Raw genomic sequence first — 46037 nt, 5'->3', positions numbered from 1 at the left:
TGTCGCGATGGGGCGCGTAGCGGCCCCTGCAATCTCAGCGGCGATGCCAAGATCCTGGGGCCGCTTCGCGCCCCATCGCGACACAAGGCCGCTCCTACAAGCACACCAGCCAGCCTTAGTAGTAGGCGTTTTCTTTCTGGCTGTGGTCAGTCACGTCGCGTACGCCCTTCAGCTCGGGAATGCGCTCGAGCAGGGTGCGCTCGATGCCTTCCTTCAAGGTTACGTCGGCCTGGCCGCAACCCTGGCAACCACCGCCGAACTGCAGCACGGCGATGCCGTCGTCGACCACGTCCACCAGGCTCACCTGACCGCCGTGGCTGGCCAGGCCGGGGTTGATCTCGGTCTGCAGGTAGTAATTGATGCGCTCGTTGATCGGGCTGTCTTCGTTGACCATCGGCACCTTGGCATTCGGCGCCTTGATGGTCAGCTGGCCGCCCATGCGGTCGGTGGCGTAGTCGACCAGCGCGTCTTCCAGGAACGGCACGCTGACGGCATCCAGGTAAGCGGTGAAGCTCTTCAGGCCCACGGCGGTGTCGTCAGGCTTCTCTTCGCCCGGCTTGCAGTAGGCGATACAGGTTTCGGCGTACTGGGTGCCTGGCTGGGTGATGAAAATGCGAATGCCGATGCCAGGCGTATTCTGCTTGGAAAGCAGATCGGCCAGGTAGTCATGGGCGGCGTCGGTAATGGTTATAGCGCTCATGTAGGTTCCTCACAGACTTGCGGCCAAGTGTACGCCAACCCGGCCTTCGAACAAAGTCCTAGTATTTGACTCGGGAAAGCGCATATTCAGGGGCTGGCTCCCGTGGCGCCGCCAGCCAGGCCTGCATGCGCCGGTACAGGCCGCGCTCCAGCCAGCGGTAGCTGCACCACGACATTAGTCCAATGGACGGCACGCACAGAGCGAATACCAGATACGGGTTCAGTTGCAGGCGCTGGCTGGCGAACCAGCCGGCGTACAGCACCAGCACATGAACCAGGTACACCGAATACGAACAATCGCCCAGGGCCTTGAGCAGCCGGTTGCCACGGAACTGCGGCTCCAGGGCGACGAAGGCCAGCACGATCATTGCGCTCGGCACCCCCCAGTTGAGCAGCCGCCGGGAAGCGTCCAGGTAATAGATGGCCAGACTCGCCAGCACCAGCAACAGCAACGGCAACCCGCGGGCATGGCGGATCAGCCCGCTGCGGTGCAGCACGCCCAGACCGATGCCGAGCAGGAACTCATAGATGATCGGGTTGTTGTAGAAACGGCTGAGCACGCCCAGCCGGCCCAGCACTTCACTGGCCAGCAGCAGCGCAGCGGTAGCCAGCAGTTGGTGATGGCGCTGGCGCACCAGGAAGGCCAGGCCGAACAGCAAGTAGAAGAACATTTCGAAGTTCAGCGTCCAGCCCACGTTCAGGGTCGGGTACAAGCCGTAGCCACCCGGGTTTTCCGCCGGGATGAACAACAGCGACAGCCACAGGTGCTGCCAGGTGAACGCCTGGTGCGGCATCCATTGACTGAAAGCGAGCAGCAGCGTGGCCATCAGCGCCGTGTAGAACCAATAGGCCGGGACGATGCGCAACACCCGGTTGAGCAGGAACTGGCGCGGTTCGATGGCTTTGTCACGGGTCGACAGGTAAATGACCAGCCCGCTGATGACGAAGAAGATGTCGACGCCAACAGCGCCACGGTCAGTGAGCAGTTGGCCAACGGGGCCGGTGGCATGGAAGTCGAAGAAGATCTGCATGAAATGGTGGCAGACCACCACCCAGGCGGCGAACGCCCGCAGTGCCTGAAGCGAATACAGCATGGAATACCCTGCAATTGCCGGTGCATTGAGGCCCGGCGAGCTGCACAGCAGCCCCCGGACCACCCGGCATTTCCGACCGCAGGGTATGCGCAAAGGTCAGCCCGCCCGATCAGAGGTTCTCGTAGCGATTCATGTCCAGCACCCCCGATTCGACCGGCTCGGTCTCCTTGATGAAGCTGTTCAGGTCATGGAAATAGCGCCAGAACCCGGGGTGGCTGCGACGCACACCCCAGCGCATGACGATACGCTCGAAGCGGGCGGTATCATCCCTGGCGTACTCCATGTCCTCGACGAACTCCGGCACATCGCCGGCCGGGATGTTGAAGATGAAGTTCGGGTAGCTGCTGAGCACGCCCGGGTACAGGGTCAGGGTGTCCAGGCCCGGCTGGTAGCGGTACGCCTCACCCAGCAGGAAAGCCACGTTGCTGTGCGCGCGGTTGCGCAGCAGGCTGTACACCTGACGCTGGCCACCCTGCCCTTCGATGCGCAGCAGGGTCGCCTCGGGCAGCTGGTTGATCACCTTCAACCCGGCAGCCAGGCGCGACACCAGGCGGCTGAGCGACTGTTCGACATTGCGGAACTCTTCACTCATCTGTGGCCGAGAGCAGTACGCGCCCTGGCAACGGTTGATCGGGTCCGGCGCGGCATTCAGGCTGCCGGTGCGCTGCAACAGCTTCAGGCCAAAGTCGCGCTTGGGGTCGCGCGGGTCGAGCTTGATGCCTGTTGGGGTGTCGGTGTCGATGTCCTCGTAGTCCATCCACATCTTCACCTTGCCGCTATTCTGGTACCAGTCGCCGAGGATCGCCTTGCGCTGGTTCGCGGGCATCAGGCGCAGGAAGTTGACTTCGGCGCCGTTACGGATCAGGTCGAAGTAGAGGCGCGTCTGCAACTGGTGCGAAACATTGCCGAACACGTCGAAGTTGACCGCCAACTGGTAATAGGTACGCTCGAACAGTGGGTAGTCGAACAGCCACACGGTCAGCGGTACATCGCCGACCAGGCCCTTGGTCACCGAGGCGCTGTCGAAGTGGCGGAAGATACTCAGCAGCGCATTGTCGTTGCCGGCCCACAACGTCGCCCAACCCGGCGCCGGCATGTCGGCATAGGCTTCACGGCGCAGTTTTTCGTACTCGTTGCGCTTGTCGCGGTAGGCGTGCCACAGGCTCAGCACACTGCCCACGTCATCGATCTGCCCGGGCATGGCCAGCAGCGGCGTTGCCTCGCCCCGGTACTGGGCATCGGTGATATAGCGATCGTGGGCCGGCTCCTGGAACAATGCCCAGAAGTTGTCGCGGATCACATCGGTGGCGATCTGCCCGCGGCACACCGGGCCGCGGATGAAGGTGCGCACGAAGTACTCGGCGTTATCCAGCATGAATTGGTAGCGCGCCACCGCCGGGATCGCCTCGAAGGTTTCGAACGGGTTGGCCCGATGGCGCGGCCCGTAGCCTGGCAGCGCGGTGGCATGCCAGTCGCCGGCGTAGAACAGCTGCTTGACCCGTTTGAGCTTCTGCGGCCCCATCGGGTAGGTGATGTGGGTCTTGTGCACGATCACGCCCTGCACCGGGATCAGGCGGTAATAGAAGTCGGTGCCCGGCGGGTCGTTGGGGCGGCGCGTGGCGATCAGGTCGACCGGCTGCCCGCTCGGCGTGCGCGAGCGCACCCACTGGAAGAAGTGGCCCTGCTCGCCTCCGGCGAAGTAGATGTGGGCCAGGAACAGGTGTTCGTACAGCCAGCGTCCGACCAGCGCCTCGGTGGAGCCGGGGCGGTTGAGCAGTTCTTCCCATTCGGCGATCTGCGTGGCTTCGATCGCGCTTGGCTTGATTGGCTGGTACTCGACCGGCGCACCGGCAGCCAGCCAGCGGCGCAGGGTGTCGTATTCCTTGTCAGTCAGGCCGGTCACCGCCAGCGGCATGCCCTCCTTGGGGTGGGCGCCGGCATAAGCGTCGAACTCCTCGGGCAAAGGGCACATATTGTTGCGGTTCAGGCCCAGGACGATTTCTTCTGGCAGCTTGGCGTTGGGCGTAAGCGGGGTCTTGTGCCCCAACTCCAGCATGCGTGCCATCAGCGCGGCCTGGCTGCCCTGGCTGTCGAGGACCGAATAGAAGCCCTTCTTGCGCCACTCGCCCTCGCTGAGGGCGTCGTAGAACAACCGCGTGGTGGGCACCGCCCTGCTGCGCTCGCCCTGGTAGACCGGGACCTTGGTCGCACCGCGCACGGCGCCCTCGGGGCTTTCCAGCTTCAGCTGGCAAGCGGCATCGTTGCAGGCATGGCAGGCCACGCATTTCTCGGTGAAGATCGGTTGGATATCCCGGGTATAGGAAATAGCCGGGCTCGATTGGGGGGCTTGCGCGAACGCCACGCTGCTGATCAACAGCGCGAAAGCGGCGGCAAGGATACGATGCACCATGTGCGAAAAGTCCTGGGTGTAGAAAGCCATCACGTTTTGCCTGGTCGTCCTTGGATGCACCGCTTGCAGACGCCCGCCAACATGAGCAGTTTTCATGCAAATGGGCGACATGCCTAAAAACCGCGCAGCTTTGTTATGATTCGGCACCTTCTGAAATTTGCCCGACCAGGTAGTTCCTATGTCCGACCGTAGCGCTCGTCTCCAAGCACTCCAGAACGCACTCCAGCAGCGCATCCTGATCCTCGACGGCGGCATGGGTACTATGATCCAAAGCTACCGGCTCGAGGAACACGACTATCGTGGCACGCGCTTCGCCGATTGGCCAAGCGATGTCAAAGGTAACAACGACCTGCTGCTGCTCAGCCGCCCCGATGTGATTGCAGCTATCGAGAAGGCCTACCTGGATGCCGGGGCCGATATCCTCGAAACCAACACCTTCAACGCCACGCAGATTTCCCAGGCCGATTACGGCATGGAGGCGCTGGTCTACGAACTGAACGTCGAGGGCGCGCGCATCGCCCGCCAGGTGGCCGACGCCAAGACCCTGGAAACCCCGGACAAGCCGCGCTTCGTCGCCGGGGTGCTCGGCCCGACCAGCCGCACCTGCTCGATTTCCCCGGACGTCAACGACCCTGGCTACCGCAACGTCACCTTCGACGAACTGGTGGCCAACTACATCGAGGCCACCCGCGGCCTGATCGAGGGCGGCGCCGACCTGCTGCTGATCGAGACCATCTTCGACACCCTCAACGCCAAGGCGGCGATCTTCGCCGTGCAGCAGGTGTTCGAAGAAGACGGCATCGAACTGCCGATCATGATCTCCGGCACCATCACCGACGCCTCCGGCCGCACGCTGTCGGGGCAGACCACCGAGGCGTTCTGGAACTCGGTTCGCCATGCCAAGCCGATTTCCGTGGGCCTGAACTGCGCGCTTGGCGCCAAGGACCTGCGCCCGTACCTGGAAGAGCTGGCGACCAAGGCCGACACCCACGTCTCGGCCCACCCCAATGCGGGCCTGCCGAACGCCTTCGGCGAGTACGACGAGACTCCGGCAGAAATGGCCGCCGTGGTCGAGGAATTCGCCGCCAGCGGCTTCCTCAACATCATCGGTGGTTGCTGCGGCACCACCCCAGGGCACATCCAGGCCATCGCCGAGGCGGTGGCCAAGTACCCGCCGCGCAAGATTCCACAAATCGCCAAGGCCTGTCGCCTGTCGGGCCTGGAACCGTTCACCATCGACCGCCAGTCGCTGTTCGTCAACGTCGGCGAGCGTACCAACATCACCGGCTCCGCCAAGTTCGCCCGGCTGATCCGTGAAGAGAACTACACCGAAGCCCTGGAAGTCGCCCTGCAGCAGGTCGAGGCCGGGGCCCAGGTGATCGATATCAACATGGACGAAGGGATGCTCGACTCCCAGGCCGCCATGGTCCGCTTCCTCAACCTGATCGCTGGCGAGCCCGATATCTCGCGCGTGCCGATCATGATCGACTCGTCCAAGTGGGAAGTGATCGAAGCCGGCCTGAAGTGCATCCAGGGCAAGGGCATCGTCAACTCGATTTCCATGAAGGAAGGCGTCGAACAGTTCAAGCACCATGCCCGCCTGTGCAAGCGCTATGGCGCCGCTGTGGTGGTGATGGCGTTCGACGAGGTCGGCCAGGCCGATACCGCCGCACGCAAGAAGGAAATCTGCCAGCGCAGCTATGACATCCTGGTCAACGAAGTGGGCTTCCCGCCGGAAGACATCATCTTCGACCCGAACATCTTCGCCGTCGCCACCGGTATCGAGGAGCACAACAACTACGCCGTCGATTTCATCGAGGCCTGTGCCTACATCCGCGACCACCTGCCGTACGCACTGAGTTCGGGCGGCGTGTCCAACGTGTCGTTCTCGTTCCGTGGCAACAACCCGGTGCGTGAAGCGATCCACTCGGTGTTCCTGTACCACGCGATCCAGAACGGCCTGACCATGGGTATCGTCAACGCCGGCCAGCTGGAAATCTACGACGAGATCCCCGCCGAGCTGCGGGAAAAGGTCGAGGACGTCGTGCTCAACCGCACCGCGCATGGCACCGATGCACTGCTGGCCATCGCCGACGACTACAAGGGCGGCGGCGCAACCCGTGAAGTGGAAAACGAAGAGTGGCGCTCGCTGCCGGTGGAAAAACGCCTGGAGCACGCGCTGGTGAAAGGCATCACCGCGTTCATCGTCGAAGATACCGAGGAATGCCGCCAGCAATGCGCGCGCCCCATCGAAGTGATCGAAGGCCCGCTGATGAGCGGCATGAACGTGGTCGGCGACCTGTTCGGTGCGGGCAAGATGTTCCTGCCGCAGGTGGTCAAGTCGGCTCGCGTGATGAAGCAGGCGGTAGCCCACCTGATTCCGTTCATCGAAGCCGAGAAAGGCGACAAGCCGGAGGCCAAGGGCAAGATCCTGATGGCCACGGTAAAAGGCGACGTGCACGACATCGGCAAGAACATCGTCGGCGTGGTGCTGGGCTGCAACGGCTATGACATCGTCGACCTTGGCGTGATGGTGCCGGCCGAGAAGATCCTGCAAACCGCCCGCGAGCAGAAATGCGACATCATCGGCCTGTCCGGCCTGATCACGCCGTCCCTCGACGAGATGGTCCACGTGGCCCGCGAAATGCAGCGCCAGGGCTTCAACCTGCCGTTGATGATCGGCGGCGCCACCACCTCCAAGGCGCACACCGCCGTCAAGATCGAACCCAAGTACAGCAACGATGCGGTGGTCTATGTCACCGACGCTTCGCGTGCCGTGGGCGTTGCCACCCAGTTGCTGTCCAAGGAGCTGAAAGCGGGCTTCGTCGAGAAGACCCGCGAGGAATACGAGCAAGTGCGCGAGCGCACGGCCAACCGCAGTGCCCGCACCGAACGCCTGAGCTACGCCCAGGCCATTGCAGCCAAGCCGCAATACGACTGGGCCAGCTATCAACCGGCAGTGCCCTCCTTCACCGGCGTCAAGGTGCTGGAGAACATCGACCTGCGCACCCTGGCCGAATACATCGACTGGACGCCGTTCTTCATTTCCTGGGACCTGGCCGGCAAGTTCCCGCGGATTCTCACCGACGAGGTGGTGGGCGAGGCGGCCACGGCGCTGTACCAGGATGCGCGCGAGATGCTCGACAAGCTGATCGATGAAAAGCTGATCAGCGCCCGTGCGGTGTTCGGCTTCTGGCCGGCCAACCAGGTGGCCGATGACGATATCGAAGTGTACGGCGACGACGGCCAGGCCCTGGCTACCCTGCATCACCTGCGCCAGCAGACCATCAAGCCGGACGGCAAGCCCAACTGGTCGCTGGCCGACTTCGTCGCGCCGAAGGCCAGCGGCGTCACCGATTATGTCGGCGGCTTCATCACCACCGCCGGCATCGGTGCCGAGGAAGTGGCCAAGGCCTATCAGGACAAGGGTGACGACTACAGCTCGATCATGGTCAAGGCCCTGGCTGACCGCCTGGCCGAAGCCTGCGCCGAATGGCTGCACGAGCAGGTGCGCAAGGAACACTGGGGCTATGCCCGCGACGAGCACCTCGACAACGAGGCGCTGATCAAGGAGCAGTACCGCGGCATTCGCCCGGCACCGGGCTACCCGGCCTGCCCGGACCACACCGAGAAGGAGACCCTGTTCCGCCTGCTGGACGGCACGGCCATCGGCGAAACCGGACCGAGCGGCGTGTTCCTCACCGACCACTTCGCGATGTTCCCGGCGGCGGCCGTCAGCGGCTGGTATTTTGCCCACCCGCAGGCGCAGTACTTTGCCGTGGGCAAGGTCGACCGCGACCAGATCGAGAACTACAGCGCACGCAAAGGCCAGGACATCAGCGTGAGTGAGCGTTGGCTGGCGCCCAACCTCGGCTACGACAGCTGAATCGACGTCGGCTTCTTCGCGGTGACCCGCGAAGAAGCCGGCGATGCCAACCCCGCTTGATTGCCTACACTGTCCGTGATTGCCTCTGCTTTTCCCAGGAGCCACCATGGACGATTCCAGCCAGGGCAAACCCCCAACCTTCTGGCAGATGCTGCACAGCATTCTCGCTGCCGCCTTCGGCGTACAAAGCGGCAAGAACCGCGCCCGCGACTTCACCCACGGCAAGGCCAGCCATTTCATTGCACTGGGGACGCTGTTCACCTTGGTGTTCATCGCGGTGCTGATCGGCCTGGTGCAGTTGGCCCTGCACCTTGCTCGCTAGCTTGTGCCGGCCTCTTCGCGGGTAAACCCGCTCCCACAGGGACATCCCAGTTCTCAAGGCCTGTGCAGTACCTGTGGGAGCGGGTTTACCCGCGAAAGGGCCGGAGCAGGCAAGATAAAGACGCCTGCGGGGTTCCCTCCCGCAGGCGTCTTGGCTGGATCATGGTCTTGAAACAAGTCTACTGGTGGCTGACCCAATACACGGCGGTGACCACCACCAGGACGATCAGGCAAAGGATCGCCCAGGCATCGACACTGCTGTCAGCTTTACGGACCTTGGTTGAGTTTCCCATTGCATTGCCTCTTGTAGTGGTTATGGGAATGCACTTCACACCAGCAGTTAAGACGAGCAATGCCCTTCGCTCAAGCAGGGTCTTTCAATAATCGATCGGCGACAGCAGAAACGGGTACTGGTAGCTGGCCGGACGCCCTTCGGCGCTGTACTGCTGGAAATCGACACCGTAGTCGGCCCGTTCCTGCAGTCGCAGCCAGTGCTTTGCCTTGGCCTGGTCGATCAGCTGCAGCACCGGCACGCTGTGCTCGCGCAGGCCGTCGCGGTTCACCGGCAACCCCTGGGCGTCATCGTGCAGCAGCACCATGGCCCAACCGCCGAGGGTGAAATGCCCGCCCATCAGTACGCTCAGGCGCCCGTCGATACGCGCGCGCAAGGCCTCGGGCGAAGCGTTGACGGCACCGAACAGCACGTCACGCCCCGGTTGGCGGCCTGCCTGTTCAAATGCCTGCATGGCGCCAAAGGCCATCTCGTCATTGGCCGCCCACACCAGGCGCGTGGCCGGGTAGCGCTCCAGCAGTTGCCGCGCCTGCTCATAGGCACGCTGACGGTTCCAGCCGCCATACACCACCTGGCGCAGGCGCACCTGGGGATGATCGGCCAAGGCCCGACGCATGCCCTCTACACGCAACTGCGAGGCCGGTGTGGTCTTGACCCCGGCGAAGGCCACCAGGTCCACCGGCCCGCTGTCACGGGGCAGTTGCGCGGCCATCTGCTGCAGCATCTGGAAGCCGGCCTGCTCGTCGTTGCTGACCAAGGTACCCAGGGGCTCGGCATACTTGTCGGGCTGGGCCTCGATACTCATTGCCTGGCTGGCGGTCAGGCCGTTGTTGACCAGGAACAGCTTGACCCCGGTGCCGCGCGACAGGCGCATGATTTCCGGGGCTACATACTGCTCGTTGACCAACACCAGGTAGTCTGGCCGCTGCGGCCCGCCCAGGATCGCCCTCGCGCGGCTCAGTGCCAGGTCGGCACGGCGCTCGCTGTACTCCACGCGCAAGGTCATGCCCAGCTCGTCTGCGGCGGCCTGCATGAACCGGGTATAACTCGTCCAGAACGTCTCGGAGGACAACCCTGGGTTGAGAAATACCACCGAAGCCGGTTGCGCAGTGGCCGTCAACGGCAAGACAAGACACAAGCTTTGGCACAACGCCTTGAGCATGGGGAGAAAACCCTGCGAAGCAAACAGCGGATTATAAACGCCGGGCCACAGCCAGCGCACAAATGGCAGTCAATCTCACATAGTCCGTTTGGTTCTTTTCATATGCAAAAACATCACTTTAGCGCATAAACGCAACCTGCTATCGTTCCCCGGCTCCGAACCGGAGTGCGCGGCCGTGCGCGCGAATAGCTGCATGCCTGAGACAGGACTTTTATGTACGTATACGACGAGTACGATCAGCGGATCATCGAGGACCGCGTCAAGCAGTTCCGTGATCAGACCCGCCGCTACCTGGCCGGGGAACTGAGCGAAGAAGAATTCCGCCCTCTGCGCCTGCAGAACGGCCTTTACATCCAACGTTTCGCACCGATGCTGCGTGTCGCCGTGCCGTACGGCCAGTTGAACGCCCGCCAGGTCCGCACCCTGGCCAAGATCGCCCGCGATTACGACAAGGGCTACGCCCACATCTCCACCCGGCAGAACGTACAGTTCAACTGGCCGGCGCTGGAAGACGTCCCGGACATCCTCGCCGAGCTGGCCACCGTGCAGATGCATGCGATCCAGACCAGCGGCAACTGCCTGCGCAACACCACCACCGACCAGTTCGCCGGTGTCGCTGCAGACGAAATCATCGACCCGCGCCCATGGTGTGAAATCGTCCGCCAGTGGACCACCTTCCACCCGGAATTCGCCTACCTGCCGCGCAAGTTCAAGATTGCCATCAACGGCTCGCAGGAAGACCGCGCCGCCATCGAGGTGCACGACATCGGCCTGGAGCCGGTGCGCAATGCCGCTGGCGAACTGGGCTTCCGCGTCCTGGTCGGCGGCGGCTTGGGCCGTACGCCGGTAGTCGGCTCGTTCATCAACGAGTTCCTGCCCTGGCAGGACCTGATCAGCTACCTCGATGCCATCCTGCGTGTGTACAACCGTTACGGGCGCCGTGACAACAAGTACAAGGCGCGCATCAAGATCCTGGTCAAGGCCCTCACCCCGGAAGTGTTCGCCGAGAAGGTCGAGGCCGAAATGGTCCACCTGCGCGGCGGCAGCACCACCCTGACCGAAGCCGAAGTCCAGCGCGTTTCGCGGCACTTCGTCGACCCGGACTACCTGGCCCTGGACAACGTCGACTACAGCGCCCTGGATGCCGAATACCCAGGCTTTGCCCGTTGGCGTTCGCGCAACACCCGCGCCCACAAGCGCCCGGGCTACGTGGCCGTGACCCTGTCGCTGAAGCCCACCGGCGTTGCCCCGGGCGACCTGACCGACAAGCAGCTGGACGCTGTGGCCGACCTGGCCGAGCGCTACAGCTTCGGCTTCCTGCGTACCTCTCACGAGCAGAACATCATTCTTGCCGACGTCGAGCAGCGCCAGCTGCACGCGCTGTGGCTGGAGCTGCGCGAAGCCGGCTTCGCCACCCCGAACATCGGCCTGCTGACCGACATCATCTGCTGCCCGGGTGGTGACTACTGCTCGCTGGCCAACGCCAAGTCGATCCCGATCGCCGAATCCATCCAGCGCCGCTTCGACGACCTGGACTACCTGTTCGACATCGGCGAGATCGACCTGAACATTTCCGGCTGCATGAACGCCTGCGGCCACCACCACGTGGGCCATATCGGCATTCTCGGCGTGGACAAGAAGGGCGAGGAGTTCTACCAGGTATCGCTGGGCGGCAATGCCGCGCGTGGCGCGAGCCTGGGCAAGATTCTCGGCCCGTCCTTCGCCCAGGACGACATGGCCGATGTGATCGAGAAGCTGATCGCCGTGTACGTCGAGCAACGTACCGAGGAAGAGCGTTTCATCGACACCTACCAGCGTATCGGCATCGACCCCTTCAAGGAACGCGTCTATGCAGCGAATCATTAAGAACAACCAGATCGTCGACGAAACCTGGCACTTGCTGCCCAAGGACACCTCGTTCGACGAGCTGACCAACTGCGACGACTACATCGTCCCGCTGCAGATGTGGCGCGACCATGCCCATGCACTGAAAGCCCGCGACGGTGGCCTGGGTGTGTGGCTGGACAGTGACGAAGAAGCGGAAGAAATCGGCGAGGACGTGCAACACTTCCAGGTCATCGCGCTGAACTTCCCGGCCTTCACCGACGGGCGCAGCTACTCCAATGCACGCCTGCTGCGTGACCGCTATGGCTACAAGGGCGAGCTGCGTGCGATTGGTGACGTGCTGCGCGACCAGCTGTTCTTCATGGCCCGCTGCGGCTTCGATGCGTTCGCCATCCGTGCCGACAAGGACCCGGAAGACGCGCTGCAAAGCCTGAAAGACTTCTCGGTGACCTACCAGGCCGCCGCCGACGAGCCGCTGCCGCTGTTCCGCCGCCGCTGATCGTCCCCGGCTGTACCAGACGGCCCGCCTTCCTGGCGGGCCGTTGCGTTTCAGTGCCAGCATTCCCCAGGCCACAGTCACAGCACAACCGCCTATTCTTGCATCCCAGTCAAAGGACCTTGGCCGCGCCCCACCTTAATCAATCCGCTACAAACCCGCACACTGCTCCCCACATGAAGAGCGATCGAACCGGGCGCACAGGCCCGGTCCGGCCCCACCTCACTCACAAGGAACAGAACATGAGCATTCCATCCTTCGGCCTCGGCACCTTCCGCCTCACCGGCCAGACCGTCATCGATTCGGTCAAGGCAGCCCTGGAACTGGGCTATCGGGTCATCGACACCGCACAGATCTACAACAACGAAGCTGAAGTCGGCCAGGCCATCGCCGAAAGCGGCGTGCCGCGCAGCGAGCTGTTCATTACCACCAAGATCTGGGTAGCCAACTACGCGGCCGACAAACTGATCCCCAGCCTGCGCGAAAGCCTGCAGAAACTGCGTACCGAGCATGTCGACCTGCTGCTGATCCACTGGCCAGCCCCAGGCAACGGCGTTGAGCTGCCTGAGTACATGGCCGCCCTGGCCGAAGCCAAGGCGCTGGGCCTGACCCGCCAGATCGGGGTGTCCAACTTCAACATCGAGCTGACTCGCCAGGCCATCGACGTGGTCGGCAAAGGCGAGATCGCCACCAACCAGATCGAGCTCAGCCCGTACCTGCAGAACGGCAAGCTGGCTGCATTCCTCAAGGAACAGGGCATCACCGTCACCTCCTACATGACGCTGGCCTACGGCAAGGTCCTGAAAGACCCGATACTGGCCGACATCGCCGCCAGGCACAAGGCCACGGTCGCCCAGGTTGCCCTGGCCTGGGCCCTGCAGCAGGGCTACGCAGTGATCCCGTCGTCGACCAAGCGCGAGAACCTGGCCAGCAACCTGCTCGCCCAGAGCCTCAGGCTGGACGCCGAAGACATGGCCCGGATTGCCGGGCTGGAACGCAATGGCCGCGAAGTCAGCCCCGACGGCCTGGCCCCGGCCTGGGATTGATCGCCATGACCTCTCAAGCCATGAAAAGCGGCCGGGTACTCTTCGCCCTGGCCATCGGCGCCTTCGGCATCGGCACCACCGAGTTCACCCCGATGGGCCTGCTGCCAGTGATCGCCCAGGGCGTCGAGGTGAGCATCCCCAGCGCCGGCATGCTGATCACCGCCTATGCCATTGGCGTGATGGTCGGCGCCCCGGTCATGACGTTACTGTTCAGCCGTTTCGGCAAGCGCGCAGCGCTGATGTCGCTGATGGCCATCTTCACCTTGGGCAACCTGCTGTCGTCACTGGCACCGGACTATTACACCCTGCTCGCCTCACGGCTGGTGACCAGCCTCAACCACGGCGCGTTCTTCGGCCTTGGCGCGGTGGTGGCAGCCAGCGTGGTGCCCAAGGAGAAACAGGCCAGTGCCGTGGCGACCATGTTCATGGGCCTGACCATTGCCAACATCGGTGGCGTACCAGCGGCCACCTGGGTCGGCCAGCAGGTCGGCTGGCGCATGGCCTTCGCCGGCACCGCCGCACTGGGCCTGCTGGCCATGGCCGCGCTGTGGTTCGCCCTGCCCAAGGGTGAGCGCGGCAGCGTGCCACATGTGCGCAAGGAGCTGGCGGTCATCGCCCGCCCCAGCGTGTTGCTGGCGATGGCCACCACGGTGCTTGGCGCCGGCGCCATGTTCACCTTGTATACCTACGTCGCCCCGGTACTGGCCGAACTGACCGGCGCTTCGGACAGCTTCGTCACCCTCGGCCTGGTGCTGATCGGTGTGGGCTTCACCCTGGGCAACAGCCTGGGCGGACGCCTGGCCGACTGGTCGCTGGACGGTGCAGCGCGGATCTTCCTCGCAGCGCTGGCAGCCATCATGCTGCTGATGCCGCTGGTGCTGGGCAGCCATGTCGGCGCCGCCCTGATCTTGCTGGTGTGGGGCATGTTCACCTTTGCCGTGGTGCCACCGCTGCAGATGCGGGTGATGATCGCCGCCATCGAGGCGCCGGGGCTGGCGTCGTCGATCAACGTCGGTGCGTTCAACCTGGGTAACGCCCTGGGCGCTGCGCTGGGTGGTGCGGTGATCAGCCTGAACCTGGGCTATGCGGCGGTGCCAATGGCCGGGGGCGTGCTCGCGGCAGCCGGGCTGCTGCTGGTTTGGCTGGGCGGGCGGCGCAAGGCCGTCGAAAACACCGCTGCCGACGCGGCCTGAATGCGACCACCTGCAGAAGCGGACTGTGCCTGGCCTGGCAGCCGGGCATTGTTCCAGGTAATGCAATTATGAAGTGCCAGGCACATCCATTCTCTGGCCACGCAGCGGCGGCTAAGCTCCTTACCAGCCAATCGAACCGAGGAGTAGCCCATGTCCCGCCCACCCCTGCCGCCCTTCACCCACGCAAGCGCCATCGAAAAGGTCCGCCTGGCCGAGGATGGCTGGAACAGCCGCGACGCGGCCAAGGTCGCGCTTGCCTATACCGTCGACACCGTGTGGCGCAACCGCGTCGAGTTCCCCCGCGGCCGCGCCGAGGTCGAAGCCTTCCTGACGCGCAAATGGAACCGCGAGCTGGAGTACCGCCTGATCAAGGAGCTGTGGGCCTTCACCGGTAACCGCATTGCCGTGCGTTATGCCTACGAGTACCACGACGACAGCGGCCAGTGGTACCGCGCCTATGGCAATGAAAACTGGGAATTCGCCGACGACGGGCTGATGCAGAACCGCCATTCGAGCATCAACGAACAGCCCATCAGCGAAGCCGAGCGCAAGTTCCGCTGGCCGCTGGGCCGGCGCCCGGATGACCACCCCGGGCTGAGCGAACTGGGGCTCTGATCAGCCTGTCGGCAGCGTGACCCTGAGATCCAGGCCACCCCCCGGGCGGTTGCCCAAGGTCACGCTGCCACCCTGCTCCTTGCGGCGCTGGATGGTTTGCCAGGGGCGGTGAAGGAAGAGCAGTGGATTATGCAATGTCCGAAATGCGACAGTGGCTGCCTGTTCGGCGTGAGACAGGCAACCGCGGCGCTGGCTACCCTTCTCTGGCAATGCCTTGCTCCCTTTCGACAGAAGAACTTCGCCCATGACGACTACCTCCGCCTCCATGGCCGCCACCACGCCTGCCGACCCACCTCAAGGCTTTCTGGTCCGCATCGTCGGCGCTGCCGCATTCGCCCATCTGCTCAACGACCTGATCCAGGCCGTGCTGCCATCGATCTACCCGATGCTCAAGAGCGACTTCGCCCTGAGCTTCGCCCAGGTTGGCTGGATCGCCCTGGTCTACCAGGTGACCGCCTCGCTGCTGCAACCCTGGGTCGGCCTGTACACCGACAAACACCCGCAACCCTACCTGCTGCCGGCCGGCATGCTGATCACCTTGGGGGGCATCGCCCTGCTCGCCTGCGCCGGCAGCTACGTCATGCTGCTGGTGGCCGCCGCCGTGGTCGGCGTGGGCTCGGCCACCTTCCACCCGGAAGCCTCACGGGTGGCCAGGATGGCTTCTGGCGGGCGCTTCGGCACCGCGCAATCGACCTTCCAGGTGGGCGGCAACACCGGCTCGGCCCTTGGCCCGCTGCTGACTGCTGCCATCGTCATCCCACATGGCCAGCCCGCCATCGCCTGGTTCATGCTGGCAGCTGCGATGGCGGTGTGGGTGCTGTGGCGGGTGACCGGCTGGACCATGAGCCACGGCCAGACCCGGCTCAAGACCTTCGCCGGCCAGCAGCCGCCAGGCCTGACCCGAGGCGCCATGTGGCGCGCCGTTGGGGTAATCGCTGTGCTGATGTTCGCCAAGTTCGTCTACATCGCTTCGTTCACCAACTACTTCACCTTCTACCTGATCGACCATTTCGGCCTGAGCGTGCAGCACAGCCAGCTGTACCTGTTCGTGTTCCTCGCGGCGGTGGCGCTGGGCACCTTCGCCGGCGGCCCGGTAGGTGACCGGATCGGGCGCAAGGCAGTGATCTGGGTCTCGTTCCTTGGCGTGGCCCCCTTCGCCCTCGCCCTGCCCCATGCCAACCTGGCCTGGACGGCGGTCCTCGCGGTGCTGATCGGCCTGGTGATGTCATCGGCCTTCGCCGCCCTGGTGGTGTATGCCCAGGAGGCCGTGCCGGGCCGGGTCGGCATGGTGTCGGGGGTGATGTTCGGCTTGATGTTCGGCATCAGCGGCATCGGTGCCGCCGGGCTCGGCGAGCTGGCCGACCGGCATGGCATCGAGTGGGTGTACCAGGCCATCGCGTTCCTGCCGCTGCTGGGGCTGGCCACTGCGCTGCTGCCGGCAACCCGCTCGCAAGCCCGCCCCGCCCGCTGCTGTTAAAGTGGCCGGGCCGGGCAGCCTGAACACGAGGTAGCAATGCTCAAACCGCAGCAGGAATTGCTGGTGGAGGTCGATGAATGGACCTGGGAAGTGGGTAGCCGCGCAACCGACTACCCGACCGACTGGTTCATCGAGCCGCACAGCCATGCCAAGCATCAGCTGATCTATGCCATCAAAGGCCTGATGATCGTCGAATCCGGCAATGAACGCTGGACCGTGCCACCCAGCCGCGGGGTGTGGATGCCCTGCGGCCAGGTGCACGCGATACGCTGCGTGGGCGAGGTGAAGATGCGCAGTGTGTTCGTGCGCACCGACACTGCCGTTCAGCTGCCCGGGCAGAGCAAGGCGATCAGCATTTCGCCGTTGCTCAGCGAACTGATCAAGGCCTCGGTGGGTTTCGCGGCGCCGTTTGCCGATGACTCGCGCGAAGGCCGGGTGATGCGCCTGATCCTCGATGAGATCTGCGTGCTGCCCACCCTGCCGCTGAAGCTGGCGCAGCCCGGCGACAGGCGCCTGCGGGCGATTTGCGCGGCATTGCACGAGCGCCCTGACGATAACGCCACCCTGGCCGACTGGGGCGTGCAACTGGGGGTGGACGAAAAGACCATCCAGCGCCTGTTCCGCAAGGAAACCGGCATGACCTTCGGTCAGTGGCGCCAGCAGGCGCGGCTGATGCAGGCGCTGGAACGGATCGCCCTGGGCGAGCGGATCATCGATGTCGCGGTGGCGCTGGGGTATGACAGTCCAAGCGCCTTCGCCAGCATGTTCAAGCGCCAGTTCGGCACCACGCCCAGCCAGTTCTTCAAATGACCTGCAAAACAAACATTGCATGATCTCACGCAGCAACCCGGTCATGGCGTGTACAGTAGGCTCACAACAAAGCCCAGAAGGAGCCCGGCACATGACCGCAACGCTGTCCCCCCTGCAGATCGACTGCGATTTCGACTCCGGCAACATTCAGGTACTGGATGCCAGCAACCCGGCCCAGGTGCACCTGGCCATTCGCCCCGACACCCACAGCGGCCACTACCAGTGGTTCCACTTCAAGGTCAGCGGGCTGACGCCAGGCCAGGTCCACCGCTTCAGCCTCGACAACGCCTCCGGCTCGTCCTACAAGAATGCCTGGAGCGGTTACAACGCCGTGGCCTCCTACGACCAGCAAAACTGGTTCCGCGTACCCAGCCAGTACGACGGCACGGCGCTGTCGTTCGAGGTAACCGCCGAACAGCCGCAGATCTGGTTCGCTTACTTCGAGCCCTACTCGCGCGCCCGCCACAACCAGTTGATCGAACGTGCCCGGCAACTGCCAGGGGTCGAGTTGCTGGCCAGCGGCCGCAGCGTCCAGGGCCGCGACATTCCACTGCTGCGTGCCGGTGATGGCGCCGCAGGCAAGCGCAAGCTGTGGCTGATTGCCCAACAGCACCCGGGCGAACACATGGCCGAATGGTTCATGGAAGGGGTGATCGACCGCCTGCAGGCCGACGACGCGGTGATTCGCCAATTGCTGGTCAAGGCCGACCTGTACCTGATCCCCAACATGAACCCCGACGGTGCCTTCCTCGGCCACCTGCGCACCAACTTCAAGGGCAAGGACCTCAACCGCGCCTGGCAGGACGCCAGTGTCGAGTTCAGCCCCGAGGTGTTCTTCGCCCAGGCACAGATGAAGCAGTACGGGGTGGATGCGTTCATCGACGTGCATGGCGACGAAGAGATTCCCCATGTGTTCACTGCGGCCTGCGAAGGCAACCCAGGCTATACCCCGCGACTGGCGCAGCTGGAAGCGCAGTTCCGCAGCACCCTGTGCAGCCTGACCCGTGACTTCCAGACCGTACATGGGTATACCCGCGACGAGCCGGGGCAGGCCAACACGACACTGGCCTGCAATGCCGTGGGGATGGTCCATGACTGCCTGTCGCTGACCCTGGAAATGCCGTTCAAGGACCACGACGACGCGCCCGACCCGGTCACCGGGTGGTCGGGGGCACGCTCGAAGGCACTGGCCGGGGCAGTGCTGGAGACCCTGGCACAGATGGTGGACGATTTGCGTTGAGCCCTGCCTGACCTCGGTTGCTGTCGGCGCAACTGGGAGCGGGCATGCCTGCTCCTGAAGCTGGAAGTACGTGGGGTGCTTCAGAACTGTACGTCCAGGATCACACTGTCGGCGTAGCTGCCCGCCGGCGGTGTCGCCTGGTCGGTGTAGACCCTGGCGTTGTAGTTGAACACCTGGCTACCGGTGCCGGTACCCGCACCGGGGTTCACATCGGCATCGGCGCTGGCCCGCCGCGCGGCCCCCACCGAACCCCAGCGCTGCGCCCCAGCGCTCTTGAAGATATCGTAGGCGAGGTAGTTGTTCGCCGCTGACTTCATGCGCCGCCGCCCGCCGGCCACGTTCTTGCCATCGTCCAGGCCAACGGTGTAATCACTGCCCTTGGTGCACGACACACTGAGGTTCTGGCTGACCGTACCGAACCCCGCCACCACCGGTGCACTGGCGAAACTGATGTCAGGCGTGGTGATCTGGCAGTCATTGGTCACTGTCAGGCTCACCGTCAGGGTCTTGCTGCCGCTGCCAGTGTCCCGGCCTATGCAAAGCCCGCCAAGCCCGATCCCCTCGCAATAATCCCAGGCCCATTCGACGTTGAGGGTTTCCTGATAGGCCCCTGCGGCAACGTTGCTGCCCACCTGCGTGCGCATGTAGAGCGGCACATTCCTGGGGGTACCGTTGAGCAGGCCCAGCAGATCGAGGATGCCGGTGGAGCGGTATTCGAAGGGGCTGCCACGGGTGATCGGATAGCTGGTGGTGGCGTCGGCATACAGCGTGTAGGGGATGACATCCCCGGTCGGCCCCACCAGGCCGCTGGTGGTGGCAGTGATCTTGATCTTGAACGAGTCAGTGCTACTGAGCACGCTGAGCACCGAACCGCTGCACTGCAGGCCCGAATTGGTACTGGAGGCCATCTGCACCGTGCTGCGTACCTGAGTCGAGTTCAGCGAGCCGAATGCTGCTGGCGCGGTCACCACGGAAGTGCACTTGGCCCAGGCCGTACCCGCGCCCAAGCACAAGGCACCGGCCAGCAATCCGCGCCAGCAGCCCATCACTTGCATTCCAACGGGCCGATCAGGGGGATCGAGCCTTGCGCTTCAGGCAGGTCGAACGCTACCCGGCACTGCCCGCCGCCGGCCAGCTCCACCTGCAGGCTGTTGTGCGGCGCCAGGTTTTCCAGGTACACCAGGCCATCCCATCCGACGACGGCCTGGCTGCCAGTTTCGACATGGGTGACGTGGCTGCCCAGCGTTAGCACCTGCCGATTGGCGTCCACCAGTTCGACGCTGGCCGCCAGCACGCGCCGCAGCGGGAACTCCAGCAGGTAGCCGCTGCCACGGCGCACCGCCACGCGCTGCTCCACTTCCGTGGCAAGGATATCCGGCGGCAAATCCATCGGGTCGATTTCGTACTTGCCGCGGTAGTAACCGCTGCTGTACGGCACCAGCAGATGGCCCCCGGCATCGGTACGGCCGACTTCCTGGTTTTCATAGCGTACCGGCACATCGGCGTAACCATCGGTGCTGACCAGCACGAAGGCATCGTCGATGCGGTTGGCGGCGAACAGCCCCGCATCCATCCACACCAGCGATCCGCTGGCATCGGCCCAACGGGTCATCTCGCCCGAGCTGCCATACACACCTGCCTGCAACTGCACCGACTGCAAGCGCCAGGTGACATCGGCCTGGCGGTAGGCATCGCGCTCGCTACCGGCGGCATAGCCCAGGTTGTAACCGACACCGCCACCAACGGGCACCGCGCGGCTGTAGTTCACGCGCTGCAGGCGCTCGCCCTGCTGGCTGCGCTCCAGGGCCATGGCCAGGGTGCCGTGCAGGTCGAACGGTATCACCAACTGCGCCTGTACCGCCCACTGGCTGTCCCCCAGTTCGCGGTTGGCCGACAGGTACAGGCTGCTGCTGCCCCACATTGGCTTGCTGTAGCTGAAGTTGAGCAGCCGGGTACGGGTGCCGTCGCCAGCCCGCACGTCGAAGTAGCCAGCACCGATGTTGCCGTACTGGTTCAGGTTCAGGCTGAACGTGACCTGTTCGCTGCGCTGGCTCAGTTGCAGGTCCTGGCTGTCGACACGGGTCAGGTCGGCGTAGCTGCCGTAACGTTGCAGGCGCTGGTAGCTGAAGCCGATGCGCTGGCTGTTGTACTGGTAGCCGAGGGCGACCTGATGCCCGTTGTCACCCTCGAACTGGCTTTGCGCCAGGGCCGCGTTGAGTACACCCAGGTTGCCCAGGCGCATGTTGCCGCCCAGCCCGCCCAGCATCAGCGATTCGGCGCTCTCGGCATGGCTTTCCAACGTGAAGCTGTCGCTGACCCCGTAGCGCAGGCTGGCCGAGGCAACCCCGGGGCCGTAGGCGAAATCGCGCACGCCGTAATCCCGGCGCAGGCTACCGGCAGACATCGAATAGTCCACCAGGCCTTTTTGCAGCAGGCTGCTGGTGACATAGAACGGCAAGGTGGTCGACACCTGCCGGCCAAGCGCATCGGTGGTGACCACTACGGCCTCCCCGGCACCATTGATGAACGGCACGTTGGTCAAGGTGTAGGGGCCAGGTTGCAGCTCGCTGGTGCTGGCCTTGTAGCCATTGATGAACAGGTCGAGCGAGGTCGGTACCGCCGCTTCGCCAGCGAACGCCGGCAACGGATAGGTGACCAGGTCGGGGCGTATCGCGAAGTCGCGAGACAAGCGCAAGCCGCCCACCCGCACCGAACTGCTCCAGGGCAAGGCGCCGGTCACCAGGTCACCGGCTTCGTAAGTCAACAGGCGCTGCTCGTCGGTGAAGCGCCAGCTGGTGTCGTAACGCAAGAAGCCCTGGTGCGTCTCGCCGCTCGGCGCACCGTTGAACGCCTGGCGCCACTGCCCGGTGCTGGAGAACGTGCCCCAGCTGTCGAACAGGCGCAGCTCATTCCAGGCCGCCAGGTAGCTGCCAGCATCATCGCTGTCGTTGAGGTACAGGTCGTAGTTGAACAAGGCGCCGAAGCTGCTGCGCGCCTCGGTCGCCGAGTACAGGTTGCGCTCGCCCACCTGCTGGTCGGGCAGCCAGGCGGGCGGTACCTGTAGGTGCAGCCGCTGGTTCTGGCTGTCGTAGTCGGCGTGCAACCCCGCGATGGCGTCCAGGGCCAGTTCACCCTGAGGGTTGCCTGGCAGCGAGACACCGGCCGTGCGCAACACCTCGCTGTTCAGATAAAGCCGCCCGGCGCGCTGCTGCACCGCCACCAATTCAGTCTTGGGCATCTGGTTCACCAGCAACTCGAGGTACAGCGTGGCATCGGCGATGGCGGCAACTTCCGTGGGTGGCGGCGGCAGCTCTTCGGCCAGCACCAGGCCGGAGCCGAGCATGGCCAGCCGCAGGCACCAGCGGGGCACCATCGTCAGCCACCTCACACACGGATTCCTGCCATTGCCGGGTCCCCCCTGGCCCACAAGCGGCATTCAGGCGCTGGCTCATTGGCCCTGGCGGATGGCGTCCGCGCTGCTCTGGCCGTTCACCCGCCCTTTCAACTCGCTGCCCGCATGCACAGCCAGCGGCGCCGGCCAGCGCATGCTGGCCCCCGGCAGTACATAGCCCAGCAGGCCCTCGGCCAGGGCCTTGCTCTGGCTCCCCTGCTGCACCACCACATCGGTCAGGCGTGCGTGCACCGGGCCGGTATTGCGCAGTTCCACATAGGGCTTGCCCTGCACCGTCACCGCACGCCAACTGAGTTGCGGCTTGCCCATGCCCTCGGCAGTGCGTTTGCCCTCAGGGTCGGCCCTGCCCCACAGTCCTTCGCCATAGACGAACAGCGGTACCGAATAACGCATCTGCAGGCGGATTGCTGCCGTGGTGCCAGGCTCGGCCTTGTCGACCGGGATGGCCGGCGGGATTTCGTCAATGATGATGCGGTAGGCCTGCTCCTGGCCGACTGGCGAGGGCGCGGTGCGGGTCAGGCGGATCAGTTGCCTCTGCCCGGGCGCGATGTTGGCCACTGGCGGGCTGCCGATGATCTCGCGCTGCGCCTGGAACTGCTCCTGATAGTCAGCCTGGCGCCAGGCGAACACCCGCACCTGGAGGTTGGCCGCCGTGGTACCGCGGTTTTCCAGCCACAGCGCGCCGGCTTTCTGGTCAGCTTCCAGGACCGGATCGATCGGCCAGATCAACACCGAGGTGGCCGCCCCTGCCGGCAGGCTCGCCAGCCACAACGCTGCTATCCACCCACGCCACCACCCCCGCGCCCACTTCGCGCCTGCCCCCATGAATCTCTCCTTGATACTGGTTTGATGTCGCTGTGTTCACCAGCTCACCGTCACTTGCACCACGTCGGTGTAGGTCCCGGCCGGCAGCGTACCGGTCAGCTGGACCCGTCCGTACACCGGCAGCTTGATCGCCGTCGGGTCGCTGTAGCTCACGGCCACGCTCTGGCCGATTCCCAGGTTCTGGCTGTAGGCGGCATCCTGGTACAGCTGGTATGCCAGCACCTGGGTGCCACCGCTGCGCTTTAGGTTGCGCGTGCCGCCGGCACTGTTCTGCCCACCATCCACGCTCATGTTCAAGGTGACCCCCGGGGTGCACTGGAAGGTCACCGTGGAGCCGCCCAGCGAGGTGCCGAGAACCCCGCTGGCCAGGGCCGACTGTGAGCCATAGTCAAGCGTTCCGTAGTTGCTGACACCCCCCACCACCAGGCACCCGGCGACGATCTGCGCAGTCACCGCAAAGCTGCTGGTGGTCGCCGCATCCAGCGGCGCGGCCAGCAGCACGCCAAGGCAGGTCAGCCCACCCGCCAGCCAGCTGCGCATGGCTCAGAACGACAACTCGACAGATACCGTGTCGGTGTACACCCCTGCCGGCAGGCCCGCCTTGCCTCGCGCCTGGCCGTACAGGTTGACGGTCTGGGCCTCGCCGGAGCTGGTCGGCAAGGTGATGGTGCCGTCGATGGCCAGCAGTTGCGAGTGCCCGGCATCAGTGTAGAAGTCGTACGGCACGTAATGGCCGGCGCCATCGGCCAGGGCACGCGTACCCCCGGTCGACTGGCCGTCGTTGAGGCCAGCCCGCACCCGGATCACCGGTATCGTACCGGCCGAACACAGCACGCTCATCGCCCCCCCGCCACCGCCCATTACCTGGGCGCCGGCGGTGGTGAACAGGGCATCCTGCGTGCCGAAATTCAAGCTACCGAAGTTCATGCCCGAGGTGCCCGAGCTGCCATTGACCTGGCATGCCGCGGTCAGGGTCAGCGTCGAGTTGATGGTCCCGGTCGTGGCGGCATGGGCCTGGAAGGCCAGCGCCAGGCCCAGACTGGCAAGGATGTAGCATGAAAGGTTCGATCGCATCGGGGCGTCTCCTAAGCGTTGTTACCAGTCCAGGGTCACTCTCAGGGTGTCACGGTACAGCCCGGCCGGCAGGGCGCGCGGATGCGCCACCACCACACCGTAGATAGGGATAGGCACCTGGCGGGTGCCGCTGATGGTGAAGGCACGCGCCTGGCCGATGCCGTAGCGGCTGTTGCCACCCGGGTCGATGGCCAGTTGATAGGGAATCAGTTCGCGGCCGTTGCTCAGCCGTCGTATGCCATCGCCGCCATTCAGGCCGCCGTTGATGCGCACGTTGAACGCCCGAACCCCAGGGGTGCAGCTGATCTGCAGGCTACCCTGGCCGCTCAGGTCATCGACCTGGCTGCGCAGCGGCTGGTCCCAGCCAAGGCCCCGCTCGCCGAAATCCAGCACGCCGGGGTTGCCCACCACGGTCGCTTGCGTGCCGTTGCTGCTGACCTGGCAGGCTGCGCTGATCACCAGGCGCGCCTGGATGAAGCCGGTGCTGGTACCATGCGCCGCACCGCTGGTGACCAGCAATGGGCCCAGGGCAAGTAGCAGGATCGAGGTTCGGTGCATGGCCGTCGAGTTCCTGTGCATGGCGGCAGCCCTACCAGGTGAGGGTGATTTTGAGCAGGTCGGCATACCTGCCTGCCTGCGGTACCCAGGCCAGCTTGTCGATGCGTGCGTACAACGGCAGCTCGGCCGAGCCGCTGTCCGGCACCCGCGCCGAATGCGCCACATTCACTGCCAACGGTTCGCGCCAGGCAGCATCGCGGTACAGCCGGTAGGGGATGGGCCGCGCCTTGTCATCGTCGCTGGCCAGAAAACGCAGCTCGCCGATACCGCCATGCTGGCCACCGTCGACGCGTACCTGATACGGGGTTTGCGGATTGCATTCCAGGCGTGGCGGGCGCTGGCTCAGCAACACACCGCTGAGCGGCGCTCCAGGGCCGTCGAGGCGGGCAGCCGCGCCCAGGTCGACAAGCCCCAGCGCCTGGGCGCCGGCGTCGCGCGGTTGGCCGACCAGCATGCAGCCGCGCTGCACCAGCACGCGTACCTCCACCAGGAAGTCCGTCGCCGTGGCACCGGTGCTCACCATCAGGCCCAACAGCGCGGGCAGGAAACGCTCCGTCACCTTGATCATCCTTGTCGATGTGTGCAGACCTGAGCGTAGCAGCGCGTTGACATCATGGCGGTGGCATACAGCCACTTTTTTTTGTGTTAGCAACAAAGCGATAGGGCCACGATAAAAACAGCGGGCCTGATGCAGAACCCTCCGCCACTTCAGGCCTCCAATGCTCAAGGCCGGCACGTGTGTCGATAATCTGTTAGGGTAAACCACTCTCATCCTGCACCAGGCATACGGTACGCATGGACAGACATGACAGGAGCGTTTCATCGATGACTGCAGATAGCACGCTCACCCAGGCCCTTGAACGCTGTGCCCAAGAGCCGATTCAGCTACCTGGCAGCATCCAGCCTCAAGGGTTTCTGCTGGTGCTGGACGAAGCCGATCTGCGCGTGCTTCAAGCCAGTGAAAATGTCGAGCAATGGCTGGGCATACCCGCCCGGGAAATGACCGGTTGCAGCTTCGCCGAGCTGGTCAGCGGTGAATTCGACCTGCGCCTGCACTTGGCCCGCCTGCCCGAGGACGAGGTGTTTCCGTTCCATATCGGTGACGTGCAACTGCGCCAGGGCGCACCGTACAGCGACAAACTGCACCTGCTGACACACCGTCATGACCAGGTGCTGATCGCCGAATTCGAGCCCCCGCGGCTGCCGGCGGACCTTGCCGGGCAGGGCGATTACTACCCGCTGGTGCGCAGCTTCGTCGGCCGCCTGCACCAGGCCAGCAGCCTTGAAGAACTGCTGAAGCAAACCGTGCTGCAACTCAAGCGCATTACCGGTTTTGGCAGGGTCAAGGCCTACCGTTTCGACGCCGAAGGCAACGGCCAGGTGCTGGCCGAAGTCGCCGACCCGGGCTACCCCAGCTATCTGGGGCTGTGCTTCCCGGCTGCCGATATTCCACGCCAGGCGCGCGAGCTGTACCGGGTCAACCGCATCCGCGTGATCGAGGACGCCCACTACCAGCCCTCGCCGCTGCTGCCTGCTGCCAACCCGCGCACCGGCAAGCCACTGGACCTGAGCTTTGCCGCGCTGCGCAGCGTTTCGCCGGTACACCTGCAATACATGCGCAACATGGGCACCCTGGCCTCGATGTCGCTGTCGATCGTGGTCGATGGGCAATTGTGGGGGCTTATTTCCTGCCACCACCAGCAACCGCGCCCGGTGGACCTGCGCACCCGCACGGCCTGCGAGCTGCTGGCCAGCGTGCTGTCGTTGCAGATCGAGTCGCGCGAATCCCACGCCAAGACACGCCAGCTGCTGGAACTGCGCCAGCACATCGTGCGCATGATTTCATCGATGGCCGACCATGACAGCGTCAGCGACGGCCTGCGCGACCTGCCTGACGTTCTGCTGGCGTTCGCGGGCGCTCAGGGGGCTGCGGTCATTTCGGCCGAACGTTGCGACCTGATCGGCAAGACCCCGCCCGCCGGGCAAGTCACTGCACTGGTGCACTGGCTGACGCAACGGGGCGAGGAAACTGTCTTCCACAGCGACAACCTGCAGCGCGACATCGACGAACTGCCCGAGCTCGCGGCTCATGCGGGCGGCGTGCTGGCAGTGGCGATTTCACAGATCCACTCGCATTACTTGTTGTGGTTCCGCCCCGAGCAGGTGCGCACTGTGAACTGGGCCGGGCAACCGACCAAGCAGGTCGGGCCACAGGGCAACCTCGATCCGCGCCACAGTTTCGAGCGCTGGCAGGAACAGCTACGCGGCTACTGCGAGCCTTGGCACCCGCTGCTCCTCGAAGCTGTATTGGAGCTGCGCACCGCCGTGCTCGGCATCGTCCTGCGCAAGGCCGAGGAACTGGCGCAACTGGCCAGCGAACTGCGCCGTTCGAACAAGGAGCTCGAAGCCTTCTCCTATAGCGTGTCACACGACCTGCGGGCGCCCTTGCGGCATATTGCCGGCTACACCGAACTGCTCGGTGAAATCGAAGAGCAGAGCCTGAGCGAGCGTGGCAAGCGCTTCCTGCAACACATCGGCGAGGCCGCACACTTTGCCGGCAGCCTGGTCGATAACCTGCTCAACTTCTCGCAGATGGGCCGCTCCGCCCTACGCCTGTCGGACGTCGACCTCAACGCGCTGGTCGAAGCCGTTCGTAGCGAGCTGGCACCCGACTACGAAGGGCGCGAAATCGTCTGGGACATCGCCCCGTTGCCCAAGGTGATCGGTGACCCGGCCTTCATCAACCTGGCCTTGCACAACCTGCTGGCCAACGCCATCAAGTACACGCGTGGCCGCACCCCGGCGCGCATCGGCATCAGCGCCGTGCAGCACCCGGACGAAATCGAGGTGTGCATTCGCGACAACGGTGTAGGCTTCGACATGGCCTACGCCAACAAGCTGTTCGGCGTGTTCCAGCGCCTGCACCGCATGGAAGATTTCGAAGGCACCGGCATCGGCCTGGCGAGCGTACGGCGCATCATCGAACGCCACGACGGCCGGGTCTGGGCCCACGGCAAGGTCGACCAGGGCGCCACCTTCCACTTCACCCTCCCGCGTCACCCCGCGACCACCTGAGGCACCGCTACCATCATGCTCAAACCCATCCTGCTGGTCGAAGACAATCCACGCGACCTGGAGCTGACTCTCCTGGCGCTGGAGCGCAGCCAGTTGGCCAACGAAGTCATCGTGCTGCGTGACGGCGCCGAGGCGCTGGACTACCTGCTGCGCCGCAATGCTCACGCCGAACGTGACGATGGCAACCCCGCCGTGCTGCTGCTGGACCTCAAACTGCCGAAGGTCGACGGCCTGGAAGTGCTCAAGGAAGTGCGCGCCACTCCCGAACTGCGCAGCATCCCGACGGTGATGCTGACCTCCTCGCGCGAAGAACCCGACTTGTTGCGCGCCTACGAGCTGGGAGTGAATGCCTACGTGGTCAAGCCGGTGGAGTTCAAGGAATTCGTCGCCGCCATTTCCGACCTCGGCATATTCTGGGCAGTCCTCAACGAACCACCCCCTGGCTCGCTGCGCCTGCCCCGGCGCGGCAGCAACTGAGGCCGCCGCGACGATGCAGCCAATGCCGCTGAAACTGTTGATGGTCGAGGACAGTTCGATGGATGCCGAGCTGACCCTGATGCGCCTGGAGCGCAGCGGGCTGCATGTGCAGGCGCAACTGGTATTCGACCATGTTGGCGTAGAGCACGCCCTGCGCGAGGCCCGCTACGACCTGATCCTGTGCGACTGTGTGTTGCCGGGCTCGTCCGGCACTGAAGTGCTGGCGATAGCCCAGCGCCTGGCACCGGACATCCCGTTCATTTTCCTGTCCGGCATTTACGGCGAAGAGCATGCGGTGGAAATGATCCGCCTGGGTGCCACCGATTATGTGCTGAAGAAGAACCTGCCACTGCTGCCCAAGGCAGTGCGCCGGGCCCTGACCGAGGTGCAGGAGCGCCAGCGCCGGCGGCGCGCCGAAGAGGCCCTGGCCGACGTCGAGGCACGTGCGCGCATTGCCATCGACGCGGCCGGCATGGGCACCTGGGACATGCGCCCGCAAGAAGGGCTGTTGCTCTGGGATGACCGCTGCAAGACCTTGTTCGGCCTGCCCACCAGTACCGAAATGACCCTGGACGTGTTCTATGCCGGCATCTACCCCGACGACCTGCCGCTGGTGCGCGAAGCGGTAGACCGCGCCATGCGCCCGCAAAACGGTGGCCAGTACCGGGTGGAATTTCGCATCGCCCAGCCCGATGGCCAGGAGCCGCGCTGGTTGCTCAGCAGCGGCCAGAGTCAGTTCGTCAACGACCAGTGCGTGCGCTTCTCCGGCGTGCTGCAGGACATCCATACCCAGCGCCTGGCCACCCAGGCGCTGCGTCAGCTTAACGAGATGCTTGGTGAACGGGTCGAGCGCCGTACCCGCGAACGCGACCGCGCCTGGGAGCTGTCGCAGGACCTGCTGGCGGTGCTCAACAAGGACCTGACCCCGGTTGCATTGAACCCCGCCTGGGAGGCCAGCCTGGGCTTTTCCCGCGAGCGCCTGAGCCGGTCCTCGCTGCTGCACCTGCTGCCCGAGCCCGACCAGGAACTGCTGCTCACCGAACTGGCCGCCCTCGCCCACGGCCGCACCAGCGCCCGCTTCGTCGGGCGCGTCTTGCATGCCGGCGGCCAGCAGCGCTGGTTGTCGTGGGTGGTGGTGCCGGAAGACACCTTGCTGTACGTGGTGGCACGCGACATCACCAGCGAACGCGAGGCCGCCATGGGCCTGGCCGAAGCCAACGCACGCCTGCGCGAGCAGATCGACGAACGCGAACGCATCGAGGCAGCACTGCAACAGATGCAGCGCCTGGAGGCGGTCGGCCAGCTGACCGCTGGCGTGGCCCACGACTTCAACAACCTGCTGACAGTGATCCTCACCGGTGCCAGCTTCCTCGAACGCGACCTGGCCAAGGGCGACCTGGACAAGGCCCGCTCGCGCCTCACGCACATCCGCGAAGCCGGCGAACGCGGCGCCAAGCTGACCTCGCAGTTGCTGGCTTTCTCCCGCCGTCAGCGCCTGGAGCCAGTGCCGCTGAACCTCAACCGCACCCTGGCCGGCCTGGAGGAGCTGCTGCGCCGCACCCTGGGCGGCAATGTCTCGGTACGCCTGGACCTGGAGCCGACCCTGTGGCAGGCACTGACCGACCCGACCCAGACCGAGATGATCATCCTCAACCTGGCGATCAATGCCCGCGACGCCATGCCTGACGGTGGCCAACTGACCCTGGCGACCCGTAACACCCGTGTTGAAGCCCGCCCGCAACGCCCCGAAGACCCGGACCCGGGCGAGTACGTGGTGATGAGCATACGCGACACCGGCTGCGGCATGAGCGAAGAGGTGCTGGCCAAGGTGTTCGAGCCGTTCTTCACCACCAAGGACATCGGCAAGGGCTCGGGCCTGGGCCTGGCGCAGGTGTTCGGCTTCGCCAAGCAGTCCGGGGGTGGCGTGCACATCGACACCGTGCCGGGGCGCGGCACGCAGGTGGCGGTGTACCTGCCGGCGGTCAAGGATCAAGCGGTGAGTGAACCACTACCGCCGCTGCTCAGCCACTCGATCAGCGCAAGCGGCGGCAACCGGACGATACTGCTGGTGGATGACGACCACCTGGTGCGCGACATGCTTGGCGATGTGTTACGCCAGTATGGCTACCAGGTGCGCCAGGCACACAGCGGCGAACAGGCCCTGGCCTTGCTGGATGAGCGAATCGACTTGCTGCTGAGCGATTTCGCCATGCCCGAGTTCAACGGCGCACAACTGGCCTTGGCCGCACGCGAACGGTATCCGCACCTGCCAGTGGTGTTGCTTACCGGTTACGCGGAATTGCAGGGGCTGGAGCTGCCGGGCAGCCTGGTAGTGCAGAAGCCGGTCCAGGCCGATGAACTGGCCCGGGTGCTGAACGACATGCTGACGACCAGGACCGCGTAGGCGCGGCCTTGCGTCGCGCCTACAAGGAAATGCAAAAGGCAGATACGGCAAAGCCCAGCGCTTACTGTTCAAGCACCGGACCAAGATACGTTTGAAGCTAGAAAATGGCAGGGGCGGCTGGATTCGAACCAACGCATGGCAGGATCAAAACCTGCTGCCTTACCGCTTGGCGACGCCCCTGTATCGGATGCAGCATTCGCTGCTCAGACAATTCCAACTGAGTGACAACTGGGTTGTTGTCTTGGAATGCGCGGCACTTTAACAACAAACTTTCGGTCTGTGAACCCCCTGATGAAAAAAAATTGCCAGAAAACAGCGAGTTAGTCGTTTCCGTGTGTTACCCAGTGACCATCCGTCGCTTTCCGCCCGCCTCGCTTCAACACAATCGCATTCCTCCCTTCCAATCAGATGAGGCAACTGCATCGACCATGGAGGACTCCCATGCCTGTTTCTCACGATCTCTACCAGGACCTGCATTACCCACGTGAAATCGTCCAGCAACGCCGCCAGCAGGACAAGGCGCTGGACCGGCTGCTCGACGAGTACGTGGACATCGATAACCAGGTGCTTGCCGCCGAGTCGATCTCGGCCGGCAACTTCGAGGACGAAGACCTGCGTCACCTCAAGGAGCGCCGGCTGGCCGTGAAATACATGATCGAGCGCCAACTGGAGCGCAAGCTCTGAGCTAACCCGCCAAGGCGGACACCGTCAGGGGGTCTGGCTTGCCGTCATAGAACTGCGCCAACGCCCGCTGGAACAACGGGTTGTCGGGCGCCGCCCGGGCGAACAGGGTCAGGCACGAACGCAGCTTGAGGTCATCGGGGCTGCCGAGTACTGCCCTGGCACTCTTGTCGCGGTGTTGCAGCAGCGCACTCAGGCAAGCTTGCAGGCGCGGCCCCAGCAGCGGGTGAGCAAGGTAGGCCCGGGCTTCGTCGATCCCGGCCAGGGCATAACGCTCGGCCATGGCACTGCGGCCCAGGCCAGCGAGCTGCGGAAACACATACCACATCCAGTGGCTGCGCTTGTGCCCGGCCTGCAGCTCCTGCATCACCTGATCGTACACCCGGTTCTGCGCCTCGACGAAGCGCTCCAGATCATAGTCGGCATGCATGCTCGTCCCTCCTCGGTATCGGTCATGTCCTTCACTGTACGCCTGAGGGCCCGACCTATCGCGCCAGGCGATGATTGCCGCGCACTTTCTGTATTAGTCAAACTGGCTGCCCTCGGGCAAGCTGCATGCTCCCCCCCTATTGCCGAAGGAGCTTCGCTGTGCCCGCCTGGATTCCTACCTCGTTACGCCAGCTCGGCCGGCGCTTGCGTGACACCGCCCCACAGAGCGAACTGCTCAGCTGGTTCGAAGAGCAGGCACGCGGCCGCGGTTATCAGCTCAGCGACGGCCAGCGCCTAGTAATCCAGTGCATGGCCGGGCAACTGGCACAGCTCGAACAAGGCCAACCGCGTAGCCTGTACCTGTACGGCCCGGTGGGGCGCGGCAAGAGCTGGCTGCTCGATGGTTTCTTCCAGGCCGTGCCGGTAGCGGCCAAGCAACGCCTGCATTTCCATGACTTCTTTGCCCGCCTGCACCAGGGCATGCACCGCCACCGCGCGCTGGATGATGCGCTGGGCGCGACCCTCGACGAGTTGCTGGGCGGCTGCCGGGTGCTGTGCTTCGACGAGTTCCACGTGCACGACATTGGCGATGCCATGTTGCTGACGCGCCTGTTCAACGCCCTGTTCAGCCGCGGGGTGTGGTTGCTGGTAACGTCCAATTATGCGCCCGAAGGGCTACTGCCCAACCCGTTGTACCATGAGCGCTTCCTGCCGGTGATCCGCCTGATCAACAGCTCGATGGAAGTGCTCGAGGTCAGTGGCGACACCGATTTCCGCAGCCTGCCGGCCAACCGCGAACATCAGCGCTTCACCCGTGGTTGCTATGCCTGGCCGGGCACCGCGGCACAACGCCAGGCGCTCGGGGTGCCGCAACAACAGCCGCTGGTGCTGGAAGTGAACAAGCGCCCGTTGCGCGCACTGGCCAGCGATGGCCGGCGGGTAGTGTTTGCCTTTGCCGACCTGTGCGAGAACGCCACGGCGGTTATCGACTATCTGGTACTGGCCGAGCGATACGATGAATGGATCATCGACGGGCTGGACAGTCTTTCGGAATGCTCGCTGGCGGCGCAGCAGCGTTTGGTCAACCTGGTGGATGTGCTGTATGACCAGGACCGGCAGGTGATAGTGCTCGGTAAACGGCCGCTGGAAGAGAGCCTGGACGGGCCGCTTGCCGACTTGATGCGCACCCGCAGCCGGCTGGGGCAGTTGCATCAGCTTGGGCCCGAGGATCGAGTTGCCTGACAGGCCTCCTCGCAGGTGCACCTGCGAGGAGGCCCGCAACATCACCTGATCAGCCAGCCCTGGGCAAGTCCGCCAGCACCGCTTCGATCTCCCCGAGTACCGCCGGGTCATCCAGGGTCGAAGGCGGCACGTAGTCCTGCCCGTCGGCAATCTTGCGCAGCACGGCCCGCAGGATCTTCCCCGAACGGGTCTTGGGCAGCCGCTTCACCAGCCGTACCCGGTTGAAGCAGGCCAATGCACCAATCTCCTCGCGCACGCTGCCCACCAGCTCCACCAGCAACTGCGCCTCGGCGATGCCCTCGCCATCCTTGAGCACCACCAGGGCCAATGGCACCTGCCCCTTGATTTCGTCATGCACGCCGATCACTGCGCATTCGGCCACCGCCGGATGACGTGCCACCAGGTCCTCCATCTCACCGGTGGACAGCCGGTGCCCGGACACGTTGATCACATCATCCGTGCGCCCCATGATGTAGACGAAGCCTTCGTCATCCAGATAGCCGCCATCACCCGTGTGGTAGTACCCCGGGTAGGTGCGCAGGTAGGCCTGCAGGTAGCGCTCGTGGTCGCCCCATAGCGTCTGGCTGCAGCCGGGCGGCAGCGGCAGCGCAATGACGATCGAGCCCTGGTGGTTCGGCCCCAGCAAATGCCCCTCGTCATCCAGCACCTGCACGTGGTAGCCCGGCACCGCCCGGTTGCTGGACCCCGGCTTCGCCGCGCTGCCCTCCAGCCCGACGCAGGGTGCGGTGACCGGCCAGCCGGTCTCGGTCTGCCACCAATGGTCGTGCACCGGCTTGCCAGTGACCCGCTCCAGCCATTCGTGGGTGCTGGAATCGAGTTTCTCGCCCGCCAGGAACAACTGGCGCAGCGAGCTCAGGTCATGCTTGCGGATCAGCTCACCGTCCGGGTCCTCCTTGCGGATGGCACGCATGGCGGTGGGCGCACAGAACAGGGCATTGACCTTGTACTGCTCCACCACGCGCCAGTAGGCCGAAGCGTCCGGGGTACGGATCGGCTTGCCTTCGTAGAACACCGTGGTGCAGCCACTCATCAGTGGCCCGTAGACAATCAGCGAATGGCCGACCACCCAGCCGACATCGGAAATTCCCCACCACACGTCGCCCGCCTGCATGCCGTAGATGTGGCGCATGGCATAGCACAGCGCCACGGCGTTGCCGCCGTTTTCGCGCACGATGCCTTTGGGTTTGCCGGTGGTGCCCGAGGTATACATGATGTACAGCGGGTCGCCCGCATCCAGCTCCACCGGTGGCACCGGCTCGGCCTGGGCCAATGCCGCCTGCCAGTCCAGGTCACGGCCCGCCTGCAGTTCGGCGCGGGCTTGCGGCCGTTGCAGCACCAGCACATTGCGCGGCTGGTGCCGGGCCAGCTGCAGAGCGCGGTCGACGAGCGGCTTGTAGGCGATCACCCGGTCGAACTCCAGCCCGCAGGAGGCCGTCAGCAGCAACGTTGGCCGGGCATCGCCGATGCGCAAGGCCAGTTCGTTGGCGGCAAAGCCACCGAACACCACCGAGTGCACCGCACCGATCCGCGCACAGGCCAGCATGGCCATGGCCGCCTGCGGCACCATGGGCATGTAGATGATCACCCCGTCGCCCTTGTTCACCCCCAGCTGGCGCAGCAAACCGGCCAGGCGTGCTACCTCGTCACGCAACTGATGGTAGGTATAGGCCTGCTGCACGCCGGTCACCGGCGAATCGTAGATCAGCGCCAGCTGTTCGCCCCGGCCCTGCTCGATCTGGTGATCGAGGGCCAGGTAGCAGCTGTTCAGTCGGCCATCGGCGAACCAGCGGTGGGTACCGTCGGCGTTGTCCTGCAAGGTCAGGGCAGGCTTGCGGTGCCAGGCCAGGTGCGCGGCCTGTTCCGCCCAGAATGCGGCAGGGTCGGTAATGGAGTGGGCGTAGCTGTGCTGGTAGCTCATATCGAGGGAAACCCGGTATTTGTTGTTATTGAAGGGCGAAACCTGAGTATGGACCGCTACAGCGGCACTGCCATGGGTCTAAAGTCACAACCGACCTGCAAATTTGCAGACAGCGCAAAAGCGCCCCATAACAGTGCAAAGCCTCTAGAATAGGCCACCCCTTCAACTCACGAGCAGCACATGGACATCGATCAGGCCCGAACCTTTCTGGAAATCGTGCGTTGCGGCAGCCTGGTTGCCGCCGCCGAACGCCTGTTCGTGTCACAGACGGCAATTACCGCCCGTGTACAGCGCCTGGAGCAGCAACTGGGTTGCCAGCTGTTCGTACGCAGCCGCAACGGCGCCAGCCTGACCAGCGACGGCAAGGCCTTCGTCAGCTATGCCAACCAGCTGGTGCAAACCTGGGAAGCGGCGCGCCGCGACCTGCCGCTGCCACAAGGCTGCCAGCAAGTGCTGCATGTAGGCGGTGAGGTAAGCCTGGGCAACCCGATGATGCTCGACTGGGTCAGTGCCCTGCATCAACAGCTACCCAGCCATGCCATCCGCAGCGAGGTGAGTGATGGCGAGTCGCTGCTGCGCAAGGTTGAAATGGGCCTGCTGGATGCCGCGCTGGTCTACCAGCCGAACTATGGCCCAGGGCTGCAGGTGGAGCAGCTGATGGAAGAGAAACTGATTCGCGTGCGCCGGGTCGACCGACCCGACCCGTACATCTACATCGACTGGGGCGAAGCCTTCCGCCGCCAGCACGATGCTGCCCTGCCCGACTGCGCGCGCCCGGCCCTGAGCTTCAACCTGGGCCCGTTGGCGTTGCAGTTCATTCTCGAGCAGGGCGGCAGTGGCTACTTCCGTACCCGGGTAGTGCAAGCCTACCTGGACAGCGGGGTGTTCGAGCGGGTCCCGCAGGCGCCGGAATTCACCTACCCGACCTATCTGGTGTACCCGCGCAAACGGGACAGCGAGGCCCTGCAACAAGCCTTCGCCATCCTGCGCCGGCTGGTAGCCGCCGGCGCCAGCGACTGGTCACAACGCTGGGACCCGCTGATCTGACGCTTCGGTTCGGCTGAGTAGCTGGCGCTTGAGGCCGGCGATCAGGTCGGTCTGGGTGATCACGCCCACCAGCTGCTCGGCTTCCAGCACCGGCAGGCAGTGCAGGCCCTGTTCGCACAGCAACGGCAGCAACCGCTCCAGCGGGTGCTGGCTGCTGACGCTGATGACCCGGCGGCTCATTACCTGCTCCATGCGCACCGCCTTGCGGCCGAACAAGCCGCGCCAACTGAAGCGGCCCCGCTGCATGGCCGGGCCGACCAGGTCGCTGAGGCTGACGATGCCCACCAGCTTGCCGTGCTGCAGTACCGGCAGGGTTTTCAGGTGATGGCTGGCGAGCATCTGCCAGGCCTGCTCCAGGGTGGTATCGGGCGAGGCGAACTGAACATCGCGGGACATGACCGAGGCGGCGGTGATGCCGCCCAGGCTGCGCTGCAGGGCGTGTTGTTCGGTGGCAAGGATGATGCGTTCCAGTTCGTCACGGGTGACGTCGACGAACTCGCCCAGTTCCCCCAGCGCCTGGTCCAAGTCTTCGCCACGGATGCCGACCCGTTCGCTGGGCAGCGGGTCATGGGTATGGTGCAGGTCCTTGCGTGGCGCTGCGACTTTCGGATAGCGCACGCCCGTCAGGCGGTTATAGAGGACCGCCACCGTCACCAGGATCAGCGCATTGAGCAGCACCGGCTGCAGCAGGTGATCGCCCATGGCGGTCAGCCCCGAGTCGGCCAGCACCGCGCTCACCGCCACCCCGCCACCCGGCGGGTGCAGGCAGCGCAGCAGGCACATCATCAGGATCGAAATACCCAGGGCGGCGGCGGCCACCCACAACTCCGGGCCGAAGCCCTGGCGCATGGCCAGGCCGACCGCGCCGGCCACGGCGTAGCTGCCCAGCACCGGCCAGGGCTGGGCCAACGGGCCGGAATGCACGGCGAACACCAGCACGGCCGAAGCCGCCAGCGGGCCGAGCAGGTGCAAGGCGATGCCCGGGCCAAAGGCCATGCTGGTCAGCCAACCGGCGAGGAACAGGCCGAACAGTGCGCCGATACCGGCACGCAACCATTCTCTGGGGGGAATATTCAGGGGCGCAGGCAACAGCCGCTGCAGACGAGTATCGGAACGCGAGGCAGACATGAAGGTGGTCGAAGTCTTTGCTTTTTCTGGTTGGAAAAGAAAGCCCAGCCGTAATGGCCTGGGCCGCGTATTGCATCGGCAATCGCCAAAGGGGTTCCGTCCGTGGAGGGATGGAAACCGCAGGGTTTCATGCGAGGGATTTTGCCCGGCAGGGTGAGATTGGGCTAATTCAAAAAAATGCGGCTGCACTGCAATTTTTTTGCATTGCTGATATCGAGGAGTGCGTTACAGCCCATCGCCGGCAAGCCAGCTGCCATAGGTGCCGCGTCAATTCGAAGCTGAAGGAGCAACTGCTTTGCTCAATTTCTGAAAGCTGGCGCGGTCCCTGTAGGAGCGGGCTTGCCCCGCGAACACGGGCGAAGCCCGTGCCATCCGCCGCGGTGTCTTCTTCGCGGCCCCCCCTGCAAGTGCCGCGTCATCCTGAGCCAGCGCTTAAACTGTGGGCTTGCCGGCGATGGGCCGCACAGCGGCCGCGGCATTATCGAACCTTGCGCGGCAGGTCGATAACAACCCGTAGCCCGCCCAAGGGGCTATCCAGCAGCGCCAGGCGGCCGCCCCAGGCCTCGACGATATCGCGCACGATACCCAGGCCCAGGCCATGCCCGTCAACCTGCTCGTCCAGCCGCGACCCGCGTTCCAGCACCTGTTGCCGCTGGCTGCCGGGGATGCCTGGGCCATCGTCATCGATCCACAACCGGTAGCCCTCGGCATCCACCGCAATGCCCAGGCGCACCTCGCTGTCAGCCCATTTGCAGGCATTGTCCAGCAGGTTGCCGAGCAATTCGAGGAAGTCCTCGCGGTCCCATGGCAGCAACAGCCCGGACGGTACATCGCTGGCCAGCAACAAGCCCTCACCATGAATCATCCCCAGCGTCGCCAGCAGCCCCGGCAATTCGGCGTCACAGTCGAACTGCGCGCCCGGCAGCGCGTCACCCGCCAACCTTGCCCGGTTCAGCTCTCGCGTCAGGCGTTGCTGGATCTGCTCCAGTTGCTCACGCATCTGCGCGCGAACCTCGGGCAATTCGTTCAGCCGCTCGCTGGAGGCCAGGCTCAGCAGCACCGCCAGCGGCGTCTTCAGCGCATGGCCAAGGTTGCCCAGAGCATTGCGCGAGCGGCGCAGGCTGTCTTCGGTATGCAGTAACAAATGGTTGATCTGCCCCACCAATGGCGCCAGTTCGCTGGGCACCTCGGCATCCAGCTGCGAGCGCTGGCCCTGCTGCAACTGGGCGATTTGCTGACGCGCGCGCTCCAGTGGCCGCAGCGAGCGGGTCACGGTGATGCGTTGCAACACCAGCACCAGGACCAGTGCCACCAGGCCCATGCCCAGGCCGATCTGCTGCATGCGCCGGAAACCGTCGCGGACCGGCGAATAGTCCTGTGCCACGCTGATCGAGATGTCCTGCCCCAGGCGCCGGTAATCGGCGCGCAAGGCCAGCAATTGCTGACCTTCCGGCCCCAGTTGGTGGCTGTCGGAAAGCCCCGGTGCAGCAGGTTTGGGCATGTCCAGGTCCCACAGCGAACGAGAACGCCAGGTGCCTTTATCGAAATCGATGCGGAAGTAATAGCCGGAAAACGGCCGCTGGTAAGCCGCCGAGATACGCCGCTCATCCAGCTGCAGGCCCGAAGGCCCGCGCACCAGGGCGACCAGCAGGTTCTCGCTTTCCTTGCGCAGGCCGTTTTCCAGGTAACGCTGCAGGCCAGCCTCGAACAGCCACAGGGTCAGTTGCGCCAGCACCAGGCCGACCACCACCAGCACCGCCACCAGGCCCAGGCTGAGGCGCGCCTGGATCGACTTCACGCGGTGCTCCCGGCGTAGATATAGCCTTGCCCGCGGCGAGTCTCGATGACGCTGCGGCCCAGCTTGCGCCGCAAATGGTTGACGTGCACTTCCAGCACGTTGGAATCACGCTCGGTCTCACCGTCGTAGAGGTGCTCGGCCAGATGGCTCTTGGACAGGATCTGCTGCGGATGCAGCATGAAGTAGCGCAGCAGGCGGAACTCGGCGGCGGTCAGCTGGATATCCACGCCGTCGCGGCTGACGCACTGGCGGCTTTCGTCCAGGTGCAGGCCGGCCGCCTCCAGCGTCGGTTGGTTGGCCAGGCCACGGGCACGGCGCAGCAACGCCTGGATGCGCAGTTGCAGCTCTTCGGGGTGAAACGGCTTGCTCAGGTAGTCATCAGCCCCAGCCTTCAGCCCTTCGATACGCTCGGCCCACGAGCCGCGCGCAGTGAGGACGAGCACGGGTGTGGCCAGGCCGGCGGCGCGCCATTGGGCCAGCACCTCAAGGCCCGGCAAGCCTGGCAAGCCCAGGTCGAGAATGATCAGGTCGTACGGTTCGCTCTGCCCCTGGTACACGGCATCGCGCCCATCGGCCAGCCAGTCGACAGCGTAGCCCTGGCGTTGCAGTGCACGGGTCAGTTCATCGGCCAGCGGCACGTTATCTTCGACTAGCAACAGGCGCATTCAGTCGTCTTCCTCGTCCTTGAGCAGGGTACCGGTGCTGGCATCGAGCTTGACCTCGCGCACCACGCCTTCAACCGTCAGCAACTCGACTTCATATTCATAGCGATCGTTGTCTTCCTCCAGCTCGGCCTCCAGCAGGCGTGCCCCGGGGTGACGCCCCAGGGCAGTTTCCAGCAGATGCTCGAGTGGCAGGATGACACCCTTCTGGCGCAGTTCCAGGGCTTCGTCCTGGTCAAGGTCGCGGGCCATGGCCAGCGAACAAGCGGCCAGCAGCACCAGCGCGAGGTAGCGTGCCGACCGCGGCAGGTGGATCATCAGTTGTCCCGCTCGTCCTTGAGGACTTCACCGGTCTTGGCATCCAGGTCGACATCCCACTCGACATTCTGGCTGTCGCGCAGCTCGACCTTGTAGACGTAGCGACCGTATTCGTCTTCCAGCTCGGAGTCGGTGACCGTGGCCCCCGGGTGCTTGGCCACGGCAGCGGCCTTGAGTTCGTCCAGCGACTTGATGGTCTTGGCGTTGACCAGTTTGACCACTTCGTCGGGCTGCACGTCCTTGGCGAAGGCGGCGTTGGCGCCGAACGCGAGGGCGGCGGCGGTGAACAGGGCAGTCAAGGTTTTCATCGTTCTTCTCTCCTGAGAACTGTACAAGTTGTCTACGGGGTTAAGATTACCCAGCGGTCCTTAATTCAACCTGAAAACAACTGCCGGCATGATAGCGCAGGTCAATGGGCCAGCGGCTTGCCGACCTGCACATACCCCGCAGGGTCCCTATAATGCCCACTTACCGCCCAAGAGACCCGCCATGAGTGCCATCCACGTCAAGTACCCCGCCCTCACCTTCAAGGCCGGCCAGCGTGCCCTGCGGCAGATCCGCGAGCGCGGCTTGCAGGCGGCCGATGTGGGCGTGCTGCCGGGTGCCGCGGGTGGGCCGAAGCCGCTGGGCATCCAGGGCCTGGACCTGGCACTGTTCGGTGAATGGCTGCCGTCGGCGCCACGGCAGCGCGCCCTGATCGGTGCCTCGATCGGTGCCTGGCGCTTCGCCAGTGCCTGCCTTGACGACCCGGTCGCAGGCATCCGTCGCCTGGGCGAACTGTATACCGAGCAGGATTTTGCCAAGGGCGTCACGCCCACCGAGATCAGCCGCAGCTGCCAACGCATGCTCGATGACCTGTTGCAAGGCCGCGACGGCGAGCTGCTGGCCAACCCGCACTATCGCCTGAACATCCTGGTGGTCAAGAGCCATGGGCATCTTGCCCACGATCATCGCGCGCGCCTGGGCCTAGGCCTGGGTTCGGTGGTGGCCAGCAACCTGCTTGGCCGTGCGCGCCTGGCCCGTCACTTTGAACGCATCATCCTCCACGATGGCCGCGCCACGCCGCCGCTCGACGCGCTCACCGATTTCCCCTCGCGCTGCCTGCCGCTGGACCTGGCCAACCTGCGCCATGCCCTGCTCGCCTCAGGCTCCATCCCCATGGTCATGGAGGGTGTGAAAGACATCCCCGGTGCCGGTGCCGGCACCTACCGTGACGGCGGCCTGCTCGATTACCACCTTGACCTGCCCTACCGCGGCGACGACCTGGTGCTGTACCCGCACTTCACCGACAAGGTCGTGCCTGGCTGGTTCGACAAGGCCCTGCCGTGGCGCAGGGGCGATGCCACGCGCCTGCAGAACGTGCTGCTGATCACACCGTCGCCGCAATACCTGGCCGCCCTGCCCTACGGCAAGCTACCCGACCGTAACGACTTCAAGCGTTTCATGGGGGATGCGCCAGGCCGCAAGCGTTACTGGTACAAAGCGATTGCCGAAAGCCAGCGGCTGGGCGACGAGCTGCTGGAACTGATCGCCACCGGGCGGTTGCACGAACGCCTGCAAGCCTTGTAGCGGGCATGCTGGTAGACTGCGCGCATTCTTGATTCATAAAGAGTTACGACAGCGTGGAAATCTTCAAGGAATTTACATTCGAATCGGCCCACCGCCTGCCCCACGTCCCGGCTGGGCACAAATGCGGTCGGCTGCACGGTCACTCGTTCAAGGTCGGCCTGCACCTGACCGGCCCGCTCGACCCGCACACCGGCTGGATTCGTGATTTTGCCGAAGTGAAGGCGATCTTCAAGCCGATTTACGATCAGCTGGATCACAACTACCTGAACGACATCCCGGGGCTCGAGAACCCGACCAGCGAAGTCATCGCCAAATGGATCTGGGACCAGGTCAAGCCGCTGATGCCCGAGCTGTCGAAAGTGCGTATCCACGAAACCTGCACCAGCGGCTGCGAGTACACCGGCGACTGATGCAGCAGGGGCTGGCCCCACTGCGTTCACAACGATCCGCGATGGGTTGGCCAGATGGTCGGAGTGCGCCAGCCGCGCTGGCCGTTGGGAGAGGCCGCTATTCCAGTGTGCTGTTCAAGAACGCCGGGGCGATGTAGCGCTGGTAATGCGCTTCGGACAACAGGAAGAACTCGCGGTCGATGGCATCGCGCAGCTGCGGCAGCTCCCAATCGCGGAATTCCGGCAGCAGCACCATGCCGTAAGCTTCCAGGTCGCGGATCATCCGGGCCCCGCGGGCAATCAGCTGGTATGCCCAGCAATACTCGGACTGCTGCTCGACAAAGCGGATGGACCGCTGCTCCAATTGCTGGCGCAGCAGGGCTTTGTCGAACACCTCCAGCTTGGCCATCATCACCTGCACCAGCAGTTGCTCCAGACGCAACCACACCGCACGCTTTTGCGCATCGTCGTAGCCGTTCCAGTGGATCACTTCATGGTGAAAGCGCTTGCAGCCACGGCATACCGTGTCGCCATACACCGTTGAGCAGAGGCCGACACACGGGGTCTTGATGGACTTGTTGGACATGAAAAACAACAGCTTGGCGGTGGAACACGGGCCCATGTTAGCCCTTTGTCTAACCAGGGTCACTCGTTAAAGTCGTCTTCGCCGCCTTACCTTCAGGCTTTTTTTGCCGTAGAATCATCCCGCCTTTTCAAAGGCAACAATGTCCGTTGGAAGCTGTTTTCAAAGCGTCACGAGCACAGTTCATCCGGTAGAACGGCGTTGGCCCGGGCCATGCATCCCTCGCATGCCCGTGCCAGCCCTCATCAGCTTTCCGTTCTGCAGGCGTAAAACTTTGAAAGCAGCTTCTGTAAGGATTCTTTGCGACCCTGGCTGGGCGGCCCACAAAGCCGTGGCAGCGCATGGGTGCATTGAATGCTGGATGAGCGTCCCGGACCCCCTTTAGGGACCACTGATGAGGGAAATAACTGTGCTTGAAGCCTACCGCAAACACATCGAAGAGCGTGCCGCCCTGGGCATCGTGCCCCAGCCGCTGAACGCCGAACAAACTGCAGGCCTGGTCGAGCTGCTGAAAAACCCGCCGGCCGGCGAAGAAGCCTTCCTCGTAGACCTGATCACTCACCGCGTACCACCAGGGGTCGACGAAGCCGCCTACGTCAAGGCCGCTTTCCTGTCCGCTATCGCCAAGGGCGAAGCCAAGTCGCCTTTGATCGACCGCAAGCACGCCACCGAACTGCTGGGCACCATGCAGGGCGGCTACAACATCGAGACGCTGGTTGCGCTGCTGGATGACGCCGAACTGGGCGCCGTCGCGGCCGAACAGCTCAAGCACACCCTGCTGATGTTCGACGCCTTCCACGACGTGGCCGAAAAAGCCAAGGCCGGCAACGTCCATGCCAAGGCCGTGCTGGAATCCTGGGCTGCCGGCGAGTGGTTCACCTCGCGCCCGGCGATCGCCGACAAGTACACCCTGACCGTGTTCAAGGTGCCTGGCGAAACCAACACCGACGACCTGTCGCCTGCCCCGGACGCCTGGTCGCGCCCGGACATCCCGCTGCACGCCCTGGCCATGCTGAAAATGGCCCGCGACGGCATCGAGCCGCAGCAGCCTGGCTCGGTCGGCCCGCTGGCCCAGATCGAAGCGGTCAAGGCCAAGGGCTTCCCGGTTGCCTACGTCGGTGACGTGGTCGGTACCGGCTCCTCGCGTAAATCGGCTACCAACTCGGTGCTGTGGTTCTTCGGCGACGACATCCCGTACGTACCGAACAAGCGCGCCGGTGGCTTCTGCTTCGGCACCAAGATCGCCCCGATCTTCTACAACACCATGGAAGACGCCGGCGCCCTGCCGATCGAATTCGACTGCACCAACCTGGCCATGGGCGACGTCATCGACGTTTACCCGTTCAAGGGCGAAGTGCGCCGTCACGGCAGCGACGAACTGGTCACCACCTTCCAGCTGAAGACCGAAGTGCTGCTGGATGAAGTCCGCGCTGGCGGCCGTATCCCGCTGATCGTCGGCCGTGGCCTGACCGAAAAGGCTCGCGCCGAGCTGGGCCTGGGCGCTTCCGACCTGTTCAAGAAGCCGGAGCAGCCTGCCGATTCGGGCAAGGGCTACACCCTGGCGCAGAAGATGGTCGGTCGTGCCTGCGGCCTGCCGGAAGGCAAGGGCGTGCGCCCAGGTACCTACTGCGAGCCGAAGATGACCACCGTCGGTTCCCAGGACACCACTGGCCCGATGACCCGCGACGAGCTGAAAGACCTGGCGTGCCTGGGCTTCTCCGCCGACCTGGTAATGCAGTCGTTCTGCCACACCGCGGCTTATCCGAAGCCGATCGACGTGACCACCCACCACACCCTGCCAGACTTCATCCGCACCCGTGGCGGCGTGTCGCTGCGCCCGGGCGACGGCATCATCCACAGCTGGCTGAACCGCATGCTGATGCCTGACACCGTGGGTACCGGTGGCGACTCGCACACCCGCTTCCCAATCGGCATTTCGTTCCCGGCCGGTTCCGGCCTGGTAGCCTTCGCTGCTGCCACCGGCGTCATGCCGCTGGACATGCCGGAATCGGTACTGGTGCGCTTCAAGGGCAAACTGCAGCCAGGCATCACCCTGCGTGACCTGGTTCATGCCATCCCTTACTACGCTATCCAGAAGGGCCTGCTGACCGTCGAGAAGAAAGGCAAGAAGAACATCTTCTCCGGCCGCATTCTCGAGATCGAAGGCCTGAACGACCTGACCGTCGAGCAAGCCTTCGAGCTGTCCGACGCCTCGGCCGAGCGTTCCGCTGCCGGTTGCACCATCAAGCTGCCGGAAAAGGCCATCGCCGAGTACCTGCAGTCGAACATCACCCTGCTGCGCTGGATGATTGGCGAAGGCTACGGCGATGCCCGCACCCTGGAGCGCCGCGCCCAGGCCATGGAAGCCTGGCTGGCCAAGCCTGAGCTGCTGTCGGCCGACGCCGATGCCGAATACGCTGAAATCATCGAAATCGACCTGGCCGACGTCAAGGAGCCTGTGCTCTGCGCGCCGAACGACCCGGACGATGCACGCCTGCTGTCCTCGGTACAGGGCGAGAAGATCGACGAAGTGTTCATCGGTTCGTGCATGACCAACATCGGTCACTTCCGCGCCGCCGGCAAGCTGCTGGACAAGGTCAAGGGCGGTATCCCTACCCGCCTGTGGCTGGCTCCGCCAACCAAGATGGACGCCCACCAGCTGACCGAAGAAGGCTACTACGGCATCTACGGCAAGGCCGGTGCGCGCATGGAAATGCCAGGCTGCTCGCTGTGCATGGGTAACCAGGCACGTGTGCAGACCGGTTCGACCGTGGTGTCCACTTCGACCCGTAACTTCCCGAACCGTCTGGGCGACGCCACCAACGTGTACCTGGCATCGGCCGAACTGGCTGCTGTCGCTTCGATCATCGGCAAGCTGCCGACCGTCGAAGAGTACATGCAGTACGCGAAAGACATCGACAGCATGGCTGCCGACGTCTACCGCTACCTGAGCTTCGACCAGATCGCCGAGTTCCGCGAAGCGGCAGCCAACGCCAAGATCCCGGTGGTCCAGGCGTAAGCTGAACGGCAAGTTGTAAGCTGCAAGCTACAAGAAGAAGCCCCGGCAGAGATGCCGGGGCTTTTTTTGCACTCAAGGGCGCTAAACCGAATATTCCTACAACGTTTTAGGAAGCCCGTTGCTCCCCCGCGAAGTCGTTCCTCGCTAGTGTTCTGACCGTTGCGTCAATCACTGGAAAAGGAACGCCTCATGAGCATCAGCAAAGCCATCCACATCGCCATGCAGGAAGAGATTCCCAACACCTACGGGCGCTGTCATTTCTGCGAACGCTCCGGCCTGCCGATCCTGCTGCTGCGCGAAGCCTACGCCCCGCGCCCGGATACCGAGCGCCCCTATCGCCTGGCGCACGACAGCGAGATCACTTTTCACCCGATGCACACCGACCAGTTGCGCCTGTTGCGCCAGGGTTACGTCTACGTGCTGCTCGACCAGGAAATCTGGCAAGCCTACGAGGTTGCGGCAGCCGGGACCCTCAAGCGTTTCCCAGTGTCGCAGATGCCCCTGGCGCCACCCAGGCCAGTGCCCCAGTGGTGCGCCACCGAGGGCCATGACGTCATCGCCTCGTTCATCAACATCGATACCCTGCTCTACCGCAAAGCCTGGATCGCCTTCGCCAACGACCCCTGGCCGCGGGTGGTACTCGACCGCTACCGGCAAGGTATCGCCAGCGGCGACCCGGGCACCCTCGCCCGCTTTGTCGAGGTGGATCTGGACACCGCGCGCAACGACCCTGCCAGCCTCGGCATCGCCATGACCGACAGCTTCCGCTTCGGCCTGGAGGATGTGCTGGAGTTCTCGACGTTTTCCTCCGCCAGGTATGCC

Annotated in this window: 39 protein-coding genes and 1 tRNA gene; 20 read left to right on the top strand and 20 right to left on the bottom strand. The window is 64.4% G+C overall.

The window, feature by feature from the left end; translation table 11 throughout:
* Positions 1-115 precede the first annotated feature (115 nt).
* The 3 genes from nfuA to QSV36_RS12495 form a co-directional block, all read right to left on the bottom strand.
* Positions 116-700, bottom strand: a complete 585-nt coding sequence (nfuA, locus tag QSV36_RS12505; RefSeq protein WP_003250416.1) for a Fe-S biogenesis protein NfuA — start codon at positions 698-700, stop codon at positions 116-118.
* A gap of 58 nt (positions 701-758) precedes the next feature.
* The gene (locus QSV36_RS12500) at positions 759-1793 is read right to left on the bottom strand and encodes an acyltransferase family protein (protein ID WP_289131939.1); all 1035 of its coding nucleotides are present in this window, start codon (positions 1791-1793) and stop codon (positions 759-761) included.
* 109 nt (positions 1794-1902) lie between these two features.
* The gene (locus tag QSV36_RS12495) at positions 1903-4203 is read right to left on the bottom strand and encodes a fatty acid cis/trans isomerase (RefSeq protein ID WP_289132094.1); all 2301 of its coding nucleotides are present in this window, start codon (positions 4201-4203) and stop codon (positions 1903-1905) included.
* Positions 4204-4381: 178 nt separating this feature from the next.
* Between QSV36_RS12495 and metH the strand changes: the two genes are divergently transcribed.
* Together metH and QSV36_RS12485 are read left to right on the top strand one after the other, a co-directional pair.
* A complete protein-coding gene (metH, locus tag QSV36_RS12490; RefSeq protein ID WP_289131937.1) occupies positions 4382-8089 on the top strand; it encodes a methionine synthase in 3708 nt (1235 codons plus the stop codon).
* A 106-nt stretch (positions 8090-8195) separates the two neighbouring features.
* Positions 8196-8411 (top strand): DUF2970 domain-containing protein, encoded by a 216-nt coding sequence (locus QSV36_RS12485; RefSeq protein ID WP_003256398.1) that lies wholly within the window; start codon positions 8196-8198, stop codon positions 8409-8411.
* Between the two features lie 376 nt (positions 8412-8787).
* Here the strand turns inward: QSV36_RS12485 and QSV36_RS12480 are convergent, their stop codons facing one another.
* Positions 8788-9864 (bottom strand): ABC transporter substrate-binding protein, encoded by a 1077-nt coding sequence (locus QSV36_RS12480; protein WP_289131934.1) that lies wholly within the window; start codon positions 9862-9864, stop codon positions 8788-8790.
* A gap of 213 nt (positions 9865-10077) precedes the next feature.
* On the opposite strand from QSV36_RS12480, the gene QSV36_RS12475 reads away from it, so the two are divergent.
* From QSV36_RS12475 to QSV36_RS12440, 8 genes are all read left to right on the top strand, one after another.
* Positions 10078-11730 (top strand): nitrite/sulfite reductase, encoded by a 1653-nt coding sequence (locus tag QSV36_RS12475; protein WP_186675760.1) that lies wholly within the window; start codon positions 10078-10080, stop codon positions 11728-11730.
* Entirely contained in the window at positions 11714-12208 is a 495-nt protein-coding gene (locus QSV36_RS12470; RefSeq protein WP_225777209.1) for a DUF934 domain-containing protein, read from the top strand. The genes QSV36_RS12475 and QSV36_RS12470 overlap by 17 nt, the downstream gene beginning before the upstream one ends.
* 239 nt (positions 12209-12447) lie before the next feature.
* Positions 12448-13251 carry a 2,5-didehydrogluconate reductase DkgB gene (gene dkgB / locus QSV36_RS12465; RefSeq protein ID WP_289131930.1) on the top strand — a complete coding sequence of 268 codons (804 nt, stop codon included), beginning with the start codon at positions 12448-12450 and terminating at the stop codon, positions 13249-13251.
* Positions 13252-13256: 5 nt separating this feature from the next.
* Positions 13257-14444 carry an MFS transporter gene (locus QSV36_RS12460; RefSeq protein WP_289131928.1) on the top strand — a complete coding sequence of 396 codons (1188 nt, stop codon included), beginning with the start codon at positions 13257-13259 and terminating at the stop codon, positions 14442-14444.
* A gap of 150 nt (positions 14445-14594) precedes the next feature.
* Positions 14595-15059, top strand: coding sequence for a nuclear transport factor 2 family protein (locus QSV36_RS12455; RefSeq protein ID WP_289131926.1), 465 nt, complete (start codon positions 14595-14597; stop codon positions 15057-15059).
* Between the two features lie 244 nt (positions 15060-15303).
* Positions 15304-16536: an MFS transporter gene (locus QSV36_RS12450; RefSeq protein ID WP_289131924.1), complete on the top strand. Its 1233-nt coding sequence runs from the start codon at positions 15304-15306 to the stop codon at positions 16534-16536.
* Between the two features lie 36 nt (positions 16537-16572).
* Positions 16573-17346: an AraC family transcriptional regulator gene (locus QSV36_RS12445; protein WP_289131923.1), complete on the top strand. Its 774-nt coding sequence runs from the start codon at positions 16573-16575 to the stop codon at positions 17344-17346.
* Positions 17347-17437: 91 nt separating this feature from the next.
* Positions 17438-18586, top strand: coding sequence for a M14 family metallopeptidase (locus QSV36_RS12440; protein WP_289131922.1), 1149 nt, complete (start codon positions 17438-17440; stop codon positions 18584-18586).
* Positions 18587-18666: 80 nt separating this feature from the next.
* On the opposite strand, the gene QSV36_RS12435 is transcribed toward QSV36_RS12440, so the two are convergent.
* The 7 genes from QSV36_RS12435 to QSV36_RS12405 all read right to left on the bottom strand — a co-directional run bounded on the left by QSV36_RS12435 (position 18667) and on the right by QSV36_RS12405 (position 25014).
* Positions 18667-19632: a Csu type fimbrial protein gene (locus QSV36_RS12435; RefSeq protein ID WP_289131921.1), complete on the bottom strand. Its 966-nt coding sequence runs from the start codon at positions 19630-19632 to the stop codon at positions 18667-18669.
* Positions 19632-21929 (bottom strand): fimbria/pilus outer membrane usher protein, encoded by a 2298-nt coding sequence (locus QSV36_RS12430; protein ID WP_289132091.1) that lies wholly within the window; start codon positions 21927-21929, stop codon positions 19632-19634. The genes QSV36_RS12435 and QSV36_RS12430 overlap by 1 nt, the downstream gene beginning before the upstream one ends.
* 105 nt (positions 21930-22034) lie before the next feature.
* A complete protein-coding gene (locus QSV36_RS12425) occupies positions 22035-22823 on the bottom strand; it encodes a fimbrial biogenesis chaperone (protein WP_289131919.1) in 789 nt (262 codons plus the stop codon).
* Between the two features lie 36 nt (positions 22824-22859).
* On the bottom strand, positions 22860-23363 hold the full coding sequence (locus QSV36_RS12420) for a Csu type fimbrial protein (protein WP_289131918.1): 504 nt from the start codon (positions 23361-23363) through the stop codon (positions 22860-22862).
* Positions 23364-23366: 3 nt separating this feature from the next.
* Positions 23367-23897: a Csu type fimbrial protein gene (locus QSV36_RS12415; RefSeq protein WP_289131917.1), complete on the bottom strand. Its 531-nt coding sequence runs from the start codon at positions 23895-23897 to the stop codon at positions 23367-23369.
* 21 nt (positions 23898-23918) lie between these two features.
* On the bottom strand, positions 23919-24455 hold the full coding sequence (locus tag QSV36_RS12410; protein ID WP_289131916.1) for a Csu type fimbrial protein: 537 nt from the start codon (positions 24453-24455) through the stop codon (positions 23919-23921).
* 31 nt (positions 24456-24486) lie between these two features.
* Entirely contained in the window at positions 24487-25014 is a 528-nt protein-coding gene (locus QSV36_RS12405) for a Csu type fimbrial protein (RefSeq protein ID WP_289131913.1), read from the bottom strand.
* Positions 25015-25280: 266 nt separating this feature from the next.
* Between QSV36_RS12405 and QSV36_RS12400 the strand changes: the two genes are divergently transcribed.
* The 3 genes from QSV36_RS12400 to QSV36_RS12390 are packed head-to-tail and all read left to right on the top strand — an operon-like array spanning position 25281 to position 30411.
* Positions 25281-27530, top strand: a complete 2250-nt coding sequence (locus QSV36_RS12400) for an ATP-binding protein (protein WP_289131911.1) — start codon at positions 25281-25283, stop codon at positions 27528-27530.
* A gap of 15 nt (positions 27531-27545) precedes the next feature.
* Positions 27546-28007 (top strand): response regulator, encoded by a 462-nt coding sequence (locus QSV36_RS12395; RefSeq protein WP_170029250.1) that lies wholly within the window; start codon positions 27546-27548, stop codon positions 28005-28007.
* Between the two features lie 13 nt (positions 28008-28020).
* Entirely contained in the window at positions 28021-30411 is a 2391-nt protein-coding gene (locus tag QSV36_RS12390) for a response regulator (protein ID WP_289131908.1), read from the top strand.
* A gap of 105 nt (positions 30412-30516) precedes the next feature.
* On the opposite strand, the gene QSV36_RS12385 is transcribed toward QSV36_RS12390, so the two are convergent.
* Positions 30517-30591 (bottom strand) — tRNA-Gln (locus QSV36_RS12385).
* A 261-nt stretch (positions 30592-30852) separates the two neighbouring features.
* Between QSV36_RS12385 and QSV36_RS12380 the strand changes: the two genes are divergently transcribed.
* A complete protein-coding gene (locus tag QSV36_RS12380; protein ID WP_289131906.1) occupies positions 30853-31095 on the top strand; it encodes a hypothetical protein in 243 nt (80 codons plus the stop codon).
* A gap of 1 nt (position 31096) precedes the next feature.
* Here the strand turns inward: QSV36_RS12380 and QSV36_RS12375 are convergent, their stop codons facing one another.
* Positions 31097-31522, bottom strand: coding sequence for a DUF1810 domain-containing protein (locus QSV36_RS12375; RefSeq protein WP_289131904.1), 426 nt, complete (start codon positions 31520-31522; stop codon positions 31097-31099).
* A 158-nt stretch (positions 31523-31680) separates the two neighbouring features.
* On the opposite strand from QSV36_RS12375, the gene zapE reads away from it, so the two are divergent.
* On the top strand, positions 31681-32763 hold the full coding sequence (zapE, locus tag QSV36_RS12370) for a cell division protein ZapE (protein WP_289131901.1): 1083 nt from the start codon (positions 31681-31683) through the stop codon (positions 32761-32763).
* A 49-nt stretch (positions 32764-32812) separates the two neighbouring features.
* Here the strand turns inward: zapE and QSV36_RS12365 are convergent, their stop codons facing one another.
* Entirely contained in the window at positions 32813-34702 is a 1890-nt protein-coding gene (locus tag QSV36_RS12365) for a propionyl-CoA synthetase (protein WP_289131898.1), read from the bottom strand.
* A 180-nt stretch (positions 34703-34882) separates the two neighbouring features.
* Here QSV36_RS12365 and QSV36_RS12360 point away from each other — a divergent pair, with 180 nt between their 5' ends.
* The gene (locus QSV36_RS12360) at positions 34883-35749 is read left to right on the top strand and encodes a LysR family transcriptional regulator (RefSeq protein WP_289131896.1); all 867 of its coding nucleotides are present in this window, start codon (positions 34883-34885) and stop codon (positions 35747-35749) included.
* Here the strand turns inward: QSV36_RS12360 and QSV36_RS12355 are convergent.
* The 5 genes from QSV36_RS12355 to QSV36_RS12335 all read right to left on the bottom strand — a co-directional run bounded on the left by QSV36_RS12355 (position 35723) and on the right by QSV36_RS12335 (position 39963).
* A complete protein-coding gene (locus QSV36_RS12355; protein ID WP_289131893.1) occupies positions 35723-36877 on the bottom strand; it encodes an HPP family protein in 1155 nt (384 codons plus the stop codon). The genes QSV36_RS12360 and QSV36_RS12355 overlap by 27 nt on opposite strands.
* Before the next feature lie 478 nt (positions 36878-37355).
* On the bottom strand, positions 37356-38675 hold the full coding sequence (locus QSV36_RS12350; RefSeq protein ID WP_289131890.1) for an ATP-binding protein: 1320 nt from the start codon (positions 38673-38675) through the stop codon (positions 37356-37358).
* Positions 38672-39340, bottom strand: a complete 669-nt coding sequence (locus tag QSV36_RS12345; RefSeq protein WP_289131888.1) for a response regulator transcription factor — start codon at positions 39338-39340, stop codon at positions 38672-38674. The genes QSV36_RS12350 and QSV36_RS12345 overlap by 4 nt, the downstream gene beginning before the upstream one ends.
* Positions 39341-39655, bottom strand: coding sequence for a PepSY domain-containing protein (locus QSV36_RS12340; RefSeq protein WP_170029239.1), 315 nt, complete (start codon positions 39653-39655; stop codon positions 39341-39343). It lies immediately after the preceding gene.
* The gene (locus QSV36_RS12335) at positions 39655-39963 is read right to left on the bottom strand and encodes a PepSY domain-containing protein (RefSeq protein WP_289131886.1); all 309 of its coding nucleotides are present in this window, start codon (positions 39961-39963) and stop codon (positions 39655-39657) included. The genes QSV36_RS12340 and QSV36_RS12335 overlap by 1 nt, the downstream gene beginning before the upstream one ends.
* Positions 39964-40144: 181 nt before the next feature.
* Here QSV36_RS12335 and QSV36_RS12330 point away from each other — a divergent pair, with 181 nt between their 5' ends.
* Together QSV36_RS12330 and queD are read left to right on the top strand one after the other, a co-directional pair.
* Positions 40145-41224 (top strand): patatin-like phospholipase domain-containing protein, encoded by a 1080-nt coding sequence (locus QSV36_RS12330; RefSeq protein ID WP_289131884.1) that lies wholly within the window; start codon positions 40145-40147, stop codon positions 41222-41224.
* Positions 41225-41277: 53 nt separating this feature from the next.
* Positions 41278-41634 (top strand): 6-carboxytetrahydropterin synthase QueD, encoded by a 357-nt coding sequence (gene queD / locus QSV36_RS12325; RefSeq protein ID WP_060476796.1) that lies wholly within the window; start codon positions 41278-41280, stop codon positions 41632-41634.
* Between the two features lie 97 nt (positions 41635-41731).
* On the opposite strand, the gene QSV36_RS12320 is transcribed toward queD, so the two are convergent.
* Positions 41732-42199: a DUF1289 domain-containing protein gene (locus QSV36_RS12320; protein WP_289131881.1), complete on the bottom strand. Its 468-nt coding sequence runs from the start codon at positions 42197-42199 to the stop codon at positions 41732-41734.
* Positions 42200-42605: 406 nt separating this feature from the next.
* Between QSV36_RS12320 and acnB the strand changes: the two genes are divergently transcribed.
* Both acnB and QSV36_RS12310 read left to right on the top strand, forming a co-directional pair.
* Positions 42606-45215: a bifunctional aconitate hydratase 2/2-methylisocitrate dehydratase gene (acnB, locus tag QSV36_RS12315; RefSeq protein ID WP_289132089.1), complete on the top strand. Its 2610-nt coding sequence runs from the start codon at positions 42606-42608 to the stop codon at positions 45213-45215.
* Positions 45216-45404: 189 nt separating this feature from the next.
* On the top strand, positions 45405-46037 hold a 633-nt coding region (locus tag QSV36_RS12310; RefSeq protein ID WP_289131879.1), incomplete at its 3' end, for a T6SS effector BTH_I2691 family protein.

The sequence above is a fragment of the Pseudomonas sp. BCRC 81390 genome (genome assembly GCF_030341915.1).
Lineage (GTDB): Bacteria > Pseudomonadota > Gammaproteobacteria > Pseudomonadales > Pseudomonadaceae > Aquipseudomonas.
Note: the sequence above shows the minus strand (reverse complement) of the source record. Positions and strands in the feature narration are given on the sequence as shown.

Excerpts from the sequence above, each read along its gene's own strand:
- QSV36_RS12410 (WP_289131916.1), bottom strand. The coding sequence starts at position 24,455 with ATGCACCGAACCTCGATCCTGCTACTTGCCCTGGGCCCATTGCTGGTC.
- QSV36_RS12335 (WP_289131886.1), bottom strand. The coding sequence starts at position 39,963 with ATGAAAACCTTGACTGCCCTGTTCACCGCCGCCGCCCTCGCGTTCGGC.
- QSV36_RS12365 (WP_289131898.1), bottom strand. The coding sequence starts at position 34,702 with ATGAGCTACCAGCACAGCTACGCCCACTCCATTACCGACCCTGCCGCA.
- QSV36_RS12395 (WP_170029250.1), top strand. The coding sequence starts at position 27,546 with ATGCTCAAACCCATCCTGCTGGTCGAAGACAATCCACGCGACCTGGAG.
- QSV36_RS12460 (WP_289131928.1), top strand. The coding sequence starts at position 13,257 with ATGACCTCTCAAGCCATGAAAAGCGGCCGGGTACTCTTCGCCCTGGCC.
- QSV36_RS12320 (WP_289131881.1), bottom strand. The coding sequence starts at position 42,199 with ATGTCCAACAAGTCCATCAAGACCCCGTGTGTCGGCCTCTGCTCAACG.
- QSV36_RS12380 (WP_289131906.1), top strand. The coding sequence starts at position 30,853 with ATGCCTGTTTCTCACGATCTCTACCAGGACCTGCATTACCCACGTGAA.
- QSV36_RS12400 (WP_289131911.1), top strand. The coding sequence starts at position 25,281 with ATGACTGCAGATAGCACGCTCACCCAGGCCCTTGAACGCTGTGCCCAA.
- QSV36_RS12480 (WP_289131934.1), bottom strand. The coding sequence starts at position 9,864 with ATGCTCAAGGCGTTGTGCCAAAGCTTGTGTCTTGTCTTGCCGTTGACG.
- QSV36_RS12440 (WP_289131922.1), top strand. The coding sequence starts at position 17,438 with ATGACCGCAACGCTGTCCCCCCTGCAGATCGACTGCGATTTCGACTCC.
- QSV36_RS12455 (WP_289131926.1), top strand. The coding sequence starts at position 14,595 with ATGTCCCGCCCACCCCTGCCGCCCTTCACCCACGCAAGCGCCATCGAA.
- dkgB (WP_289131930.1), top strand. The coding sequence starts at position 12,448 with ATGAGCATTCCATCCTTCGGCCTCGGCACCTTCCGCCTCACCGGCCAG.
- QSV36_RS12500 (WP_289131939.1), bottom strand. The coding sequence starts at position 1,793 with ATGCTGTATTCGCTTCAGGCACTGCGGGCGTTCGCCGCCTGGGTGGTG.
- QSV36_RS12445 (WP_289131923.1), top strand. The coding sequence starts at position 16,573 with ATGCTCAAACCGCAGCAGGAATTGCTGGTGGAGGTCGATGAATGGACC.
- QSV36_RS12425 (WP_289131919.1), bottom strand. The coding sequence starts at position 22,823 with ATGGGGGCAGGCGCGAAGTGGGCGCGGGGGTGGTGGCGTGGGTGGATA.
- QSV36_RS12495 (WP_289132094.1), bottom strand. The coding sequence starts at position 4,203 with ATGGTGCATCGTATCCTTGCCGCCGCTTTCGCGCTGTTGATCAGCAGC.
- QSV36_RS12450 (WP_289131924.1), top strand. The coding sequence starts at position 15,304 with ATGACGACTACCTCCGCCTCCATGGCCGCCACCACGCCTGCCGACCCA.
- QSV36_RS12470 (WP_225777209.1), top strand. The coding sequence starts at position 11,714 with ATGCAGCGAATCATTAAGAACAACCAGATCGTCGACGAAACCTGGCAC.
- nfuA (WP_003250416.1), bottom strand. The coding sequence starts at position 700 with ATGAGCGCTATAACCATTACCGACGCCGCCCATGACTACCTGGCCGAT.
- QSV36_RS12435 (WP_289131921.1), bottom strand. The coding sequence starts at position 19,632 with ATGGGCTGCTGGCGCGGATTGCTGGCCGGTGCCTTGTGCTTGGGCGCG.
- QSV36_RS12430 (WP_289132091.1), bottom strand. The coding sequence starts at position 21,929 with ATGCTCGGCTCCGGCCTGGTGCTGGCCGAAGAGCTGCCGCCGCCACCC.
- QSV36_RS12355 (WP_289131893.1), bottom strand. The coding sequence starts at position 36,877 with ATGTCTGCCTCGCGTTCCGATACTCGTCTGCAGCGGCTGTTGCCTGCG.
- QSV36_RS12415 (WP_289131917.1), bottom strand. The coding sequence starts at position 23,897 with ATGCGATCGAACCTTTCATGCTACATCCTTGCCAGTCTGGGCCTGGCG.
- QSV36_RS12475 (WP_186675760.1), top strand. The coding sequence starts at position 10,078 with ATGTACGTATACGACGAGTACGATCAGCGGATCATCGAGGACCGCGTC.
- QSV36_RS12360 (WP_289131896.1), top strand. The coding sequence starts at position 34,883 with ATGGACATCGATCAGGCCCGAACCTTTCTGGAAATCGTGCGTTGCGGC.
- QSV36_RS12330 (WP_289131884.1), top strand. The coding sequence starts at position 40,145 with ATGAGTGCCATCCACGTCAAGTACCCCGCCCTCACCTTCAAGGCCGGC.
- QSV36_RS12345 (WP_289131888.1), bottom strand. The coding sequence starts at position 39,340 with ATGCGCCTGTTGCTAGTCGAAGATAACGTGCCGCTGGCCGATGAACTG.
- QSV36_RS12340 (WP_170029239.1), bottom strand. The coding sequence starts at position 39,655 with ATGATCCACCTGCCGCGGTCGGCACGCTACCTCGCGCTGGTGCTGCTG.
- QSV36_RS12420 (WP_289131918.1), bottom strand. The coding sequence starts at position 23,363 with ATGCGCAGCTGGCTGGCGGGTGGGCTGACCTGCCTTGGCGTGCTGCTG.
- QSV36_RS12485 (WP_003256398.1), top strand. The coding sequence starts at position 8,196 with ATGGACGATTCCAGCCAGGGCAAACCCCCAACCTTCTGGCAGATGCTG.
- metH (WP_289131937.1), top strand. The coding sequence starts at position 4,382 with ATGTCCGACCGTAGCGCTCGTCTCCAAGCACTCCAGAACGCACTCCAG.
- QSV36_RS12390 (WP_289131908.1), top strand. The coding sequence starts at position 28,021 with ATGCAGCCAATGCCGCTGAAACTGTTGATGGTCGAGGACAGTTCGATG.
- QSV36_RS12375 (WP_289131904.1), bottom strand. The coding sequence starts at position 31,522 with ATGCATGCCGACTATGATCTGGAGCGCTTCGTCGAGGCGCAGAACCGG.